General features: G+C 65.3%; 52 protein-coding genes (1 of these 52 only partly in view). 30 read left to right on the top strand and 22 right to left on the bottom strand.

Going from position 1 to position 57,496, the window contains the following annotated elements:
- The first annotated feature begins 531 nt into the window (after positions 1-531).
- The 14 genes from ACZY0X_RS14095 (at position 532) to ACZY0X_RS14030 (ending at position 15,020) form a co-directional block, all read left to right on the top strand.
- Positions 532-1,368: an MlaE family ABC transporter permease gene (locus ACZY0X_RS14095; protein ID WP_241399080.1), complete on the top strand. Its 837-nt coding sequence runs from the start codon at positions 532-534 to the stop codon at positions 1,366-1,368.
- 1 nt (position 1,369) lies between these two features.
- Complete coding sequence (locus ACZY0X_RS14090) at positions 1,370-2,227, top strand: ABC transporter permease (protein ID WP_463771238.1); 858 nt, start codon at positions 1,370-1,372, stop codon at positions 2,225-2,227.
- Positions 2,228-3,760, top strand: coding sequence for an MlaD family protein (locus ACZY0X_RS14085; RefSeq protein WP_463771236.1), 1,533 nt, complete (start codon positions 2,228-2,230; stop codon positions 3,758-3,760).
- Positions 3,757-4,812 carry an MCE family protein gene (locus ACZY0X_RS14080; protein ID WP_463771235.1) on the top strand — a complete coding sequence of 352 codons (1,056 nt, stop codon included), beginning with the start codon at positions 3,757-3,759 and terminating at the stop codon, positions 4,810-4,812. The genes ACZY0X_RS14085 and ACZY0X_RS14080 overlap by 4 nt, the downstream gene beginning before the upstream one ends.
- The gene (locus ACZY0X_RS14075; protein WP_463771233.1) at positions 4,805-5,869 is read left to right on the top strand and encodes an MlaD family protein; all 1,065 of its coding nucleotides are present in this window, start codon (positions 4,805-4,807) and stop codon (positions 5,867-5,869) included. Before ACZY0X_RS14080 ends, ACZY0X_RS14075 begins: the two co-directional genes overlap by 8 nt.
- Entirely contained in the window at positions 5,866-6,984 is a 1,119-nt protein-coding gene (locus tag ACZY0X_RS14070) for an MCE family protein (RefSeq protein WP_463771231.1), read from the top strand. Before ACZY0X_RS14075 ends, ACZY0X_RS14070 begins: the two co-directional genes overlap by 4 nt.
- Positions 6,984-8,177 (top strand): MlaD family protein, encoded by a 1,194-nt coding sequence (locus ACZY0X_RS14065; protein WP_463771230.1) that lies wholly within the window; start codon positions 6,984-6,986, stop codon positions 8,175-8,177. The genes ACZY0X_RS14070 and ACZY0X_RS14065 overlap by 1 nt, the downstream gene beginning before the upstream one ends.
- Positions 8,174-9,424 carry an MlaD family protein gene (locus tag ACZY0X_RS14060; protein WP_463771228.1) on the top strand — a complete coding sequence of 417 codons (1,251 nt, stop codon included), beginning with the start codon at positions 8,174-8,176 and terminating at the stop codon, positions 9,422-9,424. Before ACZY0X_RS14065 ends, ACZY0X_RS14060 begins: the two co-directional genes overlap by 4 nt.
- 31 nt (positions 9,425-9,455) lie before the next feature.
- Positions 9,456-10,064, top strand: coding sequence for a DUF3329 domain-containing protein (locus tag ACZY0X_RS14055; RefSeq protein WP_463771227.1), 609 nt, complete (start codon positions 9,456-9,458; stop codon positions 10,062-10,064).
- Positions 10,065-10,085: 21 nt separating this feature from the next.
- A complete protein-coding gene (locus ACZY0X_RS14050; RefSeq protein WP_463771226.1) occupies positions 10,086-10,892 on the top strand; it encodes a mannan-binding protein in 807 nt (268 codons plus the stop codon).
- Positions 10,893-10,919: 27 nt separating this feature from the next.
- The gene (locus ACZY0X_RS14045) at positions 10,920-12,137 is read left to right on the top strand and encodes a TetR/AcrR family transcriptional regulator (protein ID WP_463771589.1); all 1,218 of its coding nucleotides are present in this window, start codon (positions 10,920-10,922) and stop codon (positions 12,135-12,137) included.
- Positions 12,138-12,166: 29 nt separating this feature from the next.
- Complete coding sequence (locus tag ACZY0X_RS14040) at positions 12,167-13,174, top strand: alpha/beta hydrolase (RefSeq protein WP_463771225.1); 1,008 nt, start codon at positions 12,167-12,169, stop codon at positions 13,172-13,174.
- Positions 13,175-13,245: 71 nt separating this feature from the next.
- A complete protein-coding gene (locus ACZY0X_RS14035; RefSeq protein WP_463771223.1) occupies positions 13,246-14,058 on the top strand; it encodes an acyl-CoA thioesterase domain-containing protein in 813 nt (270 codons plus the stop codon).
- Positions 14,059-14,180: 122 nt separating this feature from the next.
- Positions 14,181-15,020 (top strand): EamA family transporter, encoded by an 840-nt coding sequence (locus tag ACZY0X_RS14030; RefSeq protein WP_463771588.1) that lies wholly within the window; start codon positions 14,181-14,183, stop codon positions 15,018-15,020.
- A gap of 111 nt (positions 15,021-15,131) precedes the next feature.
- Here ACZY0X_RS14030 and ACZY0X_RS14025 read toward each other — a convergent pair whose 3' ends face one another.
- The 4 genes from ACZY0X_RS14025 to ACZY0X_RS14010 form a co-directional block, all read right to left on the bottom strand.
- Complete coding sequence (locus ACZY0X_RS14025; protein WP_463771221.1) at positions 15,132-15,992, bottom strand: ABC transporter permease; 861 nt, start codon at positions 15,990-15,992, stop codon at positions 15,132-15,134.
- On the bottom strand, positions 15,989-16,864 hold the full coding sequence (locus ACZY0X_RS14020; protein ID WP_463771220.1) for an ABC transporter permease: 876 nt from the start codon (positions 16,862-16,864) through the stop codon (positions 15,989-15,991). The genes ACZY0X_RS14025 and ACZY0X_RS14020 overlap by 4 nt, the downstream gene beginning before the upstream one ends.
- A gap of 4 nt (positions 16,865-16,868) precedes the next feature.
- Positions 16,869-18,026, bottom strand: coding sequence for a polyamine ABC transporter substrate-binding protein (locus ACZY0X_RS14015; RefSeq protein WP_463771218.1), 1,158 nt, complete (start codon positions 18,024-18,026; stop codon positions 16,869-16,871).
- Positions 18,027-18,149: 123 nt separating this feature from the next.
- Positions 18,150-19,358: an ABC transporter ATP-binding protein gene (locus tag ACZY0X_RS14010; protein ID WP_463771216.1), complete on the bottom strand. Its 1,209-nt coding sequence runs from the start codon at positions 19,356-19,358 to the stop codon at positions 18,150-18,152.
- A gap of 243 nt (positions 19,359-19,601) precedes the next feature.
- Between ACZY0X_RS14010 and ACZY0X_RS14005 the strand changes: the two genes are divergently transcribed.
- The 3 genes from ACZY0X_RS14005 to ACZY0X_RS13995 are packed head-to-tail and all read left to right on the top strand — an operon-like array spanning position 19,602 to position 22,039.
- Positions 19,602-21,026 carry a purine-cytosine permease family protein gene (locus ACZY0X_RS14005; RefSeq protein ID WP_463771215.1) on the top strand — a complete coding sequence of 475 codons (1,425 nt, stop codon included), beginning with the start codon at positions 19,602-19,604 and terminating at the stop codon, positions 21,024-21,026.
- Between the two features lie 38 nt (positions 21,027-21,064).
- Entirely contained in the window at positions 21,065-21,544 is a 480-nt protein-coding gene (locus tag ACZY0X_RS14000; protein ID WP_463771213.1) for a TspO/MBR family protein, read from the top strand.
- Between the two features lie 9 nt (positions 21,545-21,553).
- Positions 21,554-22,039, top strand: coding sequence for a phosphate-starvation-inducible PsiE family protein (locus ACZY0X_RS13995; RefSeq protein ID WP_463771212.1), 486 nt, complete (start codon positions 21,554-21,556; stop codon positions 22,037-22,039).
- Between the two features lie 9 nt (positions 22,040-22,048).
- Here ACZY0X_RS13995 and ACZY0X_RS13990 read toward each other — a convergent pair whose 3' ends face one another.
- Positions 22,049-23,029, bottom strand: coding sequence for a hypothetical protein (locus tag ACZY0X_RS13990; protein ID WP_463771210.1), 981 nt, complete (start codon positions 23,027-23,029; stop codon positions 22,049-22,051).
- A gap of 70 nt (positions 23,030-23,099) precedes the next feature.
- Here ACZY0X_RS13990 and ACZY0X_RS13985 point away from each other — a divergent pair, with 70 nt between their 5' ends.
- Positions 23,100-23,708 (top strand): TetR/AcrR family transcriptional regulator, encoded by a 609-nt coding sequence (locus ACZY0X_RS13985; RefSeq protein WP_463771209.1) that lies wholly within the window; start codon positions 23,100-23,102, stop codon positions 23,706-23,708.
- Between the two features lie 5 nt (positions 23,709-23,713).
- Here ACZY0X_RS13985 and ACZY0X_RS13980 read toward each other — a convergent pair whose 3' ends face one another.
- The gene (locus ACZY0X_RS13980; RefSeq protein WP_463771207.1) at positions 23,714-24,880 is read right to left on the bottom strand and encodes an epoxide hydrolase family protein; all 1,167 of its coding nucleotides are present in this window, start codon (positions 24,878-24,880) and stop codon (positions 23,714-23,716) included.
- The gene (locus tag ACZY0X_RS13975) at positions 24,864-26,366 is read right to left on the bottom strand and encodes an adenylate/guanylate cyclase domain-containing protein (RefSeq protein ID WP_463771587.1); all 1,503 of its coding nucleotides are present in this window, start codon (positions 26,364-26,366) and stop codon (positions 24,864-24,866) included. Before ACZY0X_RS13975 ends, ACZY0X_RS13980 begins: the two co-directional genes overlap by 17 nt.
- A 233-nt stretch (positions 26,367-26,599) precedes the next feature.
- Between ACZY0X_RS13975 and ACZY0X_RS13970 the strand changes: the two genes are divergently transcribed.
- Positions 26,600-27,811, top strand: a complete 1,212-nt coding sequence (locus ACZY0X_RS13970) for an acyl-CoA dehydrogenase family protein (protein ID WP_463771206.1) — start codon at positions 26,600-26,602, stop codon at positions 27,809-27,811.
- Positions 27,812-27,818: 7 nt separating this feature from the next.
- On the opposite strand, the gene dacB is transcribed toward ACZY0X_RS13970, so the two are convergent.
- From dacB to ACZY0X_RS13945, 5 genes are all read right to left on the bottom strand, one after another.
- Positions 27,819-29,186: a D-alanyl-D-alanine carboxypeptidase/D-alanyl-D-alanine endopeptidase gene (dacB, locus tag ACZY0X_RS13965; protein ID WP_463771205.1), complete on the bottom strand. Its 1,368-nt coding sequence runs from the start codon at positions 29,184-29,186 to the stop codon at positions 27,819-27,821.
- Between the two features lie 70 nt (positions 29,187-29,256).
- Positions 29,257-30,717: an MFS transporter gene (locus ACZY0X_RS13960; protein WP_463771203.1), complete on the bottom strand. Its 1,461-nt coding sequence runs from the start codon at positions 30,715-30,717 to the stop codon at positions 29,257-29,259.
- Positions 30,714-31,835, bottom strand: coding sequence for an ABC transporter permease (locus ACZY0X_RS13955; protein WP_463771202.1), 1,122 nt, complete (start codon positions 31,833-31,835; stop codon positions 30,714-30,716). The genes ACZY0X_RS13960 and ACZY0X_RS13955 overlap by 4 nt, the downstream gene beginning before the upstream one ends.
- A gap of 68 nt (positions 31,836-31,903) precedes the next feature.
- Positions 31,904-32,512, bottom strand: a complete 609-nt coding sequence (locus ACZY0X_RS13950) for a sigma-70 family RNA polymerase sigma factor (protein ID WP_463771201.1) — start codon at positions 32,510-32,512, stop codon at positions 31,904-31,906.
- Positions 32,513-32,633: 121 nt separating this feature from the next.
- On the bottom strand, positions 32,634-35,426 hold the full coding sequence (locus ACZY0X_RS13945; RefSeq protein WP_463771199.1) for a helix-turn-helix transcriptional regulator: 2,793 nt from the start codon (positions 35,424-35,426) through the stop codon (positions 32,634-32,636).
- Positions 35,427-35,594: 168 nt separating this feature from the next.
- On the opposite strand from ACZY0X_RS13945, the gene ACZY0X_RS13940 reads away from it, so the two are divergent.
- A complete protein-coding gene (locus tag ACZY0X_RS13940) occupies positions 35,595-37,973 on the top strand; it encodes an ATP-binding cassette domain-containing protein (RefSeq protein WP_463771198.1) in 2,379 nt (792 codons plus the stop codon).
- 19 nt (positions 37,974-37,992) lie between these two features.
- On the opposite strand, the gene ACZY0X_RS13935 is transcribed toward ACZY0X_RS13940, so the two are convergent.
- Entirely contained in the window at positions 37,993-38,652 is a 660-nt protein-coding gene (locus ACZY0X_RS13935; protein WP_463771197.1) for a class I SAM-dependent methyltransferase, read from the bottom strand.
- A gap of 145 nt (positions 38,653-38,797) precedes the next feature.
- Between ACZY0X_RS13935 and ACZY0X_RS13930 the strand changes: the two genes are divergently transcribed.
- Positions 38,798-39,301, top strand: a complete 504-nt coding sequence (locus tag ACZY0X_RS13930; RefSeq protein ID WP_463771195.1) for a MarR family winged helix-turn-helix transcriptional regulator — start codon at positions 38,798-38,800, stop codon at positions 39,299-39,301.
- Complete coding sequence (locus ACZY0X_RS13925) at positions 39,298-39,705, top strand: PPOX class F420-dependent oxidoreductase (RefSeq protein WP_463771194.1); 408 nt, start codon at positions 39,298-39,300, stop codon at positions 39,703-39,705. The genes ACZY0X_RS13930 and ACZY0X_RS13925 overlap by 4 nt, the downstream gene beginning before the upstream one ends.
- 149 nt (positions 39,706-39,854) lie before the next feature.
- On the opposite strand, the gene ACZY0X_RS13920 is transcribed toward ACZY0X_RS13925, so the two are convergent.
- The 3 genes from ACZY0X_RS13920 to ACZY0X_RS13910 form a co-directional block, all read right to left on the bottom strand.
- Positions 39,855-40,538 carry an alpha/beta fold hydrolase gene (locus ACZY0X_RS13920; protein ID WP_463771193.1) on the bottom strand — a complete coding sequence of 228 codons (684 nt, stop codon included), beginning with the start codon at positions 40,536-40,538 and terminating at the stop codon, positions 39,855-39,857.
- A 45-nt stretch (positions 40,539-40,583) separates the two neighbouring features.
- Positions 40,584-41,150, bottom strand: a complete 567-nt coding sequence (locus ACZY0X_RS13915; RefSeq protein WP_463771585.1) for a dihydrofolate reductase family protein — start codon at positions 41,148-41,150, stop codon at positions 40,584-40,586.
- A gap of 143 nt (positions 41,151-41,293) precedes the next feature.
- A complete protein-coding gene (locus tag ACZY0X_RS13910) occupies positions 41,294-42,673 on the bottom strand; it encodes an aspartate aminotransferase family protein (protein ID WP_463771584.1) in 1,380 nt (459 codons plus the stop codon).
- A gap of 739 nt (positions 42,674-43,412) precedes the next feature.
- Between ACZY0X_RS13910 and ACZY0X_RS13905 the strand changes: the two genes are divergently transcribed.
- Positions 43,413-43,823 carry an SRPBCC family protein gene (locus ACZY0X_RS13905; protein WP_463771192.1) on the top strand — a complete coding sequence of 137 codons (411 nt, stop codon included), beginning with the start codon at positions 43,413-43,415 and terminating at the stop codon, positions 43,821-43,823.
- Between the two features lie 29 nt (positions 43,824-43,852).
- Here ACZY0X_RS13905 and ACZY0X_RS13900 read toward each other — a convergent pair whose 3' ends face one another.
- Positions 43,853-44,572 carry a cutinase family protein gene (locus ACZY0X_RS13900; protein ID WP_463771190.1) on the bottom strand — a complete coding sequence of 240 codons (720 nt, stop codon included), beginning with the start codon at positions 44,570-44,572 and terminating at the stop codon, positions 43,853-43,855.
- 388 nt (positions 44,573-44,960) lie between these two features.
- Here ACZY0X_RS13900 and ACZY0X_RS13895 point away from each other — a divergent pair, with 388 nt between their 5' ends.
- The 4 genes from ACZY0X_RS13895 (at position 44,961) to ACZY0X_RS13880 (ending at position 49,025) form a co-directional block, all read left to right on the top strand.
- Positions 44,961-45,683 (top strand): dienelactone hydrolase family protein, encoded by a 723-nt coding sequence (locus ACZY0X_RS13895; protein WP_463771188.1) that lies wholly within the window; start codon positions 44,961-44,963, stop codon positions 45,681-45,683.
- Between the two features lie 248 nt (positions 45,684-45,931).
- On the top strand, positions 45,932-46,936 hold the full coding sequence (locus tag ACZY0X_RS13890; RefSeq protein WP_463771187.1) for a carbon-nitrogen hydrolase family protein: 1,005 nt from the start codon (positions 45,932-45,934) through the stop codon (positions 46,934-46,936).
- Positions 46,937-46,977: 41 nt separating this feature from the next.
- Positions 46,978-48,315 carry an APC family permease gene (locus ACZY0X_RS13885; RefSeq protein WP_463771186.1) on the top strand — a complete coding sequence of 446 codons (1,338 nt, stop codon included), beginning with the start codon at positions 46,978-46,980 and terminating at the stop codon, positions 48,313-48,315.
- A 101-nt stretch (positions 48,316-48,416) separates the two neighbouring features.
- On the top strand, positions 48,417-49,025 hold the full coding sequence (locus ACZY0X_RS13880; protein ID WP_463771184.1) for a TetR family transcriptional regulator C-terminal domain-containing protein: 609 nt from the start codon (positions 48,417-48,419) through the stop codon (positions 49,023-49,025).
- A 15-nt stretch (positions 49,026-49,040) separates the two neighbouring features.
- Here ACZY0X_RS13880 and ACZY0X_RS13875 read toward each other — a convergent pair whose 3' ends face one another.
- The 3 genes from ACZY0X_RS13875 to ACZY0X_RS13865 all read right to left on the bottom strand — a co-directional run bounded on the left by ACZY0X_RS13875 (position 49,041) and on the right by ACZY0X_RS13865 (position 51,812).
- The gene (locus ACZY0X_RS13875) at positions 49,041-49,712 is read right to left on the bottom strand and encodes a nitroreductase family protein (protein WP_463771183.1); all 672 of its coding nucleotides are present in this window, start codon (positions 49,710-49,712) and stop codon (positions 49,041-49,043) included.
- A 1,094-nt stretch (positions 49,713-50,806) separates the two neighbouring features.
- Positions 50,807-51,196, bottom strand: a complete 390-nt coding sequence (locus tag ACZY0X_RS13870) for a hypothetical protein (RefSeq protein WP_463771182.1) — start codon at positions 51,194-51,196, stop codon at positions 50,807-50,809.
- Positions 51,197-51,500: 304 nt separating this feature from the next.
- Positions 51,501-51,812 (bottom strand): EthD family reductase, encoded by a 312-nt coding sequence (locus ACZY0X_RS13865; protein ID WP_463771180.1) that lies wholly within the window; start codon positions 51,810-51,812, stop codon positions 51,501-51,503.
- A gap of 131 nt (positions 51,813-51,943) precedes the next feature.
- On the opposite strand from ACZY0X_RS13865, the gene ACZY0X_RS13860 reads away from it, so the two are divergent.
- Complete coding sequence (locus ACZY0X_RS13860; RefSeq protein WP_463771179.1) at positions 51,944-52,846, top strand: LysR family transcriptional regulator; 903 nt, start codon at positions 51,944-51,946, stop codon at positions 52,844-52,846.
- 114 nt (positions 52,847-52,960) lie between these two features.
- On the opposite strand, the gene ACZY0X_RS13855 is transcribed toward ACZY0X_RS13860, so the two are convergent.
- Both ACZY0X_RS13855 and allB read right to left on the bottom strand, forming a co-directional pair.
- Positions 52,961-53,098 (bottom strand): hypothetical protein, encoded by a 138-nt coding sequence (locus tag ACZY0X_RS13855; protein ID WP_463771178.1) that lies wholly within the window; start codon positions 53,096-53,098, stop codon positions 52,961-52,963.
- A gap of 600 nt (positions 53,099-53,698) precedes the next feature.
- Positions 53,699-55,066, bottom strand: a complete 1,368-nt coding sequence (allB, locus tag ACZY0X_RS13850; protein WP_463771177.1) for an allantoinase AllB — start codon at positions 55,064-55,066, stop codon at positions 53,699-53,701.
- 224 nt (positions 55,067-55,290) lie between these two features.
- Here allB and ACZY0X_RS13845 point away from each other — a divergent pair, with 224 nt between their 5' ends.
- On the top strand, positions 55,291-56,796 hold the full coding sequence (locus tag ACZY0X_RS13845) for an NCS1 family nucleobase:cation symporter-1 (RefSeq protein WP_463771175.1): 1,506 nt from the start codon (positions 55,291-55,293) through the stop codon (positions 56,794-56,796).
- Between the two features lie 11 nt (positions 56,797-56,807).
- On the top strand, positions 56,808-57,496 hold the 5' portion of the coding sequence (locus ACZY0X_RS13840; RefSeq protein WP_463771174.1) for an aspartate/glutamate racemase family protein. It continues 34 nt past the right edge of the window; only the first 689 of its 723 coding nucleotides appear in the window; the start codon lies at positions 56,808-56,810; its stop codon lies beyond the right edge, outside the window.

Below are 57,496 nucleotides of genomic sequence, written 5' to 3'. Positions count from 1 at the left end.
CTGCCGGCTGACACTGGCCGCCAGGGGGATTGGCGGGTCGATCAACCGGAGAGTCGCCATTGGTGTTCTCCATCTTTGACACAGAGAGGCGGGTTGTGTGTCAAAGTAGCACGATCGCCCGCATGTCGGGCAGTCCGCGGGGCCATCTAAGTTAATCATCGTACTTCTGACGATTCGATACAGAAGTTCATCGTCGCCACCGGACACGACCTCCGCTCGACTGGTTCGAGTGTCGGTTCGCGCTGTGCGCATCCACGCGGAATGCCGATGGTCACTGAAATGCGAGTACTGATAAGCGAATTACGCAACGGGTGGTTGCGGATGGTGTCATATGTGGAAGCCGTCAGTGCCGTATGTGCGGCTATAGGCGATCGGGCAGGAATTCTCACCGTATTCACTAAGTAAACATTAGTTCTCCGAAAACGTTGACGGAGACAGGTGGCCGACATACGGTGACCACCACTAGCGACCGGCGCAACCGACAGGTGCCGGCACCTGCTGGGTCCGTCCATCGGGAAAGGGGTCGACGTCTTGCGTGAGCCCACCGGTGTCGACGCCATCGAGGACTGGGCCACCGGCTACGTCAGGCGTCATCCGCTGGCCTCACTCACGACCGTCGGCGAGCAGTTCATCCTCGGCCTGCGCACCATCCAGTACCTGTTCATCGATCTGGTGACCGGGCGGTTCCAGTGGCAGGAGTTCATCCGCCAGGGCGCATTCATGGCGGGCACCGCGGTGCTACCGACCATCCTGGTGGCCCTGCCGATCGGTGTCACGCTGTCGATTCAGTTCGCCCTGCTGGCCGGCCAGGTCGGAGCGACCTCCCTCGCGGGTGCGGCGAGCGGGCTCGCCGTGATCCGGCAAGCGGCCTCACTGACGGCCGCGATCCTGATGGCCGCGGCGGTGGGATCGGCGATCACCGCGGACCTGGGCTCGCGCAAGATGCGCGAGGAGATCGACGCCATGGAAGTGATGGGCGTATCGGTGATCCGGCGCCTGGTGGTGCCGAGGTTCGTTGCCGCCATCATGATTGGCGTGGCGCTCACCGGCGTCGTGTGCTTCGTCGGCTTCCTGGCGAGCTATCTGTTCAACGTGTACTTCCAGAACGGCGCTCCGGGCAGCTTCGTCGCGACCTTCGCCTCGTTCGCGACGACTGGCGACATGGTCGTGGCGTTGGTGAAGGCCGTCATATTCGGTGCCATCGTCGCGATCGTGTCCTGCCAGAAGGGCTTCTCGACAGTGGGTGGCCCGACGGGCGTCGCCAACTCGGTGAACGCGGCCGTGGTCGAGTCGATCCTGGTGCTGATGGTCGTCAACGTGGCAATCAGCCAGCTCTACATCATGCTGTTTCCCAGGGTGGGGCTATGACGTGACCGCATCGACGTTCCGCCCGCCGCTGCTGGCGCCATGGATTCGGCTGTACGAGAAGGCGTCTGCGCCGGTCATCCGACTCGGTCACATGATGGTGTTCTTCGTGCGGGCGATCATCGCCGTACCCATTGCGCTGCGCCAGTACCGCAGCGAGTTCGTCCGTCTGCTATCCGATATCGCGTGGGGCAACGGTTCCCTAGTCGTCGGCGGTGGAACCGCAGGCGTGGCAGTCGTTCTCGGTATCACCGTGGGCGCACTCGTCGGCATCGAGGGCTACAACTTCCTCGATCTGCTCGGGCTGGGACCGGCCACGGGCATCATCTCCTCGCTGGTGAACACTCGCGAGCTGGCGCCGATCGCGGCGTCACTCGCATTCGCGACGCAGGCCGGTTGCCGGTTCACCGCCCAGCTCGGGTCGATGCGCATCGCGGAGGAGATCGACGCCCTGGACGCCGTGGCGGTCCGGCCGATTCCGTATCTGGTGACCACACGCCTTATGGCCTCGGTGGTTGCGGTGGTTCCCTTGTACGTGGCGTGCCTGGCGGTGAGCTACTTGACGACGCAGCTCGTGGTGTACCTCATCAGTGGCGGTTCGACGGGCTCCTATCTGCACTACTTCACGCTGATGCTGTCCGGCCAGGACATCGCCTACTCGTTGATCAAGGCCGTCATCTTCGTGTGGATCGCCTCGACCGTGCAGTGCTACTACGGCTTCTACGCCTCCGGCGGGCCCGAGGGCGTGGGAGTTGCTGCCGGACATGCCATGCGGGCCAGCATCACCGTGGTGATCGTGGTCAACATGCTGCTCACCATGGCGCTGTGGACCGTCGACTCCGGAGCGAGGTTCGGCGGTTAGATGGGAAATTCGTTCGAGCCCGATGGGCGGGGTGCCTCGGAGCGGCAGCTGCTGGGGTGCGGCATCGCACTGCTGCTGGTGGCAGGGGTCGTCACGGCAACCCTGTTGGTCAAGTCCACCGGACGGCTCGACCCCTACGTCCGCGTCGTCGCGGCCATGACCAACGTCGGCGACGGCCTGCCGCAGCGGTCGGACGTCAAGTACCACGGCGTGCTCGTCGGCATGGTGAACGACGTGACACCGGCAGCGCACGGCGAACCGAACTACGTGCAGATCGACCTCAATCCCACCTACGCCGAGTCCATCCCAGCCTCGGTGACGGCGCGAGTGGTGCCCAGCAACGTATTCGCGGTGTCCTCGGTTCAGTTGGTCGACCGCGGCCCCGGCCCGGCCATTCGTGCCGGGGCGAAGATCAAAGAGGACACCGAGCTACCGACGGTGCTGTTTCAGACCACTATCAGCAAGCTGCGCGACATCCTCGCTGCGACGGGCCGGGGCCGCGAGGACAACACGGTGGGAATCCTGGCCGCGGTCAACGCGGCAACCCAGAACCGCCGTACCGAACTGCTGACGAGTGGTGCCCAGTTGAACAGGCTGGTCGATGAACTCGACGCCATCGTCGCCACCGAGCCCGGCCCGACGACGGTCTCCGCGCTGATCGACGCCACCCGCGGGCTGCAGCAGACCGCGCCCGAACTGGTCGAAGCACTGCACGGGGCCGTGCAGCCAATGCAGACCCTGGTAGAACAGCGCGCACAGCTCACCGCGCTGATCGATGGCGGCGTGCACACCATTGGTACGACGCACACCGCGTTGAACAACCACACGGACCGGCTGGTGAAGATCACCGGAAACCTCACCCCGGTCGTGGCTCAGCTGGCAGACATGTCACAACACTGGGTGCCGGCCTTCGTCAAGCTGAATCAGCTGGTGGACAAGTTCTTCAACGAGGTGTGGATAGCCGATCGCGATATCGGCAACATGAGGGTGAACCTGTCGTTCACGCCGACCTACACCTACACCCGGGCCGACTGCCCCCAGTACGCCGGCCTCAAGGGCCCGAGCTGCTACACCGCCCCACTGGTGCCGACGCGCCCCGAGTTGCCCGATGTCCTTATACCGCAGAACTATCAACCACCCAAGGACCTGGCTCCGCCCCCGGGAACCGTCCTGGGACCCAACGGCAACCTCGTCGCCGTCGGCCCGCCGTACATCAACCCGAACCCGAGTCTGGCCGATCCGAATCCGCCACTGCCGCCGGGAATGCTGCCCTCGCCACCGGTTCCGGGGACGGCCAACCCCGCGCTGATCCCCACCCCACCGCCGCCGGTGCCGCTGTCACCAATCGCGCCGGTGGCGCCTGCCTCATGGGGTGGCAATGTCGGTCCGGTCGGCAGTGAGCAGGAACGTCAACAGCTCGGCATCATCACCGGCCAGTCCGCGTCGACGGCCACCCAGCTGCTCCTCGGACCGATCGCACGCGGGACGACGGTGGCTGTGGCAGAACCGACTTCGACGGGAAGTCCCAGATGAAGTACCGCGGAGCAACGATCGGACTCTCGCTCTTCATGGTGGTGGCGGTGACATTGACCTGGTTGGTCTACGTCACGCTGCGCCGCGACGTGGCTGGGCAGACGGTCCCATATGCCGCGGTGTTCTCCGACGTGTTCGGCCTGCGCGAGGGCGATGACGTGCGGATGGCCGGGGTGCGCGTCGGGCGGGTCGAGAAGATCGAACTGCAGGACGATCTGGCCAAGGTGTCTTTCGTGGTGCAGAACGACCAGCAGGTCCTTGGTTCCACTGTCGCGTCGGTGACGTACCAGAACATCGTCGGCCAGCGATACCTGGGACTGTCGCTTGGCAACATCGGGGAGCCGGGGCCGCTTCCGGCCGGCAGTGTCATTCCCGTCGAGCGCACAGACCCGTCGTTCGACGTCGGGGCGATGCTCAACGGTTTCGAGCCGTTGTTCAGCGTGCTGAATCCCCGCGACGCAGACAATCTCACGAAGGGTGTGATCCAGTCGCTGCAGGGCGATGACGCGTCGATCGTCGCCCTGGTCGACCAGACGTCGCGGCTCACCGAGACCTTCGCCGGCAAGGACGAGCAGCTCGGGAACGTGATCACCGATCTGAACGTGGTCGTGGATAACCTTGCCCGGCACAATGACAGCCTCGATGCGGTCATCGGTCACACCCGCGACGCGGTGTCCACCTTCGACGCGCGACGCCCCGAGTTGGTGTCATCGATGGGGTCGATCTCGAAGGTGGTGCGTCAACTCTCGACCATCGCCGACGATATCCATCCCGATCTCAACGAACTCGTGCTCCGCGAGCCCGGCTTCGCCGAGCACATGGTCAGCATCGAACCGCAGTTGGCCTTCACAGGCGCCAATCTGCCACTGCTGCTGAAGGGTTTCGCGCGCATGACCAACGAGGGTGCCTACGTCAGCGCCTACACGTGCGACCTGAACCTCACCGGCTTCTTCCCTGGCCTCAACGATGTCGTGCCGATCATCGTCGACGCCGCGACTCCTGGAAACAAGTCGTGGAACACTCCGAGATGCAGGAACATGGGCAATGGTTGATCCAACGACACAGGCTGATTCAACCCCCACCCAGCGGCGTAGGCGCCGGCCCCTGGAGAACCGCAACAAGGCGTGGCTCGGCTTCGGCGCGATCGCGGTGGTGGCCATCCTCATTGGCGCGATGCTCGCGGTCAAGGTTGCCGACGTCGGATATCGGCACTACACCGCGCGGTTCCTGCAGGCCGCGGCGCTGCAGCCGGGCAACCCCGTCACGATCGCCGGGATACCGGTCGGCGAGGTGACCAGCATGCGGCTGGCGGGCGATCACGTGGAGGCCGGCCTCAAGGTCCGCAAGGACGTCACGCTGGGGCAGGACTCGAGAGCGACGATCAAGGTCACCACCATCCTGGGATCCCGGTACCTGTCGCTGGATCCCGGGGGCCCGGGTTCGTTGCCCGACAACACGTTCGACATCTCTCAGACCGAGGTGCCCTACGACTTGCAGGAGGCATTGGCGGACGTCACCACCACCTTCGAACAGGTCGACTCCGACAAGTTCGCGGAGACGCTGGGCATCCTCGGCAAGCAGCTGGAGGGGCTCCCCGCGGTATTGCCGCAGGCGCTGGAGAACACCCGCACCCTGTCGACGATCATCGCCGACCGGCGCGACCAACTCGGCTCGCTGCTGCAGACGACGGAGTTGGTCAGCAACACGCTGCGCCGCCAACAGTCGAGCATCGGCAGCCTGATAAACCAAGGAAACGACCTGATCGGGGAGTTCGTCAGCCGACGCGCATCGTTCCACGCCATGATGGCGGCGCTGACCAATCTCGTCGAAACCCTCAGTGGCATCGTCATCGATGACCGGCCCGAGCTGGAGAAGCTGCTGGTCAACATTCGGGAACTGTCCGACATGCTCGGCAAGCACGACGACCTCCTGCGCAGCACGCTGCAGGCCGGCCCGCCGGCGTTACGAGGACTGGCCAACGCCAGCGGCACCGGAAACGCGGTCGATCTCAACCCGACCAACGGTCTGCTGGTGGACTCCTGGATGTGCGCAATCAGCGGTCGCGCCAAGCAGTTCGGGATGATCGAGTACTACCGGGACTGCAAGTGAAGCGCCTCCGGAGCAAGGCGTTCGCGCTCGCCGCCGCCAGTCTGGTGCTGGCCGTGCTCGTGTCGGCCGCCGCATGGACCTTCGTCGAGGACGCGATCGACTCCATCACCGTCACCGCCCAATTCGACAGTGCCGCAGGACTGTACGAGGGCAACACGGTCGCCGTGCTCGGCATGCCGGTCGGCAGGGTCACCACAATCACCCCGAAGGGTGGATACGTGGAAGTCGAGTTCACCGTCGACAACGGGGTTGCGGTCCCCGCCGACGCGCAGGCGGTCACCATCTCGAACTCGATCCTCACCGACCGCCAGATCGAACTCACCCCGCCGTATCGTGGTGGTCCCACCCTGCAGAACCACGACACCATCGGACTCAACCGCACCAGGACCCCGGTCGAGTTCGCGCGCGTGCTCGACGTTCTCGACAAGCTCTCGGGTTCACTGCGCGGTGACGGTGCGGGCGATGGCCCCATCGCCGAACTCGTCAACGCCAGCGCCGCGATTGCCGACGGCAACGGCCAGGACATGAAGGACGCCCTCGGTGAACTGTCCAAAGCCCTGCGGCTCAGCGCCAATGGAGGCGCGGTAACCAGGGGCCAGTTGACCACCATCATGGCTAACCTCAGCTCGCTGATGGAGGCCGCCGCCTCCAATGACGCGACGCTGCGCGAGTTCGGGTCGACGGTTCGCGCGCTCAGTCAGATCCTGGCCGACGAGAACCTCGGCAGCGGCACGACCGGCAAGAAGCTCACCGAGGTGATCACCACGGTCGGCGAGATCCTCGACACCCATCGCGACGAGATCAAACAGATCGTCGCCAACGGCGACATCGCGCTGAAGACGACGGTCGACCATCAGCGTGATCTCGCCGAATTCCTCGATGTCACACCGATGACGCTCGACAACATCTACAACGCCATCGATCAGACCAACGGAGCATTCCGCGCCCGCGTGCTCGTCGACAAGGTGCTGTTCGACTCGCAGGCGGTGAAGGAGGTCTGCAACATGATGGGGCTGCGACAACTTGGTTGCAGCACCGGCACGTTGGCGGACTTCGGGCCGGACTTCGGACTGTCCTACGTGCTCGACGGCCTCGCGGCGATGGGTCAGAAGTGATGGCGCGCTACCGGAAAGCGGCACTCCCACTGGCGGTCTCGGTCTGCTTGGCCGCAGCCGGATGTGGCACAGAGGGGCTGGCCAGCCTGCCGCTGCCCGCACCGGGGGTCGGTTCGGGCGGCTACACCCTGACCGCGGTGTTCAGCAATGCGCTCAACCTTCCCGCCAACGCCAAGGTGAAGCTGGCAGGCGCCGACGTGGGCGAACTCGAGTCGATGGTGGCGCGCAACTACACCGCGGTGACGACGTTGCGCATCATGGACGGTGTGCAGCTGCCGCGCGGCAGCACGGCGGAACTGCGCTCCGCGACGCCGCTGGGGGACGTGTTCGTCGCCCTGAAACCCCCCAGCCCACCGGATCCGGGGGCTCCGCTGCTGACCGAGGGTGACACCATCGGGCTGGAGTCGACAACGGCGGCAGCGACCGTCGAGTCGGTGCTGGGCTCGGCGGCGATCCTCGTCAATGGCGGTGCGGTACGCAACTTCACCAGGATCATCAACGGGCTGGGTAAGGCGACCGGCGACCAAGGTCAAGCGTTCGGTGATCTGATCCGCAAGACCAACCGGACGCTGGGCACGCTCAACGCGCGGTCCGAGGAGATCTCGACCGCGCTGACCGAGACGTCGGGCCTCGTGAATCAGATCGAGGCCAAGAACGACATGCTCGGCGAGCTGATGACGGAGGCAGGCCCGGCCACCGAGGTACTCGCCGCGCACACCACGCAGATCGCCGATCTCGTCATGCAGATTGGTGACACCACCGAGCAGCTCAGCAAGTTCCCGTCAATCGCGGGCACCGACACCAGCGGCCGAAGCGTCGTCGCCGACGCCAACCGGGTGGCCGGAGCGTGGAACGACGTCGCGCTGACTCCAGACGCCACCCTGTTCGCGCTCAACAGGTTGATGCCGCCCCTGGTGAAATCGATTTCGGGCCCCGCGATTGCGACGCGGGCGAGTATCGACCGACTGATTCTCGGGTCGATACCGGATATCGGCTTCGCCGGCGACTCCGGGCTGCACGGCCCGAAGCGCTACAACTGGCAGCAGATGGTCGGCTCGATCAAGTACACACTGCTGCGTCTACAGGAGAGAGTCGTCGGAAAGGGTCCCGGCGTGCCGCAGGTCCCGGTGATCCCCAGCCCGACCGATCCGGGTCAGGTGCAGGTCATTCCGCCACCCGAGGCGCCGCGATGATCGCCGCCGCCGCAGACACCATCGTCGCGATCGTCCGGGCAGGACATCGCAGGCGTTCCTGGCTGTCAGCCGGTGCGCTGATCCTCACGCTCGTGGTCGCGAGCGCATACCTGTTCCTCGGTGCGCTGCGGGTCAATCCGCTTGCGTCGAGCCTCTCCATCACCATCGAACTGCCGAACTCCGCCGGCCTGCTACCGAATCAGGACGTGACACTGCGCGGTGTGCCGATCGGACGGGTGGAGCGCCTCGACATCACGCCTGTCGGTGTCAATGCCGTCGTGAATGTCTCCTCGACCGTGCCGATCCCGGAGTCGAGCGACGTGCGAGTGTCGGGGCTGTCGCCGGCGGGCGAGCAGTACGTCGACTTCGCCGCCGAATCCGATGCCGGGCCCTACCTCAGTGACGGAGCCGTCATCGCGGCGGGCAGGGCGACCGTACCGGTCAGCCTGGCCGAACTCCTCGCCAACGCCGATGGTGCGCTTGCGCAGGTCGACACGTCCAAGATCGAGCTCATCAAGAGGGAGCTGAGCCTGAGCGAGGCGGGACCGCAGAAGCTGGCCGACATCATCGACGGTGGCACCTTTCTGTTGTCGACGCTGGATTCGGTGCTTCCGGAGACGACCAGCGTGCTGCGGACCAGCCGGGTTGTGCTGACGATGGCCGCGGACAAGAGTGACGGAATCTCGGTCGCCTCGGACAATCTCGGCGCGACCTTTGACGGCATCACCAAGATGCGGGAGGGCTACCGCAGGCTCACCGACCAGGCGCCGGGCACTCTGACCGCGGTCGACAATCTGTTCACCGACAACTCCGACACCATGGTGGCTCTGCTCGGCAGCCTGACGTCCACCTCCCAGTTGCTCTACCTGCGGGTGCCGGCGTTGAACGCGCTGTTCCCCAGTTACCGCACCTCGGCACTCGATGCCATTGGCAGCGTCATGCACGACAACGGATTGTGGGCGACCGGTGACATCTACCCGCGCTACGCGTGCGACTACGGGACGCCGCGCCGACCACCGGCGTCGGCCGACTACCCCGAGCCGTTCATGTACACCTACTGCCGCGACGATCATCCGGGCGTGCTGGTGCGCGGCGCCAAGAACGCGCCGCGGCCGGCCGGTGACGACACCGCAGGGCCGCCCCCTGGCGCGGATCTCGGCCGAATGACCGACCCGACCCCGAAGGGCCGGTTCACGATTCCCACCCCGTATGGCGGACCGGTGCTACCGATCGAGCCACCCCGCTGAACCACCGACACGCTGTTTCGAGGAGATGAACATGACAGTGACGAGCGATGCGTTGGCTGAACCGGCTGACGAGATGACGGAACCCGAGGCTGACGAGCAGTCCGTCGATCTCGACGAGGACGCAGGCGCCGACACCGAGGAGGAAGCAGGCGGGCCACGGCCGTGGCTGCGACGGGTGATCGTGGGCGTGGTCGCCGTGATATTCGTTGCCGCACTCGCGGTCTCGGGTGTGCTGGGCTGGATGCTGTGGCAGGAGCGGGAGGTGACCCGTGCGGGGGAGCAGGCCCAGCAGGCGGCGGTCACGTACGCGCAGATCCTGACGAGCATCGACTCGAGCAAGGTCGACGAGAACTTCAACCAGGTTCTCGACGGTGCGACCGGTGAGTTCAAGGACATGTACTCGCAGTCCAGTGTCCAGCTTCGTCAGTTGCTCATCGACAACAAGGCGGCGGCGCACGGAGTCGTCGTGGAGTCGGCAATCCAGTCGGCGTCCAAGGACAAGGTGGTCGTGCTGCTCTTCGTCGATCAGTCGGTGTCGAACACCAACGTTCCCGACCCCCGCATCGACCGCAGCAGGATCAAGATGACCATGGAGTTCGTCGACGGACGTTGGCGGGCAAGCCAAGTCGCGCTGCCGTGAGGATCGGAGACTGACGTGCGGATGAGCATGCTCGTTGGGGTGGTGGCCGCCATCGTCACGGGCGTCGGCACCGGCACCGTGGCCGCCACTGTCGGTGCCCCCACTGCCGCGGCGTCGGCGCCATCGTTCTGCGATGAGTTGGGTGGCCAGTGGAACGGTCAGTACTGCCAGACCTCGGTGCGCTCCCAGAGCGACGCGGTGCGTGACATCAAGGTCGCGATTCCCGCCGAGATCGTCGATGACCCCGTCGTCGGACCCGTTGTGCGCCAATACCTGAGGACTCTGGTCGATAACTGGAGACGGCTCGGTGTGAGCATGGTCGCCGACAGTTTCGGCGAGGGCAACTACGAGATCTTCCGTCGTGAAAACACGTTGTCGGTGGTGTTCCACGAGACCTATCACGCTGATGGGCCGGCATTCAACAACGCCTACCGCACCTTCACCTTCGACATGTCGGCCGGCAGACAGTTGCAGCTTTCGGATCTGACGAGGGCCGGCGTCGATCCGCTCGCCGCGATTCCGCCGCTGGCACAGCCGTTCGTCGAGCAGGCGCTCGATGCGGCGCCGCCCCCGCATCAACCCCGCACCTATCCATTCGTGGCGGAGCGGTGGACGCCTGACAAGGTCTACTCGGGCGGCTACAAGGCATGGGCGCTCACCCCGGACGAACTCGTCATCTACATGCCGGACTATCCCGTGGCACGCGACACCCCACTCGACTTCACTCCCGGTGTGATGAAGTGGTCGATGGACGGCGGCACCGTGGTGGCGCACATTCCGCTCGCTGCGCTGAGCCCGGTCCTGCGGCCCGAGTTCGGTGGGAGGTAGACCGTGCCGCCTGCGCATGCGCCTGACATCAGGCTGTCCACGTCAAGTGTGAGCACCGAGCGGCGTCGGCGACCGAAGGACCGAAAGGCGCAGATCGCCCGGGTCGCGGCCGAGACCTTCAGCGAGGTCGGCTATCACGGTGTGAGCATGGAGGGCATCGCCCGACGGGTCGGCGTGACGGCCGCCTCGCTGTATCGGCACTACTCCGGCAAGTACGAACTGTTTGCGGCATCGGTCCTGGGGTTGGGGCAGCAGTTGGTTGACTGCACCGCGATCGTCGACGACGACGACGCGGGACCCGATCAGGTATGGGACGGCATGGTGAGCGCACTGATCGACACCGCCCTCGTGAATCGGACCAGCGGTGGCCTGTATCGGTGGGAGGGCCGGTACCTCGACGATGGCGATCAGGTGGTGCTCAACGAGCAGATCAAACTGGTCAATCGCCGACTGCAACAGACGATGTCGAAGTTGCGTCCCGAACTGGAGCCAGGGCAGGAACGCTGGATCCTGTCAGCGGCAGTGCTCAGCGTGCTGGGCAGCATCACCGACCATCACGCCCAACTGGCGAGCGACCGGATTCACGCAACCCTGGCCACGATTGCGCGCGACGTACGCGACACCGACCTGCCGGCAGGGACGTCGACACCCCGTATCCCGGTCCGGGCCACAGTGGGCCCGGAGTCGGGGGAGTACGAGCAGATCCTGCACTCGGCGATACTGCTGTTCAACGAGCGTGGGTACCGGGACACCGGGATGGACGACATCGCCGTCTCGGTCGGCGTGTCAACGACGAGCCTCTACCGATACTTCCCCGGGAAGGCGGCGATTCTGGGGGCAGCGTATCGGCGCGCGGCCGACCGGGTGTCGAGTGACCTCGCCACCATCCTTCCCACTGCAGACGGCCCCCGAGACGCGGTCGGCCGACTGGTTGAGGCGTTCGTGCTGCGTTTCTTCGCCAATCCGGAACTCGCATATGTCTACTACGCGGAGCGCCTCAACGTGCCCGCCGAGGATCGTGTTGCGCTGCAAAGCATCCAGCGCGCCACCATTGACGCATGGGCACGTCAGGTGTCTGCTGCCAGGCCTGACATGTCGCCGGATGAGGCGCGTTTCGCGGTGCACGCGGGCTTCGTACTCGTGACTGATCTGGGCCGGTTCATGGACGCCACGCATACGAGGTCGTCGCCGGCCGTCGTTCGCCATCTGCTGCTCGTCACGCTGCTGGGCCAGTCAGCTCCATAGTTTTTCGTTGTTCGAAGAAGGGGTCCACGATGGGTCTGCCGACAGGCGCTTTGTCGACAGGACGGCCGAGTCGGAGGGCGCGGATCTGCTATTCCGCCGCCCGTGTGTTGGTTGAGCCGCCGATCCGCCGGTACCTGACTTCCGAGCGCAACAAGCCGGTGAGCGATCGTCTGGCGCTCCTCGGCCGAGGGGTGCGAAACCTCTCGCGGCTGCAGCGAGTACGGCCCTTCCGCGGCTTCCGCTTTGATCGTCACACGACAGGTGCCGTCACAGTCGAGACTGTCCGGGCGCCCGGATGCGTCGCGCCCATGAGCGAAGGTGTCGTCCTCTACTTCCACGGTGGCGGATTCTTCTGCGGCAACCTGGACTCTCACCTGCACGTGGTGGCACGAATTGCCCGACTCACCAACCTGCCAGTCGTGCACGTCGACTATCGCCAGCATCCGGAAGTGGCGATCGACATGTCCATCCAGGACTGCGTGGATGCATACCGGTGGCTACTCGAAGAGGGTGTCGCCCCGACCAGGGTTGTCGTCGCGGGGGACTCGGCGGGCGGATTCCTCGCCTTTGCCACACTGATCGCCGGCCAGCGGAACGGATTGGCCGTGCCCGCCGGCGTCATCGGGATCTCTCCGCTCCTTGAGCTGGACAGTTTGGCCCGAAAGTCGCACGAGAACTTTCGACGCGATCCATTCGGGGTGGCATCGGCACTGCCATTGATCGTCGAGTGCATCCATCCTGCGCAAGCGGACGTCGATGACCTCTCGCCCCTGAACGCCGACCTGAAAACACTTCCGCCGGCACTGATCATCGTTGCCGAGTCCGAAGTCCTGCGCTGCGATGTGGAACGGATGTGTGATGGGCTCACCGCGGCCGGCAGGCAATGCACCGTCCAGTCCTGGCCGCACCAACTGCATGCGTTTCCCGCGCTATTGCCCTTTCTTCCCGAGAGTAGGGCGGTGTTCGAGAGCATGACCGAATTCATCGAGACATGTCTGGCCGATCCGTCCCACTCGTCCTCGGTGGGGTTCGGTTAGTTTCGCCCCTTCGTAGGCACCTGAGCCGGGCGATCGGCGGGGCTCAGGTGCCGATGTGCGACGATGCGGAGATGACCGCTCGTCCGGCGCACTTCGTGCAACTTGCCGATGATTCGTTCCAGCCGACGCCGTTCGCCCAGAGCCATTGGGGAGCAGACCATCTCAACGGTCCCGCACTCGTCGGTCTGGCGGCAGCGATCCTCGACGAGCGATACGGCAGCGAGGACTTCATGCCCGCACGGGTCACCGTGGACCTCTTCAAGGCCGCACGCGGAGTGACGACAACGGCGGTGACACGGCTCGTCCGCGACGGACGGCGCGTCCGCAATACCGAGTGTGAACTCGTCCAGGACGGTGTCACCGTGGTCCGGGCGATCCTGGTCCAGTACCGGCGCTCGGAGCCGCCGCGTGGACAGGAGTGGTCGGGCGAGGTCGACTTCACCCGGCCCGTCGAGCTCGACACCGACGAGTACGTCCACATCGGCAGCGACGGGCACGGCTGGACCCGGTCGATCGCCGATCACCAGAACGACGCGCGCAAGCGATTCGTGAACAGGCCCGTCGACGCGGTCGAGGGTCGCAAGAACACCCCGCTGGTCAACGCGGTGATGGCAGCCGAGGGGACGAGCCTGGTCACCAACCTCGGCACGGCCGGGGTGGGTTACATCAACGGTGACCTCACGGTGGCGCTGGCGCGGCTGCCGCGCGACGGCAGCATCGGCGTGCAGGCCGACTCGCACTGGACCGACGACGGGATCAGCGTCGGATCGGCGACGCTGTACGACAGCGACGGCGCGTTCGGGACCGGCGTGGTGACCGCCGTCAGCAACCTCGCCGCACAGATCGACTTCTCCAACGACCCGTTCCCCGACCGCACGCGCTGAACCACGGATTCGGTTGGAGTGACCAGGCCCGGACAATCACGTGGACACGGGGCTTTTCGGTCCCGTTCAATGCACTGGTGGCCGATGTCGTGAATGCGAACCGCGCCCGCACCGGTGCGCTCATGGCGACGGCATCGATGCTGTGCGTCCAGGTCGGGCTCGCGCTGTCCATCGGCCTCATCGAGTACATCGGGGTCGAGGGCGCGGCATGGCTGCGCCTGCTCTGGGCGGGCATCATCCTGCTCGTCATAGTCCGTCCGCGGCCGTCGAAGTTCACCAGGTCGACATTCCTGATGTGTGTTGTGCTCGGCGTCGTCACAGCGGGGGTCACACTGCTCTTCATGGCGGCCGTCGATCGCATCCCGCTGGGGACGGCGAGCGCGCTGGAGTTCCTCGGACCGCTGAGCGTCGCGGTACTGCTCGGCAAGGGCAGGTACCGATTCGTCTGGCCGGGGATCGCCGCGATCGGCGTGGTCCTGCTGACCGAGCCGTGGCACGGCAGCATCGACCTGGTTGGGGTGGCGTACGCGCTTGGTGCGGGTGTGTGTTGGGCCTGCTACATCCTGCTGACCCAGCGCGTTGGTGACGGTGTCGACGGCGCCAATGGTCTCGCGGTGTCGATGGGCACGGCGGCGCTGTTCTCCAGCATCCTCGTCGGGCCGTCGGTGTTCTCCCGGATGACTCCGGAGATTCTGCTCATCGGAATCGGTATCGCGCTGCTACTTCCCGTCATCCCGTTCACCCTTGAGCTGATGGCGCTGCGGCGACTGACGACGGCGGCATTCGGCACCCTGATGAGCGTCGAACCCGCGTTCGCCATGCTGGTCGGCCTCATGGTCCTGCACCAGGTGCCCGGCCCAGGGGGTGTGGCCGGCATCTGTCTGGTCGTCGCAGCGGGTATCGGCGCCGCGCGTGCCGGTGGCCGAAGCGCCCCGCCCGTGCCCGCCGAGGTCGGTAGCTGACGGTCGACTCGCGCGGCCGCGGCCTCTCACCCATCCGTCGAGACTGCGGTGAGATCGCCGAAATGACGGTTTGGGCGATCTCCCAGCAGTCTCGGCGGCGGGCGGTAGCGCTTAGACGACGATTCGCTTGCGGCGGTACAGCGTTCCGATGGCCAACAGGATCAGGCTGATCACCAGGATGGCCGTGGCCAGCACATTGATCTGCGGTGGCACGGCGGCCTTCACAGCGGCGTTGACGTAGAGCGGGTACGTCACCGATGAGCCGCTGACGAAGTAGGTGACGATGAAGTCATCGAGTGACAACGCGAACGAGAGCATCCCCGCCGCAACGATTCCCGGGATGATCAACGGCAGGGTAACCCTGAAGAAGGTGCGGGTGGGGCCTGCGCCGAGATCCATCGACGCATCCTCGAGCGTCCAGTCGAACCCACGAACCCTGGCGCGCACCGTCATCGCGATGAAGCTGATCTGGAACGCGATGTGGGCCAACACGATCGTGGTGTAGCCGGCCGCCACATTGAGATCAAGGAACAGTGTCAGCAGCGACGCGCCGAGCACAACCTCGGGAGCGGTGAGCGGCAGGATCAGGAAGGTGTCGATCGCCCGGTCTCCGGTGAACCGTTGCCGCACCAGGGCTATCGCGACGAGTGTGCCGAGCACCAACGCGACCACCGTCGAGACGGCTGCGACGTTCAGGCTCAGCTTCAACGCCTCGGTCAGTGCCGGGTACTTGAACGGGTCGGCCCAGTTGTCCAGCGTGAAGCCCTGCCAGGTGTAGTTGAACTTGCCCGCCGGCTTGTTGAACGAGAACAGGATGATGACGAAGATCGGCAGGAACAGGTACAGCAGCACCAGACCCGCGACCACGCGCAGCAGGTTGTCACCGAGGTTGAGCCGCTGAGTCAGCGCCCGCTTCGGCTTGACGTCGGCAATGTTCTTGTTGGCTTCGGCGATGCGATCCTGAATCGTCATACCAGGTCCTCGGTTCCGAGCGCCTTGGTGTAGAGCAGCACGCCCACCAGGATCAGCGCCATCAGCAGGAAGCTCAGCGCGGCGGCCGCTGGATAGTCCTTGACCACCAGGAACTGTTTCTGCACGACGTTGCCGATCATGGTCGTTTGCGTACTGCCCAGATAGTCGGCGTTGATGAAGTCACCCACCGCGGGGATGAAGACCAGCATGCTGCCCGCCAGCACACCCGGCACCGACAGCGGCAGGATCACCTTGCCGAAGCTGCGTGGGGCCGACGAGTACAGGTCGCGGGAGGCCTCAAGGAGTCGCGGGTCGATCTTCTCCAGGCTGACGTACAGCGGCAGGATCATGAAGATGATCCAGTTGTAGATGAGACCGCCGATCACGGCCCATCCGGTGGACAGCAGACGTCCCTCCTCGGGGAGCAGGCCGACGGTGCCGAGCGCCTGCACCACCCATCCCTCGTCGGCCAGGATCGTCTTCCAGGCGATGGTGCGGATCAGGAACGTGACGAAGAACGGCAGAATCACCAGCCCAAGAATCAGGTTCTTGTACCGGCCCGCCTTGAAGGCGATCACATACGCCAGCGGGTAGGCCAGCAGCAGACACACCACCGTCGCGACGGCGGCATACGTGAACGACCGGATGATCTGGTCCTCGTACTGAGCGAATGCGTGGGCGTAGTTGCCGAAGTTCCAGTCGAACGTCAGTGTCGGCAGGTATACCGACCCACCGGAGGATGACAGCGACGTTCGGCCCAGCGTGACCAGCGGGACCACGAAGAAGACGCCGAGGTACACCAGGGCGGGAAAGATCATCAGGTAGGGAGCGATCTTGCTCCGTTGCCTGCCGCTGCTCGCGACTCCTGCCATCGCGTCAGCCGCCGGTGACTGCTGCGTACAGGGTGTTGAACTCCTGAGTCTGCTCGTCGGTCAGCGCGGCCCACGACTTGAGGTTGGCCTGCACCTCCGGCGACGGGTTGATCAGCGGATTCGCGGCGGACGCGGCGTCGACCTTGGCCAGTTCCTCGGTGATGTCGGTCAGCACCGGGACGAACTGGGTGAATGCAACCAGCTTCGCGTAGTTGGGCCGGTCGTAGACGTAGTTGATCCAGGCCTCAGCGGCCTTCTGGTTCTGCGTGGTGTACGGGATCACCATCGTGTCGATGAACCAGTCGCCGCCTGCCTCGGGGACGATGAACTGCAGGTCGGGATTGTCGGCCTGCAACTGCACGACGTCGCCCGAATATGCCTGGGCGACAGCGATATTGCCGGATGCCAGATCATCGGCGTAGTCGTTGCCGGTGAACCGCCGGATCTGCCCCTTGTCCTTCTGCTCCCGGACCAGATCCACGGCCTTCGTCACGGCTTCAGTGGTGGGGTTCTCCGGTGAATTCCCCTGCGACTGCATGATCATGCCGAGCCCGTCCTGCACATCGGAGAACAGGCTGACCTTGCCCTTGAATGCGGGATCCCACAGGTCTTCGATCTTGGTGATATCGCGGCCCGTTGCCGCCTTGTTGTAGGCCAGGCCGACCATGCCAGTCATGTACGGTGCGGTGAACTTGCGCCCCGGGTCGACCTTGGAATCCAGCAGATCCTTGCGCAGGTTCTTGCGATTGGGCACGCCAGCGTCGCTGATCTCGTTGAGCCATCCCAGGCCCTGGACACGCGCTGCCATGAACTCGGTGGGTACCACCAGGTCGGCGCCGATGTCCTGCTTACGTGACAGCGGTTCCTTCACCTTCGCGAACCACTGCTCGTTGTCGTTGAAGTCTTCCTTGTAATCCACCGTGATACCCGAGGCGGTCTGGAAGGCGGCAACGAACCCGTCGGCCATGTACAGCGGCCAGTTGGAGACGCGCAGGGTTCCACTGGCCGGGCCACTGTCCTGTGTTGTCGAGGAACTGGACGTCGAACTGTCCGAACCGCAGGCGGCGAGGAATGACGGGCCCAGGATGGCGGCGGCCGCTGCCGCGGCGCCGCCCCCGATGAAACGTCTGCGGCTGCTGCGGTTCGCCGTGAGCCGAGACATGAGACGGGGGTCGATTGCTCCGTTGTTTTCGGGGGCCATGGCTGCGGTGCCTTTCGGTTTGCGGAAGGGGTCGGGGTTTCGGAAAAGGTAACGAGGACAGGCTGTATCGGGAAGGCACGCCGATCAGGAGTCGTCGAGCATCTCCTCGAGGTCCTCGGTCGTGGGTATGTCGGCCGCGGGAAGCACCAGAGAGGCCTCCGGTTCCCAACCGACGTAGACCTGATCACCCGGACGCAGCATGGGCAGTTTCTGCTCGGGTCCGACGTGCGCGAGCACCGTTGAGTCATCCGGTGCGGCCAGCGAGAGCCGGATCACCGGTCCCTGGAAGACCACGTCCCGCACGGTGGCCGGCACGCTGGCGAGGTTGCCAGCCGGCGGCTCGACCGAGACCAGCACCCGCTCCGGGCGCACCATGAGGGTGGCCTGACCGCCGGCCTCGATCGTGGTGTCTCCAGGACGTGCCAGCAGCGTGGTGCCGAGTACCGAGAGTTCGGCCAGTTGACCATCCATCCGGTTCTGCCGCCCGGGCCACAGGTTGGCCTGTCCGATGAAACTCGCGACGAAAACCGTCGAGGGGCTGTCATAGATATCGGTGGGGGAGCCGATCTGCTCGACGTTGCCTGCGTTCATTACCGCGATGCGGTCACTCATGGTCAGCGCTTCCTCCTGGTCATGCGTCACGTAGATGAACGTGATGCCGACCTCGCGCTGGATGCGCTTGAGCTCGAACTGCATGACCTGGCGCAGTTTGAGGTCCAGGGCGCCGAGCGGCTCGTCCAGGAGGAGTGCACTGGGGTAGTTGACCAGTGCGCGGGCCAGCGCGACCCGCTGCTGTTGACCGCCGGACAACTGACCAGGCTTGCGCTTGGCGAAGTCGGTGAGGCGGACGATCTCCAGGATCTCGTCGACCCGGCGTTTGACCTCTGACTTGTCCTTTTTCATGCTCCGCGGGCCGTACGCCACGTTGTCCCACACAGACATGTGCGGGAACAGGGCGTAGTGCTGGAAAACCGTGTTGACGTTGCGCTTGTGCGGAGGGACGCGCGAGACGTCAACGCCCTCAAGGCGGATCGCACCGCTGGTCGGGGTCTCGAACCCGGCGATCATCCTCAGTGTCGTGGTCTTGCCGCAGCCAGACGGACCCAACATCGAGAAGAACTCACCCGATGCGATGGAGAAGTCAGCATCGGCCACGGCGACGTAGTCGTCGAAGCGTTTGGTGACATGGTCGATCTCTATGACGGGGCGACCCGAGCCGAGGGTGTCCCCGTGCTCTCCGGTCGTGCTGTCAACGGCCGTGCTGTGTGTCTCGCTCAGGGCAACCTCCCTCATGCGGCGCACGAAGCCTGTGGTTCTGGGTGATGGATGCTCGCCCGGCAACGTGCGCTGTTGGGTAAACAATCGCCGATGAGGCGGACCTTCGCAACCGTTTCCGCAACGAATTTACATTTGAGCAATGGATTTCCTCAGCCTGAAGGTTGCCGAGGCACAGATTCCGCGCCGGCCCCCCGGTGGGGTGCCTGTAAAGGGCACCGTGGGGGCGGTTAGGCGGCCCTCGCGTGGTCGAATGAGCGCATGAGGCAAGGGGCCGGCGGGGCATCCGAGACATCCAAGCGGCCGAGCGCGCTGGTCGCGGCGCCGTTCAGCGGGCGCAGCCCCACAGGCGTGGGCGACTTCGCCGTCGAGACGCACGGAATCGCACCGGTCGCTCGCGACCGCCGATACGGAACACCGGGACGCTTGTTCACGGTGTGGTTCGCCCCGCAGGTCAACATGACCGGCGTCTTCACAGGTGCACTGGCCATCGCCCTCGGCCTGGGCTTCTGGTTGGGTCTGCTCGCGATGCTCATCGGCACCGTGCTGGGTTCATTGATCGTCGGATACCTCTCCACCTGGGGACCGCGAACCGGAACCGGCCAGTTGCCGATGGCGCGGATGGCGTTCGGTGGCACCGTCGCGGTACCCGCGGCACTGCAGTGGATCTCGTCGATCGCATGGGACGCACTGGTCGGTCTGTTCGGTGGCCAGGCGTTGTCGGCGCTGCTCGGCATCCCGTTCTGGGTTGCCGTCCTCATCGTCTTGGGCGTGCAGGGCTTCGTCGGGTTCTTCGGTTACGAACTCATCCACCGGTTGCAGGCCGTGCTGACCGTCGTGCTGTTCGTGACGTTCGTGGTGTTCGCCATCAAGCTCGTCGGCGGGCATGACGTGATCACCCCCGCCACGGTTACCGGCCCGGATCTGGTCGGGGCGTTCGTCCTGGAGGTGACGATCGCGTTCAGCCTGGCGGTGTCCTGGGCCAGTTACGCCGCGGACTTCAGCCGGTATCTACCCGCCGAGTCATCGCGACTGCGGGTGTTCGGCTTCACCTTCCTGGGGATGTTCACGGCCTACGCCTTCGTGCAGGGTATCGGGATCGCCGCAGGTGAACTCGTCTCCGAACACTCGGTGGAGGGCGTGCAGAGTGTGATGGGCGGCGGCGTCGTCGGTGCGCTCGTCCTGGCGGTCATCGCCTTGGCCGCCGTCGGATCAGGGGTGATGAATGACTACAGCGGCTCGCTCGCCCTGCAGACGATCGGGGTTCGGGTCCGTCGACCGCTGTCTGCCGTGATCGTCACGGTGCTGGCGTTCGCACTCATCCTCTGGTTGCACGGCGGCGACACGGCGCTGCGGTTCCAGAACGTGTTGTTGCTCATTGGTTACTGGATTCCGGCGTTCGTCGCGGTGATAGTCGTGGACTGGCGGATCCGCAGCCGCGGGCGGAACACGGTCGATCCCGCCGATGAGGCCACCGATCGCACTGACGCCGTGGCCGCACTGGTGGCGTTCGTGGTGGCCTATGCCGCGGCGGTGCCGTTCATGAACACCTCGCTGTTCCAGGGACCGGTCTCGGTCGCCTGGCACGGCGCGGACATCGCCTACTTCGTCAACTTCCTTGTCGCACTGCTTATCTACGGCGGCTATCGGTGGTCCCGTCAGCGCTCCCGCGGTTTGGGCCACTGACCTGCGGGGTACTAGCAACGCGACGAAGGGAATTGATGATGAGACCCATGACTCTCGCCAAGACGGGCGCGGCGGTCCTCGCGACCGCAGTGGTCGGTGGCCTGGCGAGCCGTCCCGCGCAGTCCGCCTGGTATGCCAAGCTGCGCAAGCCCAGCTTCCAGCCGCCGCGCCAAGCCTTCCCGATCGTCTGGCCGCTGCTGTACGCCGACATCGCGGTGGTGTCGGCTGGAGCGGTGGACGAGCTGACCGAGCAGGGCCGTCGCGAGGAGGCCCGGACCTACTCTGCGCTGCTGGCACTCAACCTGATTCTCAACGCCAGCTGGTCGTGGCTGTTCTTCGACCGCCGCAAGCTCGGTGCGTCTGCGGTCGCCGCGGCGGCACTGACTGCCAGCAGTGCCGATCTCACCCGTCGCGCGGTGAGCGTCAGCGGTGTGCCCGCGGGTGCACTTGGTCTGTATCCGCTGTGGTGCGCCTTCGCGACGCTGCTGTCCACGCGGATCTGGCAGCTGAACCGCTGAGGCACGGTGATGGCGAAGTCGACTGACGACGGCGAGGAGGCACGCCAACGCCTCGCCGATCGCGTGCTCGGCTGGGCCGAGGACGCCATCTACTGGGCTATCGCCGTCGTCCTGGTGTTGGGCTCGGGGGCGCTCCTCGTCGCGCAGTTCAACACGCTTCTGCACGTGCGGGACACGCCCACGTCCGCGCTGATGCTCGAGTTGCTCGACGGACTGCTGTTGCTCTTCATCTTCGTCGAGCTGCTGTACGCCGTGCGGGTCAGCCTGCGGTCGCACGAGATCGTCGTCGAGCCGTTCCTGATCGTGGGAATCCTGGCCGCCATCAAGGAGATTGTGGTGCTGTCGGTGGAGGCGGCCTCGCTGTTGGCGAAGGGCCCGGAGTTCTCGCGTGCGGCAGTGGAGATCGGTGTGCTCGGCGGTGTCGTGCTCGTACTGTCGCTGTCCGCGTTCGTGCTGCGGGTGCGCAAGAACGACACCCACCGATCGGAGGAGTGAGGGGTGTCGTCACGCGGATGGTGACCTCAGCCGCCGATCCAGCCAGATGTAGGCGGCACTGAGCGCGACGATGAGGCCACACTGGAATGCGGTGTTCGCGCGGTGTCCGTCAAGCGCGACCAGGAGCAGCCCGAATAGGGCCGCTGCCATGCTGGCACCGAAACACAGGGCGAGTTCATGTCGCGGTGTCCACGTTCGCCGCGTCCAGTACCGCAGTACTAGGGCTACACCGGCGGCCAAGGACAAACCCCCGGCGGTCCACCACACGAACGAGACTGGCCCACCGATGAATACGGCTAGAAACAACACGAACCAGCACGCGCCGGCGACCAACCCGAACAGCCCTACGAGCATGCGGCCCGGCGAAGGCCCTGCCCGCTCGATCTCTCCGTGATCCCTGCACTTCGTGCTCGCCCAGACCAACCCCGCCGCCACGATGATGGTGGTGGCGGCTTGCGCCCAGGAAAGCCTGAAGTCGGAGCGTATATACGAGATCGCCAGGAACGTGGCGGTGCCGACGGCGAAGAGAGCGGCGAGCGCACCGGCAGCGCGCCGATATAGCCACGGCGAGGGGCGGCTGCGCGGAAAGACGATATGTATCAACGCGATGGGAATCACCACGCTCCACACGACGTGGTACCCGGAAACGACGACCGCCCAGAACCAGTTGACGCCCAAGGCGTTTCCGTGCACCGGCTGGCCGTCCATGCCGATGGGGTTGAAGATGGTCTGCAGGGCCAGACCCTCCTCGATGACAGCGAATGCGCAGCCGAGCAATACAAGTCCCCAGCCGGTCAGGTTAAGCCGTTGCGCGATCTCGCGGATCAGAACCACGCCGGCACCGTAGAAGCACACGATGCCCACGAAGCGAAGCGGCTCAACAAAGTAGCTCAACCGCAATGACGCGCCGACGACCTCGCCCATCACGGGTGCCAGGACGAAGAGTGCGACCGCAGCTTGCCAATTCTGCGGTACACGACCCGTGGTCACGCTCGGTCGCGACGACGGTTGCATGGCGCGACATTATCAGAGTGGCTACTCCATTAACTACGATGAAGCGGTGCCCCGCCCAATCGACCCTCAGCGACACCGTGCCCGACGACTCGAGATCGTCGATGCCGCCCTTACCGCCTTCGCCGAGCACGGCTACGCCGGGGCGACCACCGCGGTCATCTGTCGTGCCGCCGGTATTGGATCGGGCACGTTCTTCCACTACTTCCCGACGAAGGACGCGCTGCTGGTGGCGATCCTCGAACATGGTGCCGCCGAGACCCGCGAGTTCTTCGAGCGGCGGGTCGATGCGGTCGATCCCCGCCGCGTGGTGCGGGACTATGTCGAGCACGCGGTGTCCGACCTGCGCGATCCCCGGGCCGCTGGTTTCATCTCCGTCGTCGGTGGGCTCACTCACCGCCCGGAGATCGCCCGCGCACTACGCGATGATGACGAAGCTGCCCGTGCTGCACTGCAATCCGCGTTGCGGGCCGCCCAGCGGGATCAGAGCATCCGTGTCGACGTGGACGCCGAACGACTCGCCGAGTGGATCCTGCTTTTGATTGACGGTTTCGCCGGGAGAGTGGCGGCCAGCGACGAGTTCGTCGCCGAACGGGAAGCGGACATGCTGATCGAACAGGTCGCACACCTGCTCGACGGTCGGTCGACGTACGAGTGACGGTGTCAGCGCACCGTCGCGAAGAACCGGCGCACGTCCTCGACGAACAGCTCGGGCTGTTCGAACGCCGCGAAGTGTCCGCCCCGCGGCATCGTGGTCCAGTGCGTGATGTTGTAGTTCGCCTCGCACCATGACCGTGGTGGACGGCTGAGTTCCCTGGGGAATGACGCGATACCGGTCGGCAGTTCGACCCTGTCACCAGACCCGAAGGCGCCCATGCTCTCCCAGTACAGCCGGGCAGATGACGCGCCGGTGCCCGTGACCCAGTAGAGCATCACGTTGTCGAGCATCTCGTCGCGGCTCAGCGCGTTCTCCGGATGACCGTCGCAGTCGGTCCAGGACCAGAACTTCTCGACGATCCAAGCCAGTTGTGCCGCAGGTGAATCGACCAGACCGTAGCCCAGTGTCTGTGGGCGGGTGGACTGTTGTTTGAAGTAGCCCGAGTCCCACCGTCGGTAGTGCCGCATCGCGGCCAGGGCCGCCTTCTCCTCGTCGGTCGGATGTTCGAGGTCGGCTGGTGGCCTGCCCATGGGCATGTTGGTGTGGATGCCGACGCAGTGCCCGACGTTGCGGCCGATCTCGGTGGTCACCGCGGCACCCCAGTCGCCACCCTGTGCGCCGTAGCGCTGGTAGCCGAGACGAGTCATCAACGTCTCCCACGCCGCGGCGATCCGGCCGGTGTTCCAGCCCGTCGCCGTCGGCCTGCCGGAGAAACCGAATCCCGGCAGCGATGGGCACACCACATGGAAGGCGTCCTCGGCGCGTCCGCCGTGTGCGGTGGGGTCGGTCAGCGGTTCGATGACCTTGGCGAACTCCACAACGGAGCCGGGCCAGCCGTGCGTGATGACGATCGGGAGGGCGTCCTCGTGCGGCGAGCGCTGGTGGATGAAGTGCAGCTCGAGACCGTCGATGTCGGTGGTGAACTGGTCGAAGCGGTTCAGGGAGGCCTCGCGCGTCCGCCAGTCGTAGTCGGTGGCCCAGTACTGGGCGAGTTCGCGCGTGTAGGCCAACGGAATGCCCTGGCTCCAGTCCAGATCTTCCTTGCTCCTCGCGTCCGCGGCGACTGGTTCCGCCTCGGGCCACCGGGTGTTGTTCAGCCGGAGCCGAAGGTCGGCAAGCACGTCGTCGGGCACGGAGATGTGGAACGGCGAGACGTCAGCGTTGGAGGCCATGACCGTCATTGTCGTCACGCGGCACCGAGATGAGCGTCGGTTCGGGGCGTCCGCGCAGGAGTATGGGGTCGCGGGATTCCCAGTTGCGACGTTCGGTGTCGTCGGTGCGTTGCATCGCGGCACCGGAGGCGAGTGCCCGTCGCGAGGTGTTCTTGGCGGCATCGGCCAGGCGCGCCGCCTCGTTCACGGGGTCGCCGATGACGGTGTACTCGTAGCGGTTCTCACCACCGATGTTGCCAGCGAACACCGAACCGGCCGACACCCCGATGCCGTAGTCGACGACGGGCAGACGGCGTAGATCGTCGGCCAGGGACCGGGCGGTGCGCAGTGCCGAGGTGGCGGCGTCGGGTGCGGCGGTCGGTGCGCCGAACACGGCGAGCGCGGCGTCGCCCTGGAACTTGTTGATCTGGCCGCCGTGGGCGTCGACCGCCGCGACGACGATCTTGAAGAAGTCGTTGAGGACGTCGGCCACCTCCCGCGGGGTGAGTGTGGTCGCCAACTGTGTGGACCCGGCGAGATCGATGAACAGGATGGCGACGTCGCGGACCTCACCGGACTGGTCCTCGTCGGTCTCGACAGCCCGGCGCGCGACGTCGGGTCCGACATGTCGGCTGAAGAGGTCTTGGAGGCGGTCGCGCTCGAGGAGTCCGGCCACCATGCGATTGAAGCCGTTCTGAAGTTTCCCGATCTCGGATTGCTCGTAGACCGCGACCGTGCGGCCGATCTCGCCGCGTTCGACTTCGGCCATCGCCGCGACAACGTCGTTGAGGGGGTCCGAGATCGAGCGGGACACCAGGATGAGGGACCGCAGCCCCAGTGCCAGAGACACCGTGGACAGCACGACGACGGGGATCACCAGGGAGGCCGAGCGCGGGATGAACCAGCCGTTGACGTGGAAGACGACCAGCAATGCAATCGCGAGGCTCGGCAGGGCGCCATGCGACACCCACATCAGCACCAGGCGTGCGGTCACCCCCGGAGCTGTCTCCCTGCCGACGAAGTCCTTGGATGCTGCGGACAGGACGGGCCGCACGATGCGCTGGGTGAACAGCACGCTGGAACTGATGCTCGATGTGCCGCCGAACAGCATGGCACCGAGGATCAGGAGCGTGGACCCTATGCCCGGGGCGGGATTGGCGGCGACGACCACGACACTGCTGACGGCCCAGACTCCGAGCAGGATGCCCGACTGCCGTCGAACGAGGTTGATGGCGCTGGCCCGTTGATCGGCGTCGGGTTCGACACCGGCGACGAACCACTTCAGTGACGGTGCAATGCTGCGATAACCACCGTAGGCCGTGGCCAGGAGTCCGAACACAATGAGCGCGACGAGCAGCGAGATACTGGTTGGCGTCGAATAGGCCGTTGCCGCGTCGAATGTCTGGTTGGTCAACGAGATGAGAACCGCGGCTACCTCGACGGAGGTGATGAGTTGGGCCAAGGTCATCGCGAGCGCGTACCGCAGGCCCAGGCGGGTCGCCGACATGGCACGGCGGTCACTCGACTGGTCGGTCGGCACGAGGTAACGCTCCCACACCATCCCGGCTGTGCGCCGCCACGACGCGAGGTGGGTGTTCCGGTTCAGCACGTGACATCAAGCCGGTGGTTGACTGCCCAGCAGCAAAATGTACAGTCGTTCACCGAATGTCGGGATTCGATCGCGACGCTGTGCTCATGTCCAGTCGCGCCGAACCCGGACCTCTGAAAGGACAGGCCCTCATGTCGTTTTCACTCGAACTCCCCGAGGACGTTGTCGAGGTACGCGACTGGGTACACCAGTTCGCCCGCGACGTGGTGCGCCCTGCCGCCGCGGAGTGGGACGAACGCGAGGAGACCCCCTGGCCGATCATTCAGGAGGCTGCCAAGGTCGGCCTCTACTCGATCGACCTCTTCGCAACGCAGACCGCTGAACCGTCCGGACTGGGTATGTTGACGGTGTTCGAGGAGATGTTCTGGGGCGATGCGGGAATCGGGCTGTCCATCCTGGGCACCGGATTGGCGGCGGCGGCGTTAGCGGGGTCGGGCACACCCGAGCAGATGGGGGAATGGCTCCCGCAGATGTTCGGCACGGTCGATGACCCGAAACTCGCATCGTTCTGCTCGTCCGAGCCGGGCGCGGGCTCCGACGTCGCCGCGATCATCACCCGCGCCAAGTACGACGAGGCATCCGACGAGTGGGTGCTCAACGGCACCAAGACCTGGGCCACCAACGGCGGTATCGCGAACGTCCACATCGTCGTCGCGTCGGTCGCACCCGAACTCGGGTCCCGCGGCCAGGCGACGTTCATCATCCCGCCCGGCACCAAGGGTTTCTCGCAGGGACAGAAGTTCAAGAAGCATGGAATCCGCGCGTCGCACACCGCTGAGGTGGTGCTCGACGATGTTCGGTTGCCCGGGAACCTGATCATCGGCGGCAAGGACAAGTTCGACGAGCGCATCGCGCGCTCGCGCGAGGGCAAGGGCTCGGCAGCACAGGCGGCCATGAAGACGTTCGAGAGAACCCGGCCCTCCGTCGGTGCCATGGCCCTCGGTGTCGCTCGGGCCGCCTACGAGTACGCGCTGGAGTACGCGCAGCAGCGGGAGCAGTTCGGCCGCAAGATCGGTGACTTTCAGGCCATCGCGTTCAAGCTCGCCGACATGAAGACGCGGATCGACACGGCTCGGCTCCTGGTCTGGCGGGCCGGCTGGATGGCGCGCAACAACAAGCCCTTCGTCAACGCGGAGGGGTCGATGGCCAAGCTCGCTGCGAGTGAGACCGCGGTCTACGTCACCGACGAGGCCATCCAGATCCTCGGCGGCAACGGTTACACCAGGGACTACCCGGTGGAGCGGATGCACCGCGACGCCAAGATCTTCACGATCTTCGAGGGCACCAGTGAGATTCAGCGGTTGGTGATGGCGCGGGCGATCACGGGTCTTCCGCTGAAGTAGCGGGTGGTCAGCGACAGCCGCACTCGCGCAGCGCCACGGCCACCGCGTCAAGTGCGGGCTTGGCGACCTCTGAGGGTGTGCCGGTCGACATCAGCGTGAAGGTCAGCGCACGGCCGTCGCGGTCGGTGACGATGCCGGCCAGCGCGTTGACGAAGTCCAGCGTGCCGGTCTTCGCGCGGACCCAACCCGAACCGGGCGACGGGCTGACGAACCGATCCCACAGGGTTCCGCTGCCCCCTCCCACAGCGAGATCGTCGAGCATCGGTCGCAGGGCGTGGGCGTGCTCGCCCGATCCGGTCGCCGCGGTGAGCACGTCGTCGATGAGGCCGGCCGGGATTCGGTCGTCGACCGACAGGCCGCTGAGGTCTCTCAGTAGCAGTCCGCTGGTGTCGAAGCCGGCGTCCATGAGCGCCCCGGTGGCGGCGGCGACGGCTCCGTCGAAGGTGGACGGCTGGTGGCGTGCGCGGGCCAACTCGAAGCCGATGGTCTCGGCGGTGACGTCGTCGGACACCACCATCATCTGGTGCAGCCGAAGGCCGAGCGGAGCAGACCACACCGTCGCCACGGTCGTGGCGTCTGGTGGTGCCGATCCGATGGTCACGGTGGCCGGATCGAGGCCGAGGCGTTGGGCCAGGACCCGGCCGGTGTCCAGCGCCGGCGTGGGCGTGCGGGGTGAGTAGGCCAGCAGCGGCTGCCTACGTCCACCGTCGAGCATCACCGACTCGATCGGCGCGATGCTGCCGCCCTCGATGTCGATCGGATTCCAGCCAACCGCCATGGTGGGGCCTGGGAAGAGTGACGTGTCGACGACGACGTCTGCCACCGGGACACCGGATGCGCGAATCTGGTCGACGAGGTCGTCGAGGCGGGGGGCGTCCCGGTAGTAGCCAGGCACGCCCGGGGGTTGCGCCGTGAGTGTCGCGTCGCCGCCACCGACCAGGACCAGCTGCCCTGGGGTGGCGCCCGTGACGACGGTGGTCGCCAGCCGCTGATCGAGCGGGACGCTCAGCCGCACGGCTGCCGCCGTGACGACCTTGGCCACTGAGCCTGGCGTCTGAGGCGTGCCTGCGCCCTGCTCCCAGAGTTCCTCTCCGGTGAGGGCATCGGTGATCTGGCCGGTCAGCAATCCCAGGTCCGGGTTGCCCGCCGCGGGAGCTAGCGCCGCGGCGAGTGCATCCCTGGTGGGCATCGGTGCGTCAGGGGACAGGCCTGCGAAGGGGACGGCAAGCACGCCCGCGGGCCGTGGTGTCGCGGTCGGGCCGGCGGGGGATCGAGCGAAGAGGTTGTCGCGGTTCAGCGCGAGTGCGGTGACAGAACCGGTGAGCACCACGGCGATCGCGGCGGCGATCAGTGCCATGCCGCGCCATGAAGTCACGCCCGATTGTCTGTTACGCATGTGGTCGCGGGCAAACTCGTGCCGTCACGGGCTCCCGGTGTGCTCGGTGTCAGCCCCACTCGTGGTTCATGGCACGGGACTCGATCGTCGCGTCCATCGACGGCGTCGGCCGCGGCCGGGTCCGCGAAAGCGCGATCAGGATCATCGCCAGTGCGGCGGTCACTGCACCCGCGATGAAGATCACGACGAACGCACCCTCGGCGGGTAGTCCGGTGGCGGTCACCGACTGCCCGAGAAGTACGGCGACGACGGCGGCGGCGATCGAACTGCCCACGGTCCGGGCGATCGCGTTGACTCCGGTGGCGACCCCGGTCTCGTTACTGTCGACCTCCGCGACCACCAGGGCGGGAAGTGCGCCGTAACCGAGGCTGATGTAGGCGTTCACCCACACGCCCGCGACGATGACCTGCCACGGCTGCGAGTGCGCGATGGCCAGCCAGAGGAAGCCGACGATGCCCGTGACGGCGCCACACACCAGGACGGGACGCGCGCCGAAGCGGTCGATGAACCTACCGCTGAGTGTCGCGGTGACGAACCCGGTGATGGCACCGGGCAGCAGGAAAACCACGCTGGCTTGCAGGACCGTCGCGCTGAAGCCGTAACCGGCTGCGTCGCGGTCGATCTGGACGAACTGCGTCAGGCCGAGGAACCCGAAGTACAGGCCCGTGCCGACGAACACCGTCGCGAGATTGGTCAACAGGACAGCGCGCCGGGTCAGCATGGTGGTGGACACCAGGGGGTGACGCTGCCGGCGTTCCCACTGCCACCACGCCACCAGCGTCACGACGGCGAGCGCGCCGGTGCCGAGGGTCGCCGGAGACGTCCACCCCCATGAGTTGCCCTGCGTGATGGTCAGCAGACCGGCCGACAGCCCAAGCGCCAGGCCCGCGGCACCCAACCAGTCGATCGTTCCCTCGGCGGTCCTCGGTCGGGACGGGAGCACGACCATCGCCAGAATGATCACGACGACGGTGAAACCGGTTGTCAGCCAGAACACTCGGTGATAGCCGGCGTCGCCGCTCATCAACAACCCGGTCACCACGAGACCGGCGCCGCCGCCGAAGCCCAGGGTGCCCGACAGCACGGCGAGTGCCCGCACCACCGCACCCTCGGGCAGCTCGTCGCGCAGGATGGCCACGCAGATCGGATACAGCGAGAACGAGACCCCCTGCAGAACACGGCCGACGATCAGTAGCGCGAGTGAGGTGTTCGATGCGGCCAGCACCGAGCCGATCAGGACGACGACCAGAACGCCAAGCAGGATGTGCTTCTTGTTGTGCAGGTCGGCGAGGCGCCCGATGAGGGGAGTCGAGGCCGCGGCTGCGAGCAGGTTGGCGGTCACCGCCCAGCTGACGGCGACGGGCGAGGCGTTGAGCTGCTCGGCGATGATGCCGAGGACCGGAACCACGGCTGTCTGAAGTACGGCGACGGTCAACGCCACCATGCCCAGCGCGGCTGTGAGCAGTCGTGGCGGGGGATGGGAGCCGAGCGGAGTCGACGGGTGGGTCATTGGGGCGACGGCCCAGCGACGGTCTTTCGGTAGGCGACCATCTCGCGCGAGAGGAGGCGTCGGATGGCGGGCTCGCGGCTGCACGACACCGCGAAGACCGTGAGCAACACCCAGATGCTCAGCGCACTGGCCAGGATCAACAGGAACGCGGTCCAGTCACCGCCCACCATCTCAGCTGCAGCGACCTGGCGGGCCCACAGTCGCCAGTAGATCATCACGTTGACCGCCAGGCCGACACCATAGGACAGCACGAACGCGAAAAGATACGGCTTCCACGTTCCGTCGTGCAGCCTTGCTGAAACGGGTTCGTGCCGTAGCGGATACACCACCGACAGCACGTTGCCGACTCCGAGCCAGATGAACACCATGGTGAGCAGCTGGTCGATGAGGGCGAACGGGTTGGCGTCGGCCGCCACGGTGAGCGCGGCGACCACGGGCAGGCTGGCGACGGTGATCATCGCCGCCATCGCTAGGTTCTTGGCGATCAGGATGCGCCACACGCGATTTCCGCTCACCAGCGCGCCGCGCACCCGCTCGGCCTCGAAGCACAGCGCGTTGGTGCAGACCACACTGCCCACGACCGCACCGAACAGATACACGGTGAGCTTGCCGAGATCGGAGTACCTCGACCAGCCGCTGAAGTGGTAGAACGCCACCAGCGACAGGCTGATTGCCAGGGTGATGACGATGCGCAGCAGGATCATCCGCGGCTTGTCGGCGATGATGTGCCGGATCTCCGCGCCGACGTCGCGGCCGGCGTGGCGCATCGATCTGACAAGCCGAGCCAGCGGAGCGCGGCGGCTCGCTGGCCTCTGCCGATGATGCGGTTCGACGTGTCGCGCCCGCGCCACCGCCAGCACCGCCTCCGAGATCGCGGCCCGCGCCAACGCGACGGCGACGACGGCGTTGGCGGCCAGCGGCGACGCGCTGGCTACCGCGATGTCCTCACCGATGTTTCGGCCCGCGGCCGCCAGTTCCTGTTGCGCGCGTGCGGCCAGGCGGGCGAGTGCCTCGTCGTCGTCCCACTCCGCGGCGGCGGCTGCCGCATCGACGTCATGCAGTGCTTCGGCGAGGGTGCGCAACTCGGCGATCGCGGTGGCTGCATCGGAGCCTGTCATGGCACAACTGAACCATCACCGCGGCGACAGGGCCCACGGGGGTGAGCGAACGTCGGTGCCCAGTTCCGCTAGCTGGCGGCCTCGACGGCGAAGACGGTTTCGAGAGGGGTCATGTCACCGGTGTGGGCGGCTGTGACGAACGCCGTCAGGAGGCGGCCCGGGTCGCTTCCGCCGCTCGACTTGCGTCGGCCTGCCGTCAGGTGCCTACGTGCACGGCTGACCAATTGGCGGGCATTGACCTCTGAGACCTGAATGGTCGCCCCGATCAGTTCGTAGGGGTAGTCGAACGCCTCTCGCAGGACATAGGCGGCTCGCTCGGTCGGCGAGAGCCTCTCCAGCAGAAGCAATGCGGCGACCTGCAGTGCTTCATCGCGTTCTGCGCCGAGTGCGGGATCGGCACTGGTGTCGACGCGGTCGGGCAACCACGGTCCGACGTAGATTTCGCGACGGGCGCGCGCGGACTGCATGTGGTTGATGCACATCCGCGTGGTCGTCGTGACGAGGTATGCCACGGCGTCGCGCACGATGTCGCGATCACAGGACTGCCACCGCATCCAGACCTCCTGCATGATGTCCTCGGCGTCGGCGACACTGCTCAACATTCGGTAGGCGATGCCGAACAGCCTCGGCTGGACGTTCGCGAAGATCTCAGTGGCATCCCCGAGGTCGGACGGCACGTCACCCCTTCCGTTTGGCGTTCTGGGTTGTCCAGATCAGCCTGTCGGTTGGGTGGGCGTGGCGGACCCTTGAGAGTCCGTAGTCGAGATCAAGCGGGCCAGGGTGAGCCTGCGCGGATGTTCAGCTCGCCCACTGAACGGTGCGCAGTTGCCTGCGCGAGGTGATGCCGAGCTTCACGAACACCTTTCTCAGGTGCCACTCGACGGTGTGGGTGCTGATGAAGAGTTGTGCGCCGATCTCCTGATTGGTGAACCCCGTTGCCGCCAGGCGTGCGATCTGGGCCTCTTGCGCCGTCAGCTCGTCACCCGAGCCGACTTGTTGTTTGCGCACCTTCTCACCAGTGGCGATCAGCTCTCGGCGAGTGCGTTCGGCGTAGCCCTGCGCACCCATTCGGGTGAACTCCTCATAGGCGCTGTTGAGCTGCTGACGAGCGTCGAGACGTCGGTTCACGCGGCGCAGCCACTCACCGTAGTTCAACCGGGCACGAGCCAGATGCAGCACGACGCGGGTGCGCTCGAAGCGCTCAATGGCCTCGGTGAACAGGGCGTCCGCGGCTTCGTTATCGGCCAGAAGCGCCTGTGCATTGGCCAGCGCGCCAAGACCCCAGTCCGTTCCGCTCGCACCTGCGCGCTCCTTGAACAGGCGCAGCGCCTGCGTGGAGGTGTCCTGCTGGCCGGTGCGGGAGGCAGCCTCGATGAGCTCGAAGAGGCACCAGCTGTAGAACCCGAGATCTTCGTGTTCACAAGCCTTTCGGGCGGCGGCGAGGGCCTCGTCGTACCGACCGAGACCGTTGAACAGTGCGGCCGTCGCGTAATCGACCACGCCGAGCAACCGGCCCTCACCCCTTTCGGCTCCGTCCGCGGAGGCTGCCTCGATTAACCGAAGCGCGTCATCCGGGGCACCTCGCCACGCGGCGATCATCAGTGAGTGGTAGCGCACCGGCGTGTTGCCGGTTGCCACGCTTATCGAGTCAGCCTCCTCGAGGAGCGTTGCCGCCGTTGCGAACTCACCTGCCAGAACGTGAACCCCAGCCCGATAGGTGAGCGCGGGCGGCAGTACCGCCAGTGCGCCGGCCTCACGTGCGTAGCCCACCATGGCCGTGGCCAGCCGATGCGTGATCTCGTCGTCCCACAGTTCATCCGCGGCGGTCTCCTGAGCGATGGGGAAGGCCAGCGCGATCCAACCCAGCGCCTGCCCATCGTTCTGTTCGGCGTGGGTGTACCAGAGTTCCAACGCGGTGCGCAGGTGGTCGGCGCCGGCGTTCGCACCGCCGGTGATCCGACTTGCCATACCGCTCAACAGGAAGTCGATCGGCCGTTGCAGCTGCGCGACTCGTTGTACCGCGGCCAGGGCCGCTTCGGCGACCTCTGCGAGCGCAGCCGGGTGCCCGCATCGGGCGGAGTACATGGCAGCGGCGAGCGCCTCGACATAGGTCTCCCTGGCGAGGTCGCCGTCGAGGGTCTCCAGCTGCCTGGCGGCAGCGACCAGTTGCGATACGGCGTCGCTGAGTTGCGACCCCGTGCCGCCGCTTCCGCGGCTCCGGACGAAGGCGATCTGGGCGCGCAACCGCGCCACCTGTCCTCGCTGATGGTCGGTCAGGGGCCCGAGTTCTGCCATGGCAAGGAGGTCGTAGGCCGCCTCTGATGCGGCCGCGTCGCGTTTGGCCTGTGCGGCCGCGATTGCGCGGGAACCACGTAGCGCCGGATCCGCGGTCAGTACGGCCGCGCGCTCCAAGAAGGCGGCCGCCGCAGCGACGCCGCCCCTGACCTGAGCCCGGCCGGCCGAGATCTCCAGGTCGGCTGCCACGGCGTCGTCGGGGCCTGCCGCTGCGTTGGCGGAGTGCCATGCTCGACGGTCGGGGTCCAGTTCAGGATCAGTGGCCTGGGCCAGTGCGTGATGTATGGCGCGGCGGTCGGCAACATCGGCCGCGCGGTAGGCGGCTGAACGCACCAGCGGGTGGTGAAAGCGCATGCGGGGACCGAACTCAATCACTCCCGCGGCCTCGGCTGGCGCCAGGGCGTCGACGGGAATACCCAGTTGCTCGGCCGCGCGGAGAAAGAGGGCCGCATCACCCAACGGCTCGGCTGCCGCGGCGAGTACCAACAGTTGAGTGGCCGCGGGCAGCGACCGGATGCGCCGGATGAAGCTCTCCTCGATCTGTCCCGCCGACGGGCGTGTGCCGGTGGTCCCGAACCCGCCTGCCAGTTCCGAGGCCGAGACGTTACGAGGAACCTCCAGCACGGCCAGCGGAATCCCTCGCGTCTCGGCGACGATTCGGTCGCGCACTCGCTCGTCGAGGCGTCCCATCACCACCGAGTCCAGCAGCTTCCGAGCGTCGCTGTCGGACAGACCGTCGATCAGCAACTCGGGCAGACCAGTCAGGACGTCGGCACCGCTGTCGCGTACCGCGAACACCAGGGCGATCGGCTCAGCCAGGAGCCGCCGCGCGACGAACCCGAGCGTCTGCACCGACACCTCGTCGAGCCACTGGACATCATCGATCACGAACAGCAGCGGCTGGCGACTGGCGGCGACCGCCATCAGACTCAGTAACGCCAACCCGACCAGGAACCGCTCCGGGGTAGGACCGACGCCACGGCCGAACGCCACCGCGAGCGCCTCTCGCTGCGGCTCCGGGATTCCATCGATGTGGTCCATCAGCGGTGCACACAGTTGCTGCAGGCCGGCGAATGCCAGCTCCATGTCGGACTCCACACCAGCCACCCGGGCGATCCGGAAGCCCGCCGACTGCTCCACGGCGTACTCGAGCAATGCGGTCTTGCCAACGCCCGCCTCGCCGCGGAGCAATAGCACCTGGCCGCTGCCGGCCTTGACGCCGGTCAGCAGGTCGCGGAGCACCGCGCACTCGCGGGCACGCCCGTGCAGTGGCTGCCTGGGCCGATTGGCCGCCATCAGCACCCCCGCGTCCGCTCTTGGGAAACCCAGAAAATTGTCGTGACAGCACTATTTGTCACGCTCTCGAGAGATGATATCCAGTGGCGCGGTGCACTGTGATCTGGCTGTCGGGGGCGTCACCTAGCGTGGGGTCATCGGTGTGCTGACTCCAGGAGGAACAACACGATGAGCGCGGCCAAGAGGCAACAGACCCCGCCGAATGCGGACAGCCACGACCTGATTCGCGTGACTGGAGCCCGCGAGAACAACCTCAAGGACGTCGACCTCGAGCTTCCGAAACGGCGGCTGACGGTGTTCACCGGCGTCTCCGGGTCGGGGAAGAGCTCACTGGTGTTCAGTACGATCGCCGCGGAGTCGCAGCGTCTGATCAATGAGACCTACAGTGCATTCGTTCAGGGATTCATGCCGACGTTGGCGCGTCCCGATGTCGACGTTCTCGAGGGGTTGACGACGGCGATCATCGTCGACCAGCAACGCATGGGTGCAGATCCTCGGTCCACGGTCGGCACCGCCACCGATACCGGCGCCATGCTGCGGATCCTCTTCAGCAGGCTCGGCACCCCGCATATCGGTTCGCCCCAGGCGTTCTCGTTCAATGTCGCGTCGATCAGCGGTGCGGGCGCGGTCACGATCGAACGAGGTGGCAGGACAGTCAAGGAGCGGCGTGAGTTCAGCCTCACCGGTGGCATGTGTCCGCGGTGTGAGGGCCGCGGGTCGGTCAACGACATCGATCTGTCCGCGCTGTACGACGACGCCAAGTCACTCAACGAGGGTGCACTCACGATTCCGGGCTACAGCATGGAGGGGTGGTATGGCCGAATCTACAACGGCTGCGGCTTCTTTGACCCGGACAAGCCGATCCGCAAGTTCACCAAGAAGGAACTGGATGCGCTCCTGTACAAGGAGCCGACCAAGATCAAGGTCGACGGTATCAACCTGACATACGCCGGCCTGATCCCGCAGATCCAGAAGTCGTTCCTGTCCAAGGATGTCGACGCGATGCAACCGCACATCCGCACGTTCGTCGAGCGCGCGGTGACGTTCACGACCTGCCCAGAATGCGGCGGCACCCGGCTGTCGGAGGCGGCCCGTTCGTCGAAGATCAACAAGATCAACATCGCCGACGCCAGCGCCATGCAGATCAGCGATCTTGCGCAGTGGGTCACGGAGTTGGACGAGGCCTCGGTCGGGCCCTTGCTCAAGGCGTTGCGCCACACGCTCGACTCATTCGTCGACATCGGCCTGGGCTACCTGTCCCTCGACCGGCCGGCGGGCACGCTGTCGGGCGGAGAGTCGCAGCGGGTCAAGATGATTCGTCATCTCGGGTCATCGCTGACCGATGTGACCTACGTGTTCGACGAGCCGACGATCGGCCTGCATCCACACGACATCGCGCGGATGAACGACCTGCTGCTGCGGTTGCGCGACAAGGGCAACACCGTGCTGGTCGTCGAGCACAAGCCCGAGGCCATCGCCATCGCCGATCACGTCGTCGACCTGGGTCCGGGTGCCGGCACGGCCGGTGGGCAGGTGGTGTTCGAGGGCACCGTCGAACAACTGCGGAAGAGCGACACCCTCACCGGGCGCCATCTCGACGATCGCGCCGCACTGAAGGAGACGGTGCGGAGATCGTCGGAGATGTTGCAGGTACGGGGCGCGAACACCCACAACCTGCAGGACGTGGACGTCGACATCCCGCTCGGCGTGCTGGTGGTCGTCACCGGGGTGGCGGGTTCGGGAAAGAGTTCACTGATTCACGGGTCGGTGGCCGGAAAAGACGCGGTGGTGGCGATCGATCAGTCACCGATCCGCGGATCGCGGCGCAGCAATCCGGCGACGTACACGGGGTTACTTGAACCGATCCGCAAGGCGTTCGCGAAGGCCAACGGCGTCAAGCCCGCTCTCTTCAGCGCGAACTCCGAGGGCGCCTGCCCAGTCTGCAAGGGTGCAGGCGTCATCTACCTGGATCTCGCGATCATGGCTGGCGTCGCCAACCCCTGTGAGGAGTGCGAGGGCAAACGGTTCGACTCCTCGGTGCTGGAGTACCAGCTCGGTGGACGTGATATCAGCGAGGTTCTCGCGATGCCGGTGGCCGAGGCGGTGGAGTTCTTCGCCGACGGCGACGCGAAAGTGCCCGCCGCGCACAAGATCCTCGCCCGCCTCGACGACGTCGGGCTGAGCTACCTCACGCTCGGCCAGCCGCTCACCACGCTGTCCGGTGGTGAGCGGCAACGGCTCAAGCTGGCCAGCCACATGGGGGACAGCGGTGAGGTCTACATCCTTGACGAGCCGACGTCGGGCCTGCATCTCGCCGACGTCGAGCACCTCCTCGGCCTACTCGACCGGCTCGTCGACTCCGGCAAGTCGGTGATCGTCATCGAGCACCACCAGGCGGTGATGGCGCACGCCGACTGGATCATCGACCTCGGCCCGGGCGCCGGGCACGACGGAGGCCGCATCGTGTTCGAGGGAACACCCGCCGACCTCATCGCCGATGGCTCGACGCTCACGGGCGAGCATCTGGCGGCCTATGTGGGCACCTGACGCGGCGCGTTGTGCGAAGTCACTCCTTGTGCGCGATTACCAGGAAGGCCGGAAGTGACGTGTGCGCCTGCTCGTCGGCCCCGGTACGCGGTGCCGCGGATCCGCCTGACAGCTGTGCGCTGGTGGCATAGAGCTTGGCGGGCCGAATCTCGTCGATCTGCCAGTGCTGCGAAATCTCCTCGCGCAGCACATCTTCAGTGAACTGGGTGGGCCCGGGTCCGTCGTGGTCACCGAACGCGCCAGCGCCGAAGGCCAGGATGTAGAACGACGCGCCCGGCGCGGCCGCGCGGTACACGGAACGCAGGTAACCGTCGCGCAGCTCGGCGGGCAGCGCATGCAGGAGCCCGCTGTCGAAGATGGTGGAGAAGCGGCCGTCGAACCCCGTGAACGAGGTGATGTCGGCTTCGATGAACATCGCGTTGGTCAGACCACGCGCCTGCGCGGTCGCGGTGGCTGCCGCCACCGCCGTGGGCGTCAGGTCGATTCCGGTCACCGTGTGGCCGCGTGCCGCCAGCTCCAAGCCCAGCTCGGCGTACCCGCATCCCGCGTCGAGGACCTCGCCGCGGACGGTGCCGTCCTGATCGATCAACGCGCGGTACTCGGGCTGGGGCTCGCCGATGTTCCAGGCCGGTTCCTGCTCCTGGCGGTATGCGAGGTCCCAGTCGATGTTGTGTGTCATTGCGCGTTTCCTTTCGCCGACGCTTCCACCGGGCGGTCACCCGGGTGTAGTTCAATTTCAAACTATATCAACACGGCGCGGGCAATCAGCTATTCCCAGTGGGATTAGGTATGCAGTGAACTCCAGAATGGGATAGGATTCAGATTTGAATCAGTTATCCGAGAAGGGGGTGAGCCGGATGGCCGGGAGACTGTCTGCAGCCGAGGAGCGGGCCTGGGGTCCGTTCATTGAGGGCAGCCTGCGACTGGAGACCAGGCTTGACGAGCGCCTTCGTGCCAGCGCGGGACTGTCCCTGATCGACTATCACCTCCTGATGGTGCTTTCCAGCGCCCCGCAGCACCGGCTGCGCATGAGTGAACTCGCCGACCGCATGGTGTTCTCCCGTAGTCGGATCACCTATCAGATCGACTCGATGGCCAAACGCGGACTCGTCGTCCGCGAGCCGGCCCCCGAGGACGGTCGTGGCTACCGGGCTGTGCTCACCGCCACCGGTGTGGAGACGCTCCAGCAGGCGATGCCCCACCACGCGGAATCGGTGAAGGAGTTGTTCCTCGATCACCTCGAGGAGGACGAACTGCGCTGTATTGAACGAATTTTCACAAGACTGCGCGATCAGGAGCAATCAGACGAGATGAGGAGATCATCATGACGTTCACGCCCGCTGAACTGGCCTACCTGCGCGAGCAGCCCATCGGACGGCTGTGCACGATCGGGCCGGCGGGTGACCCGCAGATTCGACCGGTCGGGGTTCACCTCGGCCCAGACGGCGCGACCATCGACATCGTCGGGCACGCCCTGGCGACCACCCAGAAGTGGCGCAACGTCATTCGCAACCCGCGGGTGGCGTTAATCGTCGACAACGTGATCTCCGTGAAGCCGCCGAAGGCCCACGGCATTGAGATACGGGGTGTGGGGACGGTGCTGCCGGGGGAGGGCACCACCGAGGGCGGGCTATCGGGTGACATCATTCGGATCACCCCGCGACGAGTGGTGTCGTGGGGCCTGGATGGCGATGCCACCACGGCACGGAACTTTGAGGGTTCGGCCGACTAGGACAACCCCGCGATCACCTAGCCCTCTGATCTTCTCCTCGATCACGTCGACCTGGCGCTTGATACTGCTATGCCAGTCCCGGTTTCCGCTTCCAGCGGTGACGATGGACGCCTGGTCGAGAGGCAACACGCCCCGGTGAAGCCGCACGGTCACCCGTCTCCATGCGCTTCGGCCGCGGCGACGAGTCGGTCGGCAAGCTCGGCCGGATGCGACAGCATGGCCATGTGCCCGCCGGGGGTCGTCACGGGTTCGATCCCGAGCCGGTCGGCGACGACCCCGCGCATGAACTCCTCCGGGAAGAAACGGTCGTCACGGAAGAGCACGAAGCTCGTCGGGAGCTGGGGGAGTGCTGCCGCGGGCCACGGTTTCAACGACGGCGTGTCTGACTGAGCGCGTTCGACCTCTTCGGCAATCACCGCGGCGTCGACACCGTTGTAGAACAGTGCGTCCATGTCGTCGGGGTCGTATCCGCCCGCAGCGGCGGCAGCACGTTGTGCGTCGTCGCACCCGGTGGCGCTCCACCAGTCGCTCGGACGTTCGCCGGGGCGGGGGAGCATCGCCGAGACGTAGATCAGTGCAGACGCATTGACCCGCGTGCAGGCGAGCGCTCCGGTGAACCCGCCAAAGGAATGCGCGACGACGATCGGCCGCGCGCCATCGCTGTGGTGCTGGCTGGCGACGGCGTCGGCGTAGTCATTGAGATCGGCCGAATCGTCCTCGCAGGGCAGGTCAACGGCGATGCCGCGGTGCCCACGATCGGCCAACTCGGCCACGAGGAACCGCCAGTACGAGGGGTCGGAACCGCCGCCGGGGACCAGCAGGAAGGTCGTCATCTAGTAACGCTCCATTCAGTTGTGCACTCCGACAGGCATGTCCGATCAGTCGCGTTTCGCCTCGTAGCGCAGCAGGACCGTGCCGCAGGGGAAGGTGCGGTTCTCCAACAGTCGCAGTGAGATCCATGACGGCAGGGTCGGGAAGAACGGTGTGCCGCCGCCCACGGCGGTGGGCGCGAGCACGATCCGGTATTCGTCCACCAGTCCGGCCTGCACGATCGGTGCGGCCAGTGTCGCACCGGCTACCTCCAGGCTGCCGTCGGTTTCGGCTTTCAGCTTCGTCACCACCTCGACCGGGTCGCCACGTTCCAGGCGGGAGTTCCAGTCGACGGACTCCAGGGTTCGCGAGAACACGACCTTGGGCATGTCGCGCCAGACGCGGGCGTAATCAACGATCATTGGGGTGGCGTCCGGGGCCTTGTCGGCGGTCGGCCAGTAGGCGGACATCAGTTCGTAGAGCCGCCGCCCGTAGAACGACAGTGCGGTCTCCCGCTCGAAGTCGTTCCAGTACTGGTGCAGTTCTTCGCTGGGATCGGACCAGTCGATGTTGCCTTGTGCGTCGGCGATGTACCCGTCCACCGACACATTGAAGCCATAGATGAGTTTGCCCATACCGATCAGACTGCACCGGAGAATGAAACTCATCGAGACGCCACGCGGGATGTTGTCGCTCCCCGGTTTCCGGGTCCGGCCGCTTGTCGTTCACCCGCGGCGCTTGGTGCAACCCGGCTTGCGCCTCAGAGGGCCGACTGCGCCTATGGAGACCCGTTGGTCGGACCGATCAGCTCACACAGTTCTTCCATCACCATGCGACGGAGCTCCTCGCGCGGGAAAGTGCTACCGCTGGATGCGACACCCGGCGACGAGTTCTGCCGCCGCATCACGGGCCCTCGTACCCGTGCTGTGGGGACGAGATGCCGGGCGACTTGATCGAATTCGCCAAGGAATCGGTCAACGTCGGACTGGTCGAAGACGAGGGGAGGCCTGACCTTGATCACGTTGCCGAACTGCCCGGCCGAACTGGTCAGAACCTTGCGTTTGCGGAGTTCGTTGACGAACGTGGCTGTCGTCTGAGCGTCGGGGACCTTGGTGTCCAGGCTGCCGACGAACTCGACGCCGAGGTACATTCCGGCGCCTCGGACGTCGGCAGGCACGTTGTTCCGAGCCAGGATCTCGCGCATGCCATCAAGGAGCTGTGTGCCCTTGTTGTGGGCGTTGGCGATGAGATCCTCGTCGCGGATGATGTCGAGGACAGCGTGTGCCGCGGCTACTGGCGCGTTCTCGCCACCAAAAGTGTTGAAATAGGCCACGTTCTGCCCGAAGGCGTCAACGACTGACCTTTTGGCGACGACACCGGCGATCGGCATGCCGTTACCCATTGGCTTGCCCATGGTGATGATGTCGGGCGTGATATTGCTTCGCTGATATCCCCACATCGCCGCACCGGTGCGGCCAAACCCCGGTTGGACCTCGTCACTGATGAACAGGCCCCCGGCCGCGTGCACGATATCGATCGCCGCAGCGAGAACTCCAGTGTCGGGATAGATGCCGTCCGACGAGAAGAGACTGTCCACGACGAACGCTGCGAGTTTGACGCCGTGCCGCTGTAGATCGTCGATCGCGGCTTGGAGGTGATTTGCGAACCACTCCGCAATGCTCTGACTGGGTTGTCGAAACGTGTCGGGTGCCGGCACCAGACGAACGTCGGGCGCGAGAACCGTGCCCGGACCTGACGAGGGCGACCAGGACGCCACGTCGCGGGTGCACCCGTGGTAGGCGTAATCCGTCACAATGACGCCGGTCCCGCCTGTGGTCTGGCGTGCCATACGCACAGCGAGGTCATTCGCTTCAGATCCGGTGCAGGTGAACATGACGTTCTCGAGCGCGTCGTCGTGAACTGACACCAACTGCTCGGCGTACTCGATGATGTCGCGTTGTAGGTAACGCGTGTTGGTGTTGATCATCCGCAGTTGACGCGTGACGGCATCAACGACCCGCGGGTGATTGTGCCCCACGCTCGCCACATTGTTGTAGGCGTCCAGATACTCGTCGCCGTGAACGTCGATGATCTTCGTACCCAGCGCACGAACTGGCTGAAACGGCATCTCGTAGGACAGCCGGTAGGCAGAACCCATGACGCGTTGACGTCTCTCGACCAGGCTCCTCGTCTCGTCGTCGAGGTCAGTCTGGTCAGCCGGTGAAAAAGCGTTGAGGGCGATCACCTCGACGGGACGCGGAGCCTGGTCGGAACTGCGTTGGGTCATCGGGAAATCACTCTCCTGTAGACGGGCAACCGTGATCACAACCCACTTACCGGACATCAGACTCTGGTTGGTCCGGCGAAGCCCGTCAGCAGTCCGCTGCCGATGGGCCAACCGTATTTATAAATGGTTGTTAAACGGTCGGACCAAATCTATCCAACCGACTCTGAGGTGTCAAGAAGCTCGCGGATGAGTAGCCGCGGATAGCGTTGTTGGGACGGCGGCAGCACGGGGTACCAGCAAGAAAGTGGTCATCGCGTCGTGTTCCGTTCGGTATGCACTCCGACAGGCGCCGTCGCACCTGTAGCCACGCTCCGAATGTCGAGGGTGCGATCTGGATGAGCCGGCCGAGTGGCGTTGCGCGGCATTTCGCCGCAACCCGGTAGGTCACAGCGAAAGCGATGGCCAGGGGATTGCCGGTGGTCGGAGTCAAGTGGCGGATTCGCTGTGCTGCGGCCCGTTACGGGTACGCATCGCTTCGCTTTCGCTGCCTTCGCTCGCACGTGCGCTGCCCTCGTCAGGACGGGCGGAACGACCCAACGTGTCGGAAACGGTCGACATGTCGGATAGTTCCACGCCTTCGTGACCTCGCCGACACCGCCGAGGAGGACCAATGACAGGCACCGACACCACCGCGATCGTCGTCGACCAGTTCGTCGCCGCGCCAACGCAGAAGGTGTGGCGTACCTTGACCGAACCGGCGCTGCTGGCGAAATGGTGGGCGCCGGGCGATATCTCGGCCACACCGGGCCACCGGTTCCATCTCGGCATGCCTGGCTGGGGTTCGGTGCCGTGCGAGATCCTCACAGCCGAGGCGCCCACCCTGCTGGTGTACACGTTCACCGAGAACTGGACGCTGACCTGGCGACTGGAAGCCGAGGGCGCCGGAACACGGGTGTTCCTGGAGCATTCCGGGTTCGACCTCGGTGACAAGCGAATGGCAGACGCGTTCACTCGGATGGGCCCCGGCTGGCGCGACCAGGTGCTGCCCCAACTGGCGGACGTCGCAGCACGCGCTGCATAGGCGACGCGACCCGGCCCAGCCACCGGCGCTCAGTACATCGGCGCCGGAGGTTGGGCCAGTCGGCTGACCGCAAACGCTGCGGCCTGATCAACCATCCCGTTGACCGCGTACTGCCCGTGCGCGCCGTTGACGCCGGGCACTGAACCACCCGAGCAGACATTGTCACCGGGGGCGCAGAATTCAAGAGACTTTGCGGTGTACATCGGTCCGACATCGACTGCCGGTGCGCCATACTTCACCAGCGATTGACCCGCCGGTGTCCCGAAAAGCACAACAGCATCAACGTGTTCGGCAGCGTCGGCCGATATCGAGGGCGCAGGCCCGGCGCCCACCCCAGCGGGCAGGCCTGATGTGACGAAGGCCGTGACGACGGCTCCCTGCGAGTACCCGCCGAGGACCATCCGGGTCTGCGGGCACACCGACGTCACGCCCTGCACGTGGTTGGCTTCATCTCGTACGCCATCGACGACGTTCATCGTGAACGCCTGACCGTCGGCGAAATTGCTGCTGGCGGGATAGTTGACTCCGTACCCGCCGACGGTGCGAGGGAATGCCTGCGCCCGAAGGGAGTCGATGAATCGCTGACCTACGGCTCCTAGTCCGGGCTGCTCTCCGGTGCCTCTCGCGAACGCAACGCCGATGTCCGGGCACGGTTCTGCGGTGCCAGTCGGGGCCACCGCGGACAGACCCGCCAGGGTTAGGACAATCGCCACGACCAGGCGGTGGACGGTCGGCTGACCAGAGATCACTTCTGCCTCCCCAGGAGAAGGTCATGCGCGGCCGGTTGTTCACCCCCACGCACCGATCGGCTCGTTGCCGAGGCAACACTGATCAGCGTAGGTGGACCGATGGTCCGTCGGGCCAGAACCGGTCGTGGGGGCGGAGTACATCGGGTTGCGGACCCATCGGTTGAATCCGGTGACGACCAGGTGTTCGGTCTGGTAATCCAGTCTGCTCCTTGTCGCAAAAACCGGTTGGCAGACAATGACGACCGCTGCTACTTTCCCGTGACCGTGCAAGCGAACGAGGAGGTGGTACCCGTGAACGTATCGACGTGGGTGCTCCTCCTCGGGGACACGGTCGGGCGATAGGTCGTCCGGGAGCGCCGTTCAACGAGCTCTCCCGAAAGGCACGACCATGCACTTCACTTCTGAGCAACGCAGCGAGGACGGCAGCCTCGAACGCGAGTTCACCCTCGGCGGTGTCCCAGGCATCCTGTGGACGCCAGCGTCCTCGCCATCGCCGCTGGTCCTGCTCGGCCACCCCGGCGGACTGCGCAGGATGTACCCGCGGCTTGCGAGCCGGGCCCGCCAATTGTCGGCGAACGGCATGGCCGCAGCCACCATCGAGCTCCCCGGGAGCGGTGACCGCCCCCGATCGGCCGACGCCGAGCGGGCCCGCTCTGATCTGCATCGGGCGCTGGCGGTGGGGGAGCCGGTCGACGAGATCGTCGCGCGGCTTGTCATCCCCCTGGTCGAGAAGGCGGTCCCGGAATGGCAGTCGACCATCGACGCGCTCCTGTCACTGCCCGAGGTCAGCGGTCCGATCGGATACTCGGGCGGGGTGACCGCCATCGGCATCCGGCTGGTGGTGGTCGAACCGCGCATCGCGGCCGCCGGCCTGTTCGCCGGGAGTTTCGTGCCCCGCTCCATGTTCGACGAGGCCCGCCAGGTGACGATTCCGCTGCACGTCCTGCTGCAGTGGGACGACGAGGGAAACGACCGGCAGCTGGCACTGGACCTGTTCGACGCCTTCGGCTCCGAGGAGAAGACGCTGCACGCCAACATGGGCGGGCACACCGGCGTCCCGCAGTTCGCGGGCGACGACGCGGCCCGCTTCTTCGCCCGGCACCTGACGTGAGGCCAAGTCCGACAGGCCTGCAGCAGACCGTGGGCGCATTGGTCGGCGCAATCTCGTCGACCCGTTCGTGGAGCTCATCGAGGCATATGGCTGCATCGCGAGCGCAAGTGCGCTAGTCCCGTCGGATTGAGACGTTTCGTCCGGTGATGTCCTCGATTCTGTTGCGGCAGTCGGCAAGCGGGTTATCCGCCAGACAGACCTGCTGGATCTGATCACCGTCGTACCTGAGCATCCCTGTTCCAGCGTGGATGCCGGTGTGGAAATCGCACCCTTCCGTGAGCGGTGAGGGCGTGTCTCAATGCGCCACATCAGACACAACGGTGGCGCAACTCTGCCGGCTACGCGTCAACGGTTGCGCAGGACGCAGTTGTTTGAATAGTATTCAAACAACTTTTGGAGAGGGGAGTGCGCTGAGTACTCGACCGCTTTACTACTGCCTTGCCCAGCACCCACCCGCCGCAAGCCTCGAGGCTTTTCGGGACGAGGTGCGCCAACTGTGCGCGGACTACCCCGCGGCGAGACTTGTCGTGTTCCCCGAGATGCATCTCTGTGGGGGAGTTCCGAACTCACCGCTCGCAGAGGCCGAGCCGTACATCGAGAGCGCTGGCGGGCCGCGGGACCGGGCGCTCGAACAGCTCGCACGAGAGCACCAGATCTGGTTGATTCCGGGCAGTGTGTTCGAGTGCGCAGAGGACGGCACGGTCGCCAATACCGTCTCGGCCTACTCACCGGACGGACACAGAGTCGCGACATATCGCAAGGTATTCCCCTGGCAGCCGTATGAAAGAACCTCGCCCGGTGGCGAATTCACCGTGTTCCGTCTCGGCGAGTACGGAACAGTCGGGCTGTCGATCTGCTACGACATCTGGTTTCCCGAACACGGTCGACAACTGGCCTGGCTGGGGGCGGACGCCATCATCAATGTCGCCCGCACCACGACCTCAGATCGCGCACAGGAACTCATTCTCCTGCAGGCAACGGCGATCGCGAACCAGGTTGCGGTCCTTTCTGCGAACGCTCCGGCACCGGGTGGACGCGGGCAGAGCATCGCCTACGACGCCGAAGGGCGGCTTCGGGTTCGCAGCGTCGATGCGTCGACGGAAACCCTCAGCGACGTACTCGATCTCTCGGAGTCGTCGCGGGTGCAGCGCGATGGAACGGCCGGCCTCAACCGAGTCTGGTCCCAACTCGACACCACGACCACCAGCCTTCCGATGTACCGCGGTGGGCGCATCCAACCTCGCCAGTCCTGAGCGAGCAGCCTTGTTCGAGTCCCCAGATGCAAAGGAGCATCATGTCATTGACCAGTAGCCAAGCCGCGGTGAAGCCAACGCAATCCCAATTGGGACTGTCATCTCTTGTGTTGTTCGGAATCGCCTACATGGCTCCGGCGGTCGTGCTTGCCACGTTCGGAATCATCTCGGAAGTCAGTTCTGGTACCTCGTCGGGAAGCTACATGCTTGCCACGGTGGCGATGCTCCTGACTGCGATCAGCTACGCCACGATGTCGGCTAGGTTCGCGCTCTCCGGTTCCGCATACAGCTACGTCCGCAAGACGCTGGGGGCCCACACAGGGTTCATGGCGGGCTGGGTCTTGATCCTCGACTACTTCTTCCTGCCGATGGTCATCTTCCTCATCAGTGGTTCGTTTCTCAGCGCGCAGTTCGAGGCGGTGCCGTTCTGGGTCTGGATCGTGGCGCAGGTGCTCATCGTCTCGGTCGTCAATGTGCTGGGCATTCGGGTGGCGGACAAGGCGAACTTTCTCCTCCTGAGTTTCGTTGCCCTGGTTCTGATCTGCTTCGTCGCACTGTCCCTGAGAACCGCTGCGAGCGATGGCGGAGCGTCGGTTCTCAGTCCCTTCTGGAACATGGACAGCTCACTGGCGGGAGTTGCGGCGGGCGCGGCGATCGCCTGCTACTCGTTCCTCGGTTTCGACGCGATCACGACTCTGACCGGCGAGGCAAGGGACCCGCGACGCTTGATCCCACGCGCGATCGTCATCGCGACACTGGCAATGGGACTGATCTTCACCGTGGTCAGTTTCGCCGCCGAGCTGGTTCTCCCGCTGACCGTCGTCAACGATGTGGATTCGGCTGCGTTCGACATCGCGGCGCAAGCCGGCGGGAATCTTCTGTCGGCGACGATCGTCGCGGCGCTCGTGATCGGAGGGTTCGCGTCGTCGATTGCCGCGCAGGCGGGTGGCTCGCGATTGCTGCTCACTATGGGACGTGACGGAGTTCTGCCGAAGAAGTTCTTCGGATACCGCCATCCCAAACTCGGAACTCCGGTTCTGAACATCGCGCTGATCGGTGCCGTCGGACTTTTTGCCACCCAGATGACGCTGACCACATCGACGTCGTTCATCAACTTCGGTGCGTTCACCGCGTTCACCGCGGTGAACCTGGGCGTGTTGGTGCTCCTGCTCCGAGACAAGGCGAGTGGACCCGCTCGTTGGGCGCGCGTCCTGCTCGCGGGTGCCGCCATCGCCATCACCGTCTACTTCCTGATCAGCCTGGACACCCACGCGGTCACGCTCGGGGCTGGCTGGCTGGTCGCCGGTCTGGTCTACCTCATCGTCCTCACACGTGGCTTCTCGCGTCCGCCGCCGGAGATCACCTCAGAAGCAGGCTGATTCGATGCCGACGCCGCTGCGATAGACTGCCTGTCAGTAGTCACAGGGAAGGTCGCGGCATGGCTCGCCCGAGTAACCAGAAGAAGCGACGCGAAGAGATCGTGGCCGCCGCCACAGCGGCGGTCCACAAACACGGTGCCGCCGGGATCAACCTCAAACGCATCGCTGAAGCCGCAGACATGTCGTCGGCGTTGTTGCTGTACTACTACTCGGATGCCAACGACATTCTCGCCGAGGTGTATCGGTCCGCGACCAAGCAGTTCCTCGACGAGAGAGAGCGGCTCGTCGCGAAAGAGACGCTCCCGCTGTCGATGCTCAGCCGGTGCATCGCATTGGGCACCCCCTATCCGGGAAAGCGTCGTGAAGCGGCACGGATTCTCTACGAAGTCGCTCCGGTGATCGTGGACGAACCCACCGCTGCGAGTTGGAGCCGGCGCTTCTTCAGCGGCCAGGCCGAGCTGTACCAGAGAATCGTCGAGGCGGGGATTGCCAGCGGCGACTTCTCGCCACTGCTTCCTCCCGCCAAGATCGCCACAGCCATGGTGGCCCTCGAAGACGGCCTCGCCATACACGCGATGACCGGTCTGTTGACTGCCGAGGAAGTCGAGGCGGATCTGCTCGCGCACGCCGAGGCGCTGCTGGGCATCGCCTCACCTGGATGGGCCGATCGCGCCGATGAAGACAGTGAGAACCCAAGCCTCTCGGTTTAGGCGCGGTCCCTCCAATCAGCTGCGTCGAGGGCGGGCGCCTCCGCCGTGGACGATGTCGGCTCGGTCGGGGTCCCATCGATTACGGAACACCACATCTGTGATGGGCCGCCGACGAACCGGACCGTGACGTCCACGGGGCCAGCCGACGACGACATGTCCCGCGAGGAACCATTCGTCGGGAATGCCAACCGCCTCGCGGAGCACCTGCTCGCCGTCATAGGACGCCCAACTCGTGAAGCAAGCCCCGAGTCCCTGGGCACGCGCCGCGAGGTGGAAGTTCTGCATCGCCGGGTAGATGGACCCCGCCTGTAGGTACTCGGAGGCGAACCCAGTCTTGAACGCGGTGAACAGGACCGAGGTGTATTCGCCGGCGCGATCGTGCAATTCGTAGGTGGAGCGGTTGTTACGCGCTGCGCGACCTTGATCGTTGTCGGCGGGCCTGTTCATCCCATAGATCTTCTCGATGGTGTCGAGCGCCATCCCGGCTGCTGCGGCGACGGCGCTGCGCTGCTCAGGCGCGTCGAGGACGATGAACCGCCAGAGTTGTGCATTGGCACCGTTTGGCGCCCACGTGGCTGCCTCGAGGCAGCGTTCGAGTGTCTCGTCGTCGACGGGCTCGTCGGTGAACCGACGGATGGATCGCGCGGTGGATAGTGCTTCCCAGACGTCGTTGGTCGGATGAGGCATGTCATTGGTGTACTCGACAGCCGCTGGGATGTCGAGCCTTTGCGACATCCTGGGACTTGTCGTGTGGTGACCGCGCTCGCCGACCAATTGGCCACCGAGTGCCGTGACGGGAAGGTGTCAAGATCTGTATCCAATCAACGAGGTGAGAGGTAGTGCGGAAACACCGGACATGTCGGGCACTTCCGACATATCGTTCTGCCTATGCCGACAGGCGAAGTGTTCGGCGTGGTAAATCAATGTTCCTGTGCCACAACACAATACGTCACAGTGACGTATTGTGGGCGCGTGTGTGGACGGTGGAAGTGTGGCCAGGCGGGGCGGCTGGGGTCGCTGAAGGTGTCGTCGTTCTCATGCAGGATGCGGATGGACTTCGGTCCAACGACGTGCAGCGCCAGGGGCTCCGTTTCGTCGACGGTGCCGCCGAATGGGGGAGATATGTCGTAGCTGAGGCGCGGTGAAGCCATCGCCGCCGAAGACGCGAATTTGCATCCTCGGATTCCCAACGGGTGTGCGCCGTCGGCTCATCGAGTCCCGCATGTGGTTCTGATAGTCCGTGCGGTCCACGTTTCCGCGATCATGGTCCTGACGTCCATGGCAACGCGGTATGCCAATACCCCTGCGCCACAGAGTAATTCGTCACAGTGACGTATTGATGGCGAGAGTGCGGTTGGTGTAGGCGTGGTGCGGCAAGGCGGTTGGTGCCCTTGGTGGCGTCTTGCTTTCTCGTGCAGGATGCGGATGGCCTTGGGTCCGCCGACCGCAGCTCCGCAAGTTCCGTATCGTCGGCGGCAAGGACAGCCGATTGGCACCGTGGGCAGGGTGGTCGACTCGATGCGGGATCTCGGCCTCGGCGGCAGGATGACTCTGACGATCGACGCAATCCCTGGTCAGAGAAATGCCGATAAGCCACATTATGTCAACTTAACGTTGCCGTTTTCATGTGATGAATCATGGAGTGTCCGAGTGACCCTCACCCGTCACGCCGGGGCAATTTGGTCAAAGCGCCAGGGTGTGGCCGGATGTCAACGGCCGGCGATCTTGGCGACACGCAGGCTCAGCGCCACCCCATCGAAAAACTCCACCGCAGCCCAGGACTAGCATTCGAGTTCGGCGGCGGTCGACGGTGGTACGCCCTCGTTGGTGCAATCGAACCCGCTGCCGTATTGCACTACGCGCCAACCGCCGCCGTCGTCGTGGAATAGCACGATGCTGGGGGGATTCGCATTGGTGACGGCCCTCGTGTCAATCAGGACCTTTGCCCAATCGCCGGAGCACAGCACCTTGTAGACGTCCCCGTAATCGCGTTGCGCGGCCGACTTCAAGACATCCGCCGTCGTCGACGAGCACCGGGATGCGGATTCACTCGGGGCAACGGGCGCGACCGCTTGGCCAGTAGGCGCGACGTCGTGCGAGACGCCCCCTCCGCAGGCGGTTACCAACGCGATGGCGGCCGCACAAAATGTCAAGTACTTGATCATTTCCATCGCACGATGTTCCTCGCCCCCGGACAGACAGCAGTAGCCGCGCCGCCCTGTTCCCTTGACGATTTACGGTACTTTGCGCCGTTCGGGCCGTACATCAGTTTGACCGCTTGTAAAAAATGAGACGGGTGCCCGCCCTCTGGACAAGAAGCTGCCGCTTGTCGTTGACTAAAGTACTCGGTCTTCATCTGATGAATCACGGGTGCTCTGAGCGGCCCTCACCCGCCATGTTGGAGTGATTTGGCCAAAGCGCTTCGACGCCAACATGGCATGGCTTCGAAGTCGTCTCGGAGCGTGCCGTCCTGCCTCAGCTGGTGCCGTCCTGCACCGGATAGTCGATGACGACCACACCGCCGGTGGCGTAGTTGACGACATCGGCGGCCAGCCGCTGGCCTTGCGGCGACGCCCGTGCCGCAGCCAATGCGGCGGCGTCAGCGAAGTCGGCTTCAAAGACCGCGAAATACGGCGCTTCTCCCTTGGTAGCCGCCACGTCGAAGCTGTAGCGCCACGCAAGCAGGCCGGGCCAATTCATGACCAGCGGAAGGTGGTTGTTCACGTAGTAGTCGCGGAAGTGGTCAGGGTCGGTGGGCTCGGGATATAGGACCAGTGTCTTATGCATGAGTGCCTCCTGCATCTACCGCGGTCGGTTGAATCGTCATATGCGCAGGTTAGGGGTTGGTGTGTGGGCGAGGGAAAGACCGGGGCGCGATAGACTTAGAACGTATCGTTATCAATCCGCAGGGAGGGCATGTGGCGCCGGACACGGTGAGCTTGCGGTACTTTCTGGTGCTGGCGCAGGAGTTGAACTTCACCCGCGCGGCCGCACGGATCGGTATCGCGCAGCCCGCACTCAGTGCCCGGATGCGTCGATTGGAGGCGGAACTCGGTACGAGCCTGCTGGTTCGCAACACGCGGAGCGTCGTATTGACCACGGCCGGTGCGGCTTTGGCAGAGTCCGCGCCGCCCGCGCTGGCGGCGCTGGACCGGGCATGGGACACCGCCCGGAGCGCTGGGGCTGGTGAACTGGGCACGCTGCGCATCGGATACAGCCTCAGCGCCGGGGCCGAGACGGTACCGGCCCTGGTGGACAGGCTCATTCGTAGCAGCCCGGGTCTCGAGGTCGGCGCGGTCCCGATGGCGACACCGGAGATCTCCCCCGCGGTCGCCGACGGCCGCATCGATGCGGGGATCACCCGCGGTGAACAGCCGGGTCGTGGCGTGCGCCGGTTCCTGCTGCGGCGTTTGCGCGTCGGGGTCCAGTTGGCGCAGCATCATCCGCTGGCCGAACACTCGGAGATCGGGATCGTCGACGCGGCCGCGTATCCGCTGCGACTCCCGGACCGTGCGGCCAACCCCGTGATCCACGATGAGCTGTCCGCATTGTTCCGAGACATCCGACCACGCCCCCGATTCCACACGCCCGCAGTCTCTTTCGACATGTCTCAGCGCGACCTACGCGACGGGCTCACCCTCGCTCCGGCCGGTGAAGCCGCGGTCACGACACAACCGGCCGATCTCACGTGGCGACCGCTGCAGGGCGCACCCACCTTGACCATCCACCTGGTCCTCCCGCGCGTGCAATCACCACTACACCGCCGCACCCGTGCCGTCGCCAAAACCCTCGCGCACGAGCTGCACTGGCTGCCGGACTGACACGCAGCAGGTCACGCGAGACGGATGTCTGCGGTGGCGAGGTCGAAGACCTTGCGCCCGGCGGATCAGCATCCGATGATGGCTCCAGGTCAGGTCAGGTCAGGTCAGGTCAGGTCAGGTCAGGTCCGAGTCGTACACCGCGGCGACGTCCTCGCCCAGCCCGAGATCTCGGCGGATACCGCGCCCTCGCCGGACGCCGAACCGGACAAGCACGGGCAACCGGCGGGAACGCCTGCCGTCAACGGCACCCATGACGTCGGTCGATGCTTAGCCCCGACCACTCTTCCACTGCTCCCCGAGGCTGGACGAGAGCCGTTCCCCGGCCTTCATCGCCTCGCCCACTGCCGGTGATGCATACCAGCCACATCGGCCCAACCTGTGCCGATGAATGGTTTCGCACTAACGGGGTTTGAGGACGCACGTCGTCGGGCAAGATCGACCTATGCGAAATCTTGTTGGCCGTTCGACCATCGCCATTCTTGCCGCCGCTCCGATTGCCGCCTTGTCGCTGTTCGGGGCCGGGATCGGTTCCGCAGAGCCCCTAAACTGCATCAACGGCCAGTTCTGGGATCCGATCACGAACACCTGCCAGACGCCGCGTCCGGCGGGAGACTGTGCGCCCGGTGAGTACTGGAACGCCCTGTCTAATGTCTGCCGGCCCCTGGGTCAGCTCTAGGCCGCTTCACTGCACGACCCTAGGTCAAAGATCCCCATGCCGCCATGATTGTGCTGTATTCCCAAGTGGTTTAACGGGTTTCGCTACCGATGATGAGTATGCCCGCAAGCCCTTGAGCGCATCCGGTAGGTCGTTGTTCCGCTTCCGTGGCGAGATTCTCAATAGAGGCCGGTCTGCTACACACCGCCGCGGCGCAGCATCCGCCCCTGCGCGGTCTGGAAGTCGATCTTCTTGCCGCGCAACCAGGTACTCGTCACGACACCGGCGAGTGCACGTCCGTCGTATGGGCTGATCGGGTTCTTGTGGTGCAGCTTGTGCACGTCGACGACCTGCGCAGAGTCGGGCTCGAAGATCGCGAAATCGGCGTCGTAGCCGAGCGCGATCTTGCCCTTGTTGTTTAATCCGGCGAGGGCTGCGGGTTTGGCCGCCATCCACTCGAGCACCTGCGTGAGTTCTATACCGCGACGCTTGGCCTCGGTCCAGATCAACGACAGGCCGAGCTGAAGCGACGCGACGCCGCCCCATGCAACGCCGAAGTCACCGTTCTCGACGTCCTTCAGGTCGATCGTCGACGGTGAGTGGTCAGAGACGATGCAGTCGATCGTGCCATCGAGCAGGCCCTGCCACAGAAGTTCCCGATTCGATGCCTCACGGATCGGCGGACAACACTTGAATGCGGTCGCGCCGTTCGGGATCTCCTCGGCCAGCAGGGTCAAGTAGTGCGGACAGGTCTCGACGGTGATCTTGACGCCGTCGCGTTTCGCGGTGGCGAGCATCGGCAGTGCGTCCGACGACGAAAGGTGCAGAATGTGAGCACGGACGCCGGTCCACCGAGCGCGTTCGATAACCTCCGCGATCGCCACGTTCTCGGCGCCGCGCGGCCGTGACGCGAGGAAGCGTTCGTATTGGTTGCCCTCGGCCGAGGGTGCTCGGTCGATGGCGCGGGAGTCCTCGGCGTGCACGATCATCATGGAGTCGAAGCCGGCGAGCACGGCCATGTCCTTCTCCATCTCGTCCGCGTCGAGATGCGGGAACTCGTCGACGCCAGAGTGCAGTAGGAAGCACTTGAAGCCGAACACGCCGTCGTCGTGCAGGCCGCGCAGATCGTCGGTGTTGCCGGGGATCGCGCCGCCCCAGAAACCGACGTCGATGTGTGTCTTGCCCGATGCCGCCGCACGCTTGGCGTTGAGTGCTTCGACATTGACCGTCGGCGGAATCGAGTTCAGCGGCATGTCGATCAGCGTGGTCACACCGCCCGCCGCCGCTGCGCGGGTAGCGGAGTCGAACCCCTCCCACTCGGTGCGGCCCGGCTCGTTGACGTGCACGTGCGTATCGACCAAGCCTGGGATCATCACCTGCTCGTCGGTGAGTTCGACGATCTCCGCGCCGACGAGGGCGCTGCCCAGCGGCTCGATCGCGACGACGCGACCGTCGCGGATACCGATCTCCCGGGCAACGATTCCCGCTGTCGTCAGCGTGCGCTCGCCACGGACCACCAGGTCGAATTCGGGCTGGTTGGACCGCTCCCCTGCGTCGGCGATCATCGGCGGCTCTCCATTGCTACGAACATAATTCCTCATCGTGGAAATGCAACTCCATACCGTGGCCGACTCTAGATGTGAGCGTTGACACAGTCAATCGCGCCAAAAGCTTGACAGCCGGTGTGTGGATGCGACTTACTTACTGAATCCGTGGAATATAACTTCCGCACAGTGGAATGTTTGCGGCGGCGTTGAGCGTCGTCGCTCCGACCGTGACAGGCGTATCGATGACCACAGAGTCCACCGGGCTAATTGGCGACTCCAACCGTACCGATGCAACCCCGTTCGCCGACGTGAGTCCGCATCTGTACAACCCCGATCTCGCGCCCACCAAGCGCGAAGGTCGACGGTGGAGTGCGTACAACATCTTCACCCTGTGGGCCAACGACGTGCACAGCCTGGGCAACTATTCGTTCGCCATCGGACTGTTCGCCCTCGGCCTCGGCGGGTGGCAGATCCTCCTGGCGCTCGGACTCGGCGGCATCTTCCTCTTCCTGCTGCTCAACCTGTCCGGGTTCATGGGTGAGAAGACCGGCGTCCCGTTCCCGGTGATGAGCCGCATCGCATTCGGCATCCGCGGCGCACAGATTCCCGCTCTCATCCGCGGCGCGGTCGCGATCGCCTGGTTCGGCATCCAGACCTACCTGGCGTCCGTGGTGCTGCGCATCATGATCATCGCGCTCGCGCCATCGGCGGCGACTCTCGACACGAACAGCGTCCTGGGGTTGTCGACGCTCGGCTGGATCTCGTTCGTCGCGCTGTGGGTCGTCCAGGTGATCATCGTCAGCTACGGCATGGAGATGATCCGCAAGTACGAGGCGTTCGCCGGCCCGGTCATTCTGTTCACGATGATCGCGCTCGCGATCTGGATGCTCAACAATGCCGACTGGACCATCGCGTGGACGACGCCCGATTCGCTGACCGGCGTCGACATGTGGCTGAAGATCATCGGTGGCGCCAGTCTGTGGGTCGCGATCTACGGCACGTTCGTCCTGAACTTCTGCGATTTCACTCGCAACGCGACGTCGAAACGGGCGATCGTGCGAGGCAACTTCTGGGGCATTCCGCTCAACATGCTGGTGTTCGGCGCCATCGTCATCACGCTGGCCGGCGCCCAGTTCCGCATCGACGGACGCATCATCGAAGCTCCCGCCGACATCGTCCAGGAAGTGCCGAACACCCTGCTACTGGTGCTCGCGGCACTCGCGTTGCTGATCCTGACCATCGCCGTGAACCTGATGGCCAACTTCGTCGCCCCGATCTACGCACTCAACAACCTGTTCCCCAAGCACCTGAACTTCCGTCGCGCAGCATTCATCTCGGCCGTCATCGGCCTGGTGATCCTGCCGTGGAACCTGTACAACTCCCCTGCCGTCATCAACTACTTCCTGGGCGGACTCGGCGCGATACTCGGTCCGCTGTTCGGCATCATCATGGCCGACTACTGGCTGGTGCGTCGTTGCAAGATCAACGTCCTGGCCCTGTTCACGATCGATGCAGACGGCGAATACCACTACGCCAAAGGCGTGAACGTGCGGGCCGTGATCGCCCTGGTGATCACGGCGGTGGTGGCCCTGCTGCTGGCGTTCGTCCCGGTGTTCGCGATCGTCTCGGAGTTCTCCTGGTTCATCGGCGCCGGACTCGGTGCGATCGTGTACCTGGCGGTTGCAGACCGCCGTGGACCGTTCAACGATGTCTCCGGCGAGCCCATCGCCGTGGCCAGCACGCACTAGTAGGGACCGCCATGAGAATCCTCGTAGCCAACGTCAACACGACGGTCTCGATGACCGAGGCGATCGCCGAGTCGGCGCGCGGTGTCGCGTCGCCGGGTACCGAGATCGTCGGGATCACACCGCGTTTCGGTGCGGACTCGTGTGAAGGAAACTTCGAGAGTTATCTTGCCGCCATCGCTGTCATGGATGCGGTCACGTCCTACCCCGAGCCGTTCGACGCGGTGATTCAGGCCGGCTACGGCGAGCATGGTCGGGAAGGTTTGCAGGAGTTGCTAGACGTCCCGGTGGTCGACATCACCGAGGCGGCCGCGTCGACAGCGATGTATCTCGGACACAAGTACTCGGTCGTCACCACGCTCGACCGCACCGTCCCCCTGATCGAAGACCGTCTCAAGCTCGCCGGCCTCGACGCACGATGCGCGTCGGTGCGGGCGTCCGGCCTCGGTGTGCTCGAACTCGAGTCGGATCCGGATCGGGCCGTCGAGGCGATCGTCCGCCAGGCGCGTGAGGCAGTCGAGAACGATCACGCCGAAGTGATCTGTCTCGGCTGCGGCGGCATGGCCGAACTCGAAGAGAAGGTGACGGCCGCGACGGGCGTCCCGATCGTCGACGGAGTCCGCTCGGCGGTGACCATCGCCGAAGGTCTTGTGCGGATGGGTCTGTCCACGTCGAAGGTGCGTACCTATGCGACTCCGCGCGA

It is taken from the genome of Mycobacterium sp. IDUB_39 (assembly GCF_055419205.1).
The sequence above is the reverse complement of the archived record's forward strand: the minus strand, read 5'-3'. Positions and strand labels throughout refer to the sequence as shown.

Bases quoted from the DNA above. Each gene is read 5' to 3' on its own strand.
- ACZY0X_RS13855 (WP_463771178.1), bottom strand. From the start codon at position 53,098: ATGGGTGCCGTTGACGGCAGGCGTTCCCGCCGGTTGCCCGTGCTTGTC.
- ACZY0X_RS14075 (WP_463771233.1), top strand. From the start codon at position 4,805: ATGGTTGATCCAACGACACAGGCTGATTCAACCCCCACCCAGCGGCGT.
- ACZY0X_RS13895 (WP_463771188.1), top strand. From the start codon at position 44,961: ATGCACTTCACTTCTGAGCAACGCAGCGAGGACGGCAGCCTCGAACGC.
- ACZY0X_RS14080 (WP_463771235.1), top strand. From the start codon at position 3,757: ATGAAGTACCGCGGAGCAACGATCGGACTCTCGCTCTTCATGGTGGTG.
- ACZY0X_RS13960 (WP_463771203.1), bottom strand. From the start codon at position 30,717: ATGACCCACCCGTCGACTCCGCTCGGCTCCCATCCCCCGCCACGACTG.
- ACZY0X_RS13890 (WP_463771187.1), top strand. From the start codon at position 45,932: ATGCCGGTGTGGAAATCGCACCCTTCCGTGAGCGGTGAGGGCGTGTCT.
- ACZY0X_RS13980 (WP_463771207.1), bottom strand. From the start codon at position 24,880: ATGGCCTCCAACGCTGACGTCTCGCCGTTCCACATCTCCGTGCCCGAC.
- ACZY0X_RS13875 (WP_463771183.1), bottom strand. From the start codon at position 49,712: ATGCCTCATCCGACCAACGACGTCTGGGAAGCACTATCCACCGCGCGA.
- allB (WP_463771177.1), bottom strand. From the start codon at position 55,066: ATGATCGCCGACGCAGGGGAGCGGTCCAACCAGCCCGAATTCGACCTG.
- ACZY0X_RS14025 (WP_463771221.1), bottom strand. From the start codon at position 15,992: ATGACGATTCAGGATCGCATCGCCGAAGCCAACAAGAACATTGCCGAC.
- ACZY0X_RS13925 (WP_463771194.1), top strand. From the start codon at position 39,298: ATGACGTTCACGCCCGCTGAACTGGCCTACCTGCGCGAGCAGCCCATC.
- ACZY0X_RS13910 (WP_463771584.1), bottom strand. From the start codon at position 42,673: ATGGGTTCTGCCTACCGGCTGTCCTACGAGATGCCGTTTCAGCCAGTT.
- ACZY0X_RS13975 (WP_463771587.1), bottom strand. From the start codon at position 26,366: ATGTCGGCGACCCGCCTGGGCCTGCGGTACGCGCTCGCGATGACCTTG.
- ACZY0X_RS13920 (WP_463771193.1), bottom strand. From the start codon at position 40,538: ATGACGACCTTCCTGCTGGTCCCCGGCGGCGGTTCCGACCCCTCGTAC.
- ACZY0X_RS14040 (WP_463771225.1), top strand. From the start codon at position 12,167: ATGGGTCTGCCGACAGGCGCTTTGTCGACAGGACGGCCGAGTCGGAGG.
- ACZY0X_RS14060 (WP_463771228.1), top strand. From the start codon at position 8,174: ATGATCGCCGCCGCCGCAGACACCATCGTCGCGATCGTCCGGGCAGGA.
- ACZY0X_RS14030 (WP_463771588.1), top strand. From the start codon at position 14,181: ATGGCGACGGCATCGATGCTGTGCGTCCAGGTCGGGCTCGCGCTGTCC.
- ACZY0X_RS13905 (WP_463771192.1), top strand. From the start codon at position 43,413: ATGACAGGCACCGACACCACCGCGATCGTCGTCGACCAGTTCGTCGCC.
- ACZY0X_RS13865 (WP_463771180.1), bottom strand. From the start codon at position 51,812: ATGCATAAGACACTGGTCCTATATCCCGAGCCCACCGACCCTGACCAC.
- ACZY0X_RS14020 (WP_463771220.1), bottom strand. From the start codon at position 16,864: ATGGCAGGAGTCGCGAGCAGCGGCAGGCAACGGAGCAAGATCGCTCCC.
- ACZY0X_RS13935 (WP_463771197.1), bottom strand. From the start codon at position 38,652: ATGACACACAACATCGACTGGGACCTCGCATACCGCCAGGAGCAGGAA.
- ACZY0X_RS14055 (WP_463771227.1), top strand. From the start codon at position 9,456: ATGACAGTGACGAGCGATGCGTTGGCTGAACCGGCTGACGAGATGACG.
- ACZY0X_RS13885 (WP_463771186.1), top strand. From the start codon at position 46,978: ATGTCATTGACCAGTAGCCAAGCCGCGGTGAAGCCAACGCAATCCCAA.
- ACZY0X_RS14065 (WP_463771230.1), top strand. From the start codon at position 6,984: ATGGCGCGCTACCGGAAAGCGGCACTCCCACTGGCGGTCTCGGTCTGC.
- ACZY0X_RS13845 (WP_463771175.1), top strand. From the start codon at position 55,291: ATGACCACAGAGTCCACCGGGCTAATTGGCGACTCCAACCGTACCGAT.
- ACZY0X_RS13995 (WP_463771212.1), top strand. From the start codon at position 21,554: ATGGCGAAGTCGACTGACGACGGCGAGGAGGCACGCCAACGCCTCGCC.
- ACZY0X_RS14015 (WP_463771218.1), bottom strand. From the start codon at position 18,026: ATGTCTCGGCTCACGGCGAACCGCAGCAGCCGCAGACGTTTCATCGGG.
- ACZY0X_RS14050 (WP_463771226.1), top strand. From the start codon at position 10,086: ATGAGCATGCTCGTTGGGGTGGTGGCCGCCATCGTCACGGGCGTCGGC.
- ACZY0X_RS13940 (WP_463771198.1), top strand. From the start codon at position 35,595: ATGAGCGCGGCCAAGAGGCAACAGACCCCGCCGAATGCGGACAGCCAC.
- ACZY0X_RS13955 (WP_463771202.1), bottom strand. From the start codon at position 31,835: ATGACAGGCTCCGATGCAGCCACCGCGATCGCCGAGTTGCGCACCCTC.
- ACZY0X_RS14005 (WP_463771215.1), top strand. From the start codon at position 19,602: ATGAGGCAAGGGGCCGGCGGGGCATCCGAGACATCCAAGCGGCCGAGC.
- ACZY0X_RS14035 (WP_463771223.1), top strand. From the start codon at position 13,246: ATGACCGCTCGTCCGGCGCACTTCGTGCAACTTGCCGATGATTCGTTC.
- ACZY0X_RS13915 (WP_463771585.1), bottom strand. From the start codon at position 41,150: ATGGGCAAACTCATCTATGGCTTCAATGTGTCGGTGGACGGGTACATC.
- ACZY0X_RS14000 (WP_463771213.1), top strand. From the start codon at position 21,065: ATGAGACCCATGACTCTCGCCAAGACGGGCGCGGCGGTCCTCGCGACC.
- ACZY0X_RS13970 (WP_463771206.1), top strand. From the start codon at position 26,600: ATGTCGTTTTCACTCGAACTCCCCGAGGACGTTGTCGAGGTACGCGAC.
- ACZY0X_RS13945 (WP_463771199.1), bottom strand. From the start codon at position 35,426: ATGGCGGCCAATCGGCCCAGGCAGCCACTGCACGGGCGTGCCCGCGAG.
- ACZY0X_RS13870 (WP_463771182.1), bottom strand. From the start codon at position 51,196: ATGGAAATGATCAAGTACTTGACATTTTGTGCGGCCGCCATCGCGTTG.
- ACZY0X_RS14085 (WP_463771236.1), top strand. From the start codon at position 2,228: ATGGGAAATTCGTTCGAGCCCGATGGGCGGGGTGCCTCGGAGCGGCAG.
- ACZY0X_RS14010 (WP_463771216.1), bottom strand. From the start codon at position 19,358: ATGAGGGAGGTTGCCCTGAGCGAGACACACAGCACGGCCGTTGACAGC.